Origin of the sequence: Rhizobium sp. Leaf453 (assembly GCF_001425605.1) — a bacterium.
GTDB lineage: Bacteria > Pseudomonadota > Alphaproteobacteria > Rhizobiales > Rhizobiaceae > Pararhizobium.
Map to the genome: position 1 here is coordinate 1 of NZ_LMRG01000026.1, position 57,671 is coordinate 57,671.

The window sequence follows — 57,671 nt, forward strand, 5'->3', positions numbered from 1 at the left end:
CAGAGGTCTTTCGCAAGAAACTGCTCGCCCAGATGCGGTATGCCGGTTAGCTTGAGGTCTTTCGCAAGAAACTGCTCGCCCAGATGCGGTATGCCGGTTAGCTTGATCAAGCCCGCAAGTCGCGCTTCAGCATGAACTCACACCGCAAAATTAGAATGTCCTGTTTCTGCAACGTTGGAATGTCACACTCCCCGGGTCTGAATGATGTCTGGGAGATTGCAGATGGGATTGATTGCGAGACGCGGCATCTCAAACTCTACCAGCGGCCTCGATGATGGCGGCTGGCCAGGCTGATCTCGCCTGACAAATCGCATAAGGCGCTGCGAAGATCCTGCTCAGCCAGATCATCGGCAAAATCGTCGATCAGCGCACGGCGATATTCCAGCGCCAGAAGACGATCCTCGATTTCGTTGCGTCGCGTCGAAAGCCTGAGCAGATAGCGAAGTGCGCCCATGATTGCCTCCCGTCACGATGCCTGAACAGAGGATTGACGAACGTTCGCCCGTGCAACCGATTGGTCGATGGCGATCAGCACGTCGGCGACCGACGAAAAATGTTGGCCGTCGAGTGCGTGGACATGGAATTTGACGGCCAGGAATTTCAGGCGACCGCTATCTGGGACAACGATGCCAACAGGCACACCCCGATATTCTATCTCCTGCTTGATCATGGTTTCACCTCGATATGATGTCCCGATGCCGGTTCTCGCGGCTTCCACGTAAATAATCTATAATTTTAATAGACTATACTTGCGACGTCGTCGCGTCTTGGTTCGAGGTGCCAAAAATCGAAGCGATTGTAGGATATTCATCGCTTCTGAAAGCCATCAGCAAGTAGCCGAAGTCTTTCGCTGAGCGCAGGACGCCAATCGATGGACAAAAAAATGGGCCTTGTGATCCACGGCCCTTAGCTTTGAAGGAATAACCTCCAGAGGGGAACAGCTGATGACGTTCGATACGGGAGGAGAGTACGAACACCGGTCATCAACTGTCTCCAGAATGCCCCATCGTCGCTGCGAGTTCAAAGAACGGTGGACCATGATGCGGGCAAAAACCGGGATTTCCGCCTATACCTTTGCCAATTGAAGAAAAATCTTCTCCATTTCTGTGTCGGCCATTTGAGAATATGGAAAATCCTGCCCGGTTTGAGAGGTCCACAAACCTGCTTCTTACGCAACTCGCCGCAGAATGATTCCCGAAATCATCCCTGCCCGCTCGCAGCAGCCTTCCCCTCGCCCGTGACAGCCGTGCCAAGCCAAGCTTGCAAGGTTGCCGAGGCTGTATAAGCTTGCAGCACGATTTCCGGCACCAGATCGATATCCGGCAGGCTGCCGAGCCCCAGCGGTCCCACAGCGAAAATCCCGCCGAATTCTTCCTGGACGGCGAGCGCGCGGCCGGACCGATCGACGAAAATGCCGAGCTCCAGTTCGTCACGCAACACGAGGCCCGAGGAGAACAGCGAACGAAACAGCGGTGTATCGACATCGAGCGAACGGATGCGGCAATCGATCGTCCGTTCTGCCGCGATCACCTGCAAGCCGGCAGCCGTCAAAAGCAGAACGCCGTTCACGGCCACCCGGTCGACCTTGCCTTTGCTGACCGTGATCGCGCCTTTGGCCAATGCATCCTGCAGGCGCCGGTGATGGGCCGGAGGCAGGCGGTTGCGATGGCTGTCGTAGATCGGCTTCACATGGCGTTTGAATCGGCGGCGCTCCGCAGTCGTCAGGCCTTTCCACAGGTCGCCGGCACGTGAGCGGAAATCGTTCATGATCCCCTGCCAACCGGATCCCTCACGCTCCGCCGTCTCGGCCGCCTCACGCAGAAAGCGAAACGCACCGCGAAGCGTGCGCGGCATCGGTTTCTCGGAGGATACCGAACCCACGGCCGACCTTGTATGCGGCTGCGGGAGGAATCCGGAGGAGGAGATCAACGTCACATGGGCCGCCTCACCCGCCTCAAGCAGCTTCAGCGCCCGGTCGACGGCGTGGACACCGCCGCCGATCACGACGACGTTTTCCGCAGGCTCGGTCGCTCGTGCCTCGTCCGTCTGCCCGTTGACACCGTAACCGGTCGCCAGAAAGACGGCGTCGAAATGCGTTTTCTGCTGGTCCTGTGCCGTGATCAGGAGCCCGCCATTCGGATCGCGGTCGATCGCAAAGACAGCGTGCGTACAGATCTGGACGATGACATCGGTTCGTGCCCGCAAGGCCTCCGAGAATCGCTCGTAGACATAGGCGCTGAAAACCTCCCTCGAGACGAAGGAATGATCGACGACTTCCAGATTTTCCTGGTGGCTGCGCCATGCCTCGTCGGCCTGCAGCCACGTCTTGAAATCGACACGATCCGAGGGATCGACCGACAGATCCTTGACGCGGCTATTGAGCACCGTCTTGCCGGCCCGACTGACGCCCTCGCCGCCGTTGATCCGCGGGCTGGGATCGTACATGACCAGATGAAACGGCCGTTCGAAGCTCTTCAGCAGCGCGATGGCATTCATGATGCCTGTAAAGCCTCGGCCGACGATCGCGATCTTCGTCAGCGATCCGGGATGCGAACTGTCTGGCGATGTGGAAATCGCAGCGGTCTGAATTGTCATTGGCGAGGTCTCTCCTTCGTCAATTGGCAGGCGCCGGCGGTCGCCTCCATGGATCAGCTTACGCAAATACTCCACAAAAATAATAGAAAACCGTCGCTCAAATGCAAGGGGCATTTTCGATTGATATCCCTGACCGAAAATCCTCGCATTTTCACCCCTTGCGCGGTCGAATATTTTGAATATGGGGCTTGATACGAACCCGGCTGAGGGTGCAACAAGGTGGTATGGTGACCATCAAGGAAATTGCCGAGGCTGTTGGCGTATCGTCCGCCACGGTTTCCCGTGTTCTCAATTATGACGCCACGCTTGCGGTTTCGGCCAAGAAGCGCCAGGCAATCATCGAGACGGCGGAAGCGCTCAACTATGCGACACCACGGGCGCGCAACCGGACCAACGGCGTCCAGCATGCGCTGGTGCCAGGTGCCGGCAAGATCGCGCTGGTCCATTTCCTGAGACCGGCGCAGGAACTCGTCGATCCCTATTACATCGGCGTGCGCCTGGGTATCGAGAACCGCTGCCAGGCGCTGAAGATTGAGGTCGTGAAGGTCTATCATACCGACAGCCTCCCCGAGCCAAGCCTTCTGCAGGGTGCATCCGGCGTCATCGCTGTCGGCAAGCACAGCGATGAGGAGATCGCCTGGCTTCGCAGTCACAGCCGCCATCTCGTCTTCGCCGATTTTTCGACATCGTCTGAAATCGACGATTGCGTCGAGAGCAATGTGTCGCTGGCCATGCACAAGCTGATCAGCGCGCTCTCGGCCATGAACTATCGGCGTATCGGGTTCATCGGCTGGGCCGAACATGTCGATGGCTTCCCGCATCTGCAGGGCGAAAAGCGCTGTATTGCCTATACGAAATGGATGAAGGATGCCGGGCTTTTCGAGGAAGGCCTCTGCCTGACGGAACCCTTGACCCAGGACAGCGGCTACACTCTCGCCCACGCCATCATGAACCAGCAGAATCCGCCGGATGTGCTGATCACCTGTAACGACAACATGGCGATCGGCGCTTATCGTGCCATGCAGGAACTGGGTCTGCGCATTCCCGACGACATCGCCATTGCCAGCTTCAACGATATTCCAGTCGCGCAGTTCCTCTCCCCGCCCCTGTCGACCGTCAAGCTGCCGGCCGAACTGATCGGCGAGACCGCCGTGGACATGCTGCTCGAACGATTCTCGGGCCGGGAGCTTGCCAAAAAAGTCCTTCTCGCCACCGAATTGGTGTGGAGAAACAGCACCCGCTCTCCGGAATAATTCAATATTTATGAAAAATTACAGTGACTTGAGTAAAATTCCAAACTCGCCAGTAAAAATTTACTGAAAATATTGCATCCGCCCGCATTTTAGGGAATACTCTTTTTGAAGGCGGAAGAGGCCGCCTTTGGGAGCCTTCTGGGAGGAAGCAATGTATTACACTGTCACGTCACGCCTTGCGCGTGTCATCGGCCTTGCTATGGGCGTCAGCGTTCTCGCGGTTGCCGCTGCGCAGGCCAAGGAAATCACCGTCTGGTGCTGGGACCCGAATTTCAACGTCGCGATCATGAAGGAAGCCGGCGAGCGCTATCAGAAGACGCACCCGGATGTTACCTTGAACATCGTCGATTTTGCCAAGCTCGACGTCGAGCAAAAGCTGCAGACCGCCCTCTCCTCCGGCGTGACGGACGCGCTGCCGGATATCGTTCTGATCGAGGATTACGGCGCGCAGAAATACCTGCAGTCCTTCCCCGGCGCGTTCGCCGCCCTGTCGGATGTCGTCGATTATTCCGGTTTTGCGCCCTACAAGGTGCAACTGATGACCATGGACGGCAAGGTCTACGGCATGCCGTTCGATTCCGGCGTTACCGGCATGTACTACCGCAAGGATTACCTCGAGCAGGCTGGCTTCAAGCCGGAAGACATGCAGGGCATTACCTGGGACCGCTATATCGAAATCGGCAAGCAGATCGAGGCCAAGACCGGCAAGAAGATGATGGGTCTCGACCCCAATGATGCCGGCCTGATCCGCATCATGATGCAGTCTGGCGGCCAGTGGTATTTCGATGCCGAAGGCAAGCCGAACATCGTTGGCAATGCCGCGCTCAAGGCCGCGCTTGAAACAGAGGGCAAGCTGATCGCCGCTGGGATCACCAAGCCGGCAACCGGCTGGGCCGACTGGGTCGGCACTTTCACGTCAGGCGACGTCGCCTCGGTCATCACCGGCGTCTGGATTACCGGCACGGTCAAGGCGCAGGCCGACCAATCCAACAAGTGGGGCGTTGCGCCGATCCCCAGCCTCGGCATCGAGGGTGCATCCAACGCGTCCAACCTCGGCGGCTCCAGCTGGTATGTCCTCGAAAGCTCGGCTGAAAAGGCCGAAGCCATCGACATGCTGAACGAGATCTATGCCAAGGACATCGATTTCTATCAGAAAATCCTGCAGGATCGCGGTGCGGTCGGCTCGCTGCTCGCAGCCCGCGGAGGTGCTGCCTATGAGGCGCCGGACGCCTTCTTCGGCGGAGAAAAGGTCTGGCAGAACTTCTCCGACTGGCTGGCGAAGGTTCCGTCCGTCAACTACGGCGTCTTCACCAACGAGGCGGATGCAGCGGTGACCGCCCAGCTTCCGGCCCTGACCAAGGGCACGCCGGTGGACGAAGTCCTGAAGGCGATCGACGGCGAAGTTTCGGCTCAGATCCAGTAAATCAGAGCGCCCGGGCAGGCTTTTAATCTGCCTGCCTGATGGGAGCCGCGCGAGCGCGCGCCTCCCTCCAGCGCCCAAGGTCATCCCCGGAGAACACCATGGCGGTCCTGCAAGCCGGCGGCGGCGTGCGTCGCTACTACAATATCAATGGTTGGCTGTTCGTTGCCCCTGCCCTGGGTCTCATCGGCGTCTTCATGGTCTATCCGATCCTGTGGTCGCTCTGGATGTCCTTCCAGACCGGCAAGGGCCTGACCACGAAATTCGGCGGTTTCGCCAACATCATCCGCCTGTGGAACGACCCGGTCTTCATCAAGGCGCTGTCGAATACCACGATCTTCTTCGTCATACAGGTGCCGATCATGCTGTTCCTGGCGCTGATCGTCGCGGCAGCCTTGAACAATCCCAAACTATGGGGGCGCAGTTTCTTCCGCACGGCGATCTTCCTGCCCTGCGTCACCTCGCTTGTCGCCTATTCCGTCCTGTTCAAGAGCATGTTTGCGGCAGACGGCGTCGTCAACGGCGCGCTGCAGGCCCTGCACATCATCTCCTCGCCCATCCCGTGGTTGACTGACCCCTTCTGGGCAAAGGTCCTGATCATCATCGCCATCACCTGGCGCTGGACCGGTTACAACATGATCTTCTACCTCTCGGCCATGCAGAACATTGACAAGTCGATCTACGAGGCAGCGCGGATCGACGGCATCTCGGCGCGCGGACGGTTCCTCTACATCACCATCCCGATGCTGAAGCCAGTCATCCTGTTCACCATGGTTACCTCCACCATCGGCACGCTGCAGCTATTCGACGAGGTCTACAACTTCACCGAAGGCAAGGGCGGTCCGTCGAACGAGACGCTGACCCTGTCGCTCTACATCTACAATCTCACCTTCAAGTTCATGCCGAGCTTTGGCTATGCGGCGACAGTATCCTACGTCATCGTCGTCATGGTCGCCCTGCTCGCCTTCCTGCAATTCTATGCCACCAGGGAGCGCGACTGATGCTTTCCGACCGCACCACCGCCCTCCTCTCGAGCATCGCCACTTATCTGCTACTTGGCTTCGTCTCCTTCCTCTCGGTCTTTCCCTTCCTCTGGATGGCGATCGGCGCGACGAATACCTCGATCGACGTGATCAACGGCAAGCCGACCTTCGGCTCGGCGCTGATGACCAACATTACCGGGTTTTTCACCCAGGTGGATGTGCCGCTGGTTTTCTGGAACACCGCCAAGATCGCCATCGTCAGCACGATCCTGACGCTCGCGATCTCCTCGCTTGCCGGATACGGCTTCGAAATGTTCCGGTCCCGCGTCCGCGAGCGGATCTACCAGTTCATGCTGCTGACGCTGTTCATTCCGTTCGCCGCACTGATGATCCCGCTGTTCATCATCATGGGCCGGGCGGGCCTGATCAACACCCATATAGCCGTCATGCTGCCGGTGATCGCGTCCGCCTTCATGATCTTCTACTTCCGCCAGAGCACAAAAGCCTTTCCCTCCGAGCTTCGTGACGCCGCCAAGGTGGATGGCCTGAAGGAATGGCAGATCTTCCTCTTCATCTATGTGCCGGTGATGCGCTCGACCTATGCGGCGGCCTTCATCATCGTCTTCATGCTCAGCTGGAACAACTATTTGTGGCCGCTGATCGTGCTGCAGTCGAACGACACCAAGACCATCACGCTGGTGATCTCGTCGCTCGCCTCGGCCTACTACCCCGATTACGGCGTCGTCCTAGTCGGCACGGTCATCGCCACGCTGCCGACCCTCCTCGTTTTCTTTCTCATGCAAAAGCAGTTCGTCCAGGGAATGCTGGGCTCCGTCAAATAGGAATGATGATGCGTACGATTACCAATTTCAACGAAGGCTGGACGTTTCACGAAGGCTTTTCCGACACGCTGACAACAGCGTTTCAGGATGGTGGCAGGGCGATCAGCCTGCCACACAATGCCGTGGACGTCGCCTTCAATTATTTCGACGAAACCTGCTATCAGCGCGCCTTCACCTACCAGAAGCGCGTTGCCTGGAGCGCGGATTTCGCCGGCAAGGAAGTCTCCCTCATCTTCGACGCGGCCATGGCTGACGCTGTTGTCTATCTCAACGGCAAGCAGGTGATTGCCCACAAGGACGGCTACACGCCTTTCGAGGCGCGATTGACCGGACTTCTCAACGAGAGCGACAACCTTCTGACGGTCAAGATCGACGGCAGCGAAAACCCGGAAATCCCGCCCTTTGGTGGCCGGATCGACTACCTGACCTATGCCGGCATCTACCGCGACGTCTGGCTGAAGGTCGCAAGCCCGGTTTCGGTGGGCAACCTGAAGATCGAGACGGAGAACGTCCTTTCGGATAAAAAGTCCGTGTCTGTCCGCTGCGATATAAGAAATCCTCAGGATGCTGATTTCACTGGTACGCTGACGGTTGCATTGAAGGACGCCAACGGCACAATCGTGCGCGAGGAAAACATTGCCGCCCAACATGGCGCTGTCGTAATAATGGAAGGCCTCGAAGGCCTCTCGCTCTGGGATATCGAAAGCCCAGTTCTCTACACGATCACCGCAACGCTTCAGACCGATCTGGGCGACGACGCTCTCACCTCCACCTTCGGCTTCCGGACCGCCGAGTTCACCGTCGATGGTTTCCTGCTCAATGGCCGCCCGCTGAAGATCCGCGGCCTCAACCGCCATCAGGCGTTCCCCTATGTCGGCTATGCCATGGGCCGTTCGGCGCAGGAACGCGATGCTGAACTGATGAAGAATACCCTGAAATGCAATCTGGTGCGCACCTCACACTATCCACAGTCGAAGTGGTTCCTCGACCATTGCGATCGCATCGGCCTTCTGGTGTTCGAGGAAATCCCGGGCTGGCAGCATATCGGCGGCGAGACCTGGCAGAAGGAAGCGATCGAAAACGTCCGTCGCATGATCGAGCGCGACTGGAACCATCCCTCGATCATCATCTGGGGCGTGCGCATCAACGAGTCCCAGGACTCGCATGACTTCTATGTCGAGACCAACCGGCTGGCGCATGAACTGGATACGAGCCGCCAGACGGGCGGCGTGCGCTACATCACCGATAGCGAGTTCCTCGAAGACGTCTACACGATGAACGACTTCATCCTCGGCAACGAGGAACTGCCGGGCAACAATCGCGGCCGGCTGGCGTTGCGCCCGCAGCAGGAATGCACGGGGCTCACCCGCAAGGTGCCCTACATGATCACCGAGTTCGGCGGACACATGTATCCGACCAAGCGGTTCGACCAGGAACAGCGGCAGGCCGAGCATGTCCGTCGGCATCTGGAAGTTCTCAATGCCAGCTATGGCGACCCGAGCATTTCCGGGGCCATCGGCTGGTGCATGTTCGACTACAACACCCACAAAGATTTCGGCTCCGGCGACCGCATCTGCCATCACGGCGTCATGGACATGTTCCGCGAACCGAAATTCGCGGCCTATGTCTATTCCAGTCAGTGCAAACCCTCCGACGAAGTGATCGTGAAGCCGGTGACGTTCTGGGCCCGCGGTGAGCGCAATATCGGTGGTGTGCTGCCGCTGATCGTGCTCACCAATTGCGACGAGGTCGAACTCCGCTACGGCACGATCACCAAGCGCGTCGGGCCGGATCGCGAAGCCTTCCCGCATCTGCCGCATGCCCCCGTCGTGTTTGACCATCGCCATTTCACCAAGGACGAACTCGGCCTCTGGGGCATGCAGTGGGAAGACGTGAGCTTCACCGGCTTCATCGACGACAAGCCGGTGGCGACAGTGAACATGGTAGCCGATCCTGTACCAACGACATTGCAGGTCGAGGCGGATACGCAGACGCTTGCCGCCAAGGGCCGCGATACGGTTCGCGTCATCGTGCGCGGGCTCGACCAGGTCGGCTCCATCGTCCCTTTCCTCAACGACATCGTCACCGTCAGTGTCGATGGCCCTGCCCGGCTGATCGGCCCTGACACCCTCACGCTTGCCGGCGGAACGACGGGGTTCTGGCTGGAATCCACTGGAGAAGCTGGTGCGATCACGCTGCAGGTTTCCAGCGAACGTTACGGCAGCCAAACCCTTTCGCTGACCGCGGCATGACGGCGAACGAAAACAGACACGGGCGGAGAGCCGGATGAGCGACGTAAAACTGCATGACATCAGGAAGGCCTTCGGCAGCCTCGAAGTGATCAAGGGTGTCGATCTCGACATCAAGTCGGGCGAGTTCGTCGTCTTCGTCGGTCCTTCCGGCTGCGGCAAGTCCACGCTGCTGCGGATGATTGCGGGGCTGGATGAGATTACCTCCGGTACGCTGGAGATCGGCGGCACGCGGATGAACGATGTCGATCCGTCGAAACGCGGCATCGCCATGGTCTTCCAGTCCTATGCGCTTTATCCGCATATGACGGTACGCGAAAATATGGGCTTCGCGCTGCGTTTTGCCGGTTTACCGAAAGCTGAAGTCGAAAAGCAGGTCGCCGAGGCCGCCCGCATCCTCGAACTGGGACCCCTGCTCGATCGCAAGCCCAAGCAGCTTTCCGGCGGCCAGCGCCAGCGTGTGGCGATCGGCCGGGCGATCGTCCGGCATCCGAACGTCTTCCTGTTCGACGAGCCCCTGTCCAATCTCGATGCGGAACTGCGTGTGCACATGCGCATCGAGATCGCCCGCCTGCACAAGACGCTCGCGACCACGATGATCTACGTCACGCACGATCAGGTGGAAGCCATGACACTGGCCGACAAGATCGTCGTGCTGCGCGGCGGACTGGTCGAGCAAGTCGGCTCGCCGTTGGAACTTTACGACGATCCGGCCAACCTGTTCGTCGCCGGCTTTATCGGTTCGCCGAAGATGAACTTCTTCAAGGGCGTCGTCTCGGCTGTCAACAACGGCACCGTGTCCGTCGAGCTTCCGGATCTTGGCGGCGCGTCGGTCGAAACCAGACTGCAGGCCACCGATATCGCCGTCGGGACGGCCGTGACTGTCGGGGTGCGACCGGAACACTTTGAGGACACCGGATCGGCTGCGCTCAATCTGACGATCGACATGCTGGAGCACCTCGGCGGCGAGACCTTCGCCTATGCCCGCCACGGCAGCGGCGATCTCGTCATCATCGAGACCAAACACGGTCGCGACCTCAAGACGGGCGATACGATCCAGGCGAAATTTGATCCGGCGCGCGCGCTCCTGTTCGACGTGGGCGGAAAGCGCATCCGGTGAAACACAGACGACTGCACATTCTTCTATCATATAGAAAGCAAAGATCATGGCAGACAAGGTAAGATGGGGCATTCTCGGCCCGGGCGGGATCGCCAAGGACTTTTTCGCCGGGGTCGCCGGTTCGAAGACCGGAGTTGTCGCGGCGATCGGCACCCGCAACCCGGACCGTTCGGGTCTGGCTGACAGCTTTCCCGGCGCCCGCATCATTCACGGATACGATGCGCTTTTGGCAGACCCTGACATCGACGCGATCTACATCGCTGTGCCGCATCCCGGCCATGCGCAATGGGCAATCAAGGCTGCCGAACATGGCAAGCACGTGCTCTGCGAAAAACCGATCGGGCTTTCGGCAACCGAGGCCGACGCCATGTTCACGGCGGCAGAGGCGGCCGGCACTTTCCTCGGCGAAGCCTACATGTACCGGCTTCATCCGCTGGTCGCCAAGCTCATCGAAACCCTGAAGTCCGGCGTCATCGGTGATGTTCGTCTCATCAAATCGAGCTTTGGCTTTGCGGTAACGCCGCCCAAACCTGAACACCGGCTGTTTTCCAACGCACTTGCCGGTGGCGGTATCCTGGATGTCGGCGGCTACCCGGTGTCGATGGCAAGGCTGATTGCGGGCCTGAACTCCGAAGCCGGCTTCCTTGATCCCGACAAGGTCGTGGCGGCCGGTCATCTCGGCGAAACCGGTGTCGATGAATGGACGTCGGCCGTGCTGCATTTTCCGAACGGCATCATCGCCGAAGTCTCATGCTCGGTATCGCTGGCGCAGGACAATCTCCTGACGATCCTGGGCACGAAGGGCCGTATCGAGATCGACCAGTTTTGGTTTGCCGGTGGCAAGCAGGGTGGTACGGCGACGATCCATGTAATCGGCAATGACGGCTCGCGAAACAAGATCGACGTGACCGAAGCGCGGCATCTCTACAGTTTCGAGGTCGATGCGGTCGGCGCAGCGCTCGCCGCCGGGCAGACGCAATTTACCTTCCCCGGCATGAGCCGCAACGACACGCTGGGGAACCTCCGGACCATGGACCGCTGGCGCGCGGCGATCGGTCTCGAATACGAGATCGAGAAACCGTCCGTGACACGGCACACGATCCGGGGTGATGTCCTGCAAGTGAAGAACAACCGTATCCCGCGCGGCCATATTCCTGGCCTTGCGCCGGAGATGTCGCTGGCGGCGCTCGGCTTCCTGGAACTGGGCAGCATCTCGAGTGTGGCGATCATGCTGGATGCCTTCTATGAGGCCGGCGGCAACCTGTTCGACACGGCTTTCCATTACGGCAACGGCAAGCCGGAGGCGCAGATCGGCGAATGGATGCAGAGCCGGGGCGTGCGGCAGCAATCCGTCATCATCGCCAAGGGAGCGCACTCGCCGCTCTGCTATCCCGATGTCATCGCCAAGCAGCTTAGCGTCAGCCTCGATCGCATGAAGACGGATTACGTCGACATCTACTTCATGCATCGCGACAATCCGGACGTGCCTGTCGGCGAGTTCGTCGACGCGATGGACGCGGAGGTGAAAGCCGGGCGCATTCGCGGTCCCTTCGGTGGTTCGAACTGGACACTTGAACGCATGGATGCGGCAATTGCCTACGCCGAGAAGACCGGCAAGACCAAGCCGAGCGTGCTGTCGAACAACTTCTCGCTCGCCGAAATGGTCAACCCGGTCTGGGATGGCTGCATCGCCTCCTCCGACAACGTCTGGAAGGAATGGTTGACCTCCCGCAAGGTGACCAATTTCGCATGGTCGAGCCAGGCGCGCGGTTTCTTCACCGATCGCGCCGGACCGGACAAGCTGGAGGATCAGGAGCTCGTCAACAGCTGGTATTCCCCAGCCAATTTCGCCCGGCGCGAACGGGCAACGATCCTCGCCGCACGTCTCGGCAAGGACCCGATCCAGGTCGCGCTCGCCTATGTACTTGCCCAGCCGTTCGGCGTCATCCCGCTGATTGGTCCGCGTTCACTGGGCGAACTCAATCACAGCCTCGCCGCCTTCGACATCAAGCTGTCGCCGGAGGATGTGCGCTGGCTGGAACAGGGAGACTAAAAAGGTACTCCCCGGCGATCCCCCGGAGTCGCTTTGAATTATCGTGGGTGACAATCTGCGATCGTTCATTCTAATATTAGAATGCAGTGGCTTACGGGGGGGCGGTCGGGCAGTGATGGTGTCGAGCGTCAAACAGCGCGGAACGAGCTCGCTTGATCTGTGGATCCGGTCCGCCCGCCTGTTTTCTGGCCTGTTTCTCAGCCTGTTCGTCTTGACGCATCTCGCCAATCTGGCGCTGGGCCTTGTATCGTTGGAAGCGATCGATGCCTGGCGCGGCATCCTGATGGCGCCATGGCGCAGTGGCGCCGGCAGCCTGATTCTGGCGCTCGCGGCGTTCATTCATGCAAGCATCGGCCTCTACACGATTTCCAAACGCCGCAGTCTGACCCTGAGTCGGGTGGATGTGGTGCAGATCATTCTCGGTGTCCTGACGCCGCCGCTCCTGATCACCCATGTCCTGACCCTACGCGTGACCAGCCTCTTCGTTCCGGAGTTCGATGCCAGCTACGCGGTGATCCTGTCGGTCTACTGGAGCCTCGCTCCGGCCTATGCATTCCAGCAATTGTTCGTGGTGATGATCGTCTGGGTCCACGCGGCAATCGGTTTTTATTCCTGGATCGCGCTGCGGCCCGTCTGGCCAAGAATCCGAAATATCGTCCTGCCCATTCTGTTTCTGGTGCCGATCCTCGCGCTTCTCGGTTTCGTCGAGGCGGGCAAGGAAGTGCTGTATCGGCTGGAAAACGATGCGGCCTGGTTGGACCATATCCGCGCTGCTCAACACCTCTACAGTCAGGCAGCGCCGACCCTGAACGCAATCAACACCAATGTGGTGGCAAGCTACTGGATACTGGTCTCTATCGCATTTCTGAGCTGGGCCGTACGCATCTATGTCGGCCGATCGCGTCCGGTTCGTGTCTTCTATGAAGGAGATGCGACCGCCACCGGCCGAAGCGGGTTGTCGCTGCTGGAAATCAGCCTCACAAGCGGTATTCCCCATGCGCATATCTGTCAGGGGCGCGGCCGTTGCGGCACCTGCCGGGTCGATATCCTCCGTGGCGGGCAGAACCTTACCCCACCGACCGACCAGGAAATCAAGACGCTCTCCCAACTCCACGTCACAGATACTACGCGGCTTGCCTGCCAGGCGCGCCTTTTGCAGGGCGAGGTGGCGATCGCGCGGATTCTTCCCGCCTATGCCGATATCAGTGCCGCCCAGACGCCGGAAGAATGGGAGCCCAAGGACAGCCCTTCGAAGATTGACGACACTTTGCCCGCTCCGGTCTCCTCGCCGCTTCAGGAGGTCACGCCCTGAAACCCGTCCCGCTCCTGGCTCTTGGTCTGCTTCTAGTTGCCTCCAATGCAAAAGCGGCGCTTGCGCAGGTGCCATCCGGCGACATCGCCGGAATGACGTTGGCGCTGCTCCACCGGCTGTCCGAACAGGCCCACGAGATCGGCGCCAGTTTCGGTGCCGCGCCACAAGAATGGGAGGCGGTGCGAACCGCTTTCTCGGCCGCCATGATGAGTGGGGATGGGGTGCGCAGTTTCACCTACATCCTGCTGCTGATGATGATTGGTGCCGGGCTCGAATGGTTTTACTGGACATACAGCTACGCATCCCTGCGCGTCCTGTTGAATACCGAACCATCCTCTCCCCGCCAGTCGCTGCTGTTCGGGCTCCGCCGCTTCTGGATCACCGGCTTCGGTCTTTTGCTCTTTGCGGTCGCCGCGATCGGATCGACGTCAGCGTTCGTCTGGCCACCGGGCGTCCACGATATGGTGGTAACCCTCACGCTTACCCTGGTGATGTTTCGCTTCATCGTGATTGTGGCGGATATTGTCCTGTCGCCAGGCACGCCGCAATTGCGCCTCGTGCCCCTGCCCGACCGGACAGCTTTTACTTCGATGGCCGCGGTCGCCTTGTTCGCCGCCGTCGGCTCCGTCGCCTGGTTCGTTCCAGCCCTGATCACGCGCATTGCAGGGACGCCCAATCTGGCGCAGGCGCTGCGGATCGGTCTCGGTACGCTGATCGCCGTCGCTCTGCTGCTGGCCTGCCTGTTCACACGGCGCAATCGCGAAGACGTGCTGGCGGGTCGACGTCGTGGCCTGCTGCCGAAATTCCCGCGATCCCTGGCATCGGCGACAGTGATCACCGTCGTCTACGCCCTCTGGCTTTTCGGCTATTCGGCTGCCGCAGTCATCCTCGGCGCTCTCGCCATCGTCATCGCGGTGCAGGCATCCCTACGGTCTGTGGTCTTCTATTTCTGGCGCGACAAAATCCTTCCCGAGGAGCCTCCGCACGACGGACGAGAGAGCGAAGAACACCATGATTCTGTCCAGCAGGACCTTGCTCCCTCAATTATCCTGCCTGCCGTCCGCCTCTTCGTGGCGCTTATAGGGATTGGTGTTTGCGCGCTGGCCGTCGATGTCCCTCTCACGGCACTCGCGACATCCGAAAGTCCGCTGGCAAGGTTCAGTTTCCGTCTGCTGGGTGTCGCCGCGCTGGCGTTGCTGGCGAATGTCGCGTGGATCACCGTCAGAACCACCATCGACTATCGATTATCGACCATCGACAAGGTGGATGAGCATGAACAGCCCGGCCCCGGTGCGCGCCTTCTCACCCTGTTGCCGATCCTGCGAACCACAGCCGCAACCGTCATTACCGTCATGCTGGTTCTGTCCGGGCTCTGGACTCTGGGTCTGGAGATCACGCCGCTGCTGGCCGGGGCCGGCGTCGTCGGACTTGCCTTCGGCTTTGGAGCGCAGTCGCTGGTGCAGGATGTCATCACCGGCATCTTCTATCTCGCAGAAGATACGTTCCGCGTCGGCGAATATATCGAGAGCGGCACCTCGACCAAGGGAACCGTGGAGAGATTGACGCTGCGCACGGTGGCGCTGCGCCACCATAACGGCCCCCTGCATTTCGTGCCCTATGGCACGCTCGGAACTGTCCGCAACACGTCGCGCGACTGGGTCATCGAAAAGTTCAACCTGCCCCTTCCGATCGAGGTGGATAGCGAGAAGGTGCGCAAGCTGATCAAGCGTGTCGGCGAAGAGATGTTGAACGACGCGGAACTTGGCCCGCTCATCCAACAACCGCTGAAGGGCAAGCTTTATCGCGTCGAGCCGGGCATCAAGATCTTCCGCTGCAACTTCCGCACCGCTCCCGGCAACCAGTTCACGGTTCGCGCTGCCGCCTACAAGCGCATCGAGGTGGCGATGAACGCCGCCGGCATCACCTATGCCGGCAATCTTCCGCTGACACGGACGCTTGACCCTGCCGGGCCTTGATCCCGCTTTTCAAACGTGATGTGCTGTGGGATGGTTTGCCGCCATCCCTTTGAAAGAGCAGCATGTCCGCCGTTTCACCCTCCGCCCTTCCACCCAGCCTCTATTCCGATACGGCTCACCCTGCGCCCGTGACGCCGCCGATCGACAGCGACCGGACCGTGTCCGTCGCGATCGTCGGCGGTGGAATTGCCGGCCTGTCGGCGGCCCTGCATCTGGCCGAAGCCGGTGTCGATACTTGCGTCCTCGAAGCCCACGAACCCGCCTGGGGCGCTTCGGGGCGCAATGGCGGCCAGGTCAATCCCGGCCTGAAGTTCAACCCGGACGACCTGCTCACCCGGTTCGGCGACGATCTCGGGCGCCGCATGATCGCCATGGCCTGGGGCGCGCCGGACTTTACCTTCGACCTCATCCGCCGCCTCGGCATCGATTGCAACGCTCGCCAGAACGGCACTCTGCGCGCGGCGACAAACGCGGTCACCAATGATGCCCTTCGCATAACCGCCGCTCAATGCGCCGCGCACGGCATGCCGACGCGATTGCTGGACGCGGATGCCATGCAGTCCGCCACCGGTTCAGACCGCTATCCCGCCGCAATGCTGGACCCACGCGGCGGCGATCTGCATCCCCTGAACTACGCCCGTGGCCTCGCCGCCGCCGCGCAGACTGCAGGTGCCGCGATCCATGGAGACAGCCGGGTATTGTCCGCCAGCCGGCAGGGTGGACAATGGAAATTGAAAACCGAAAAGGCGACGGTAACGGCAGATAAAATCCTCGTTCTTACAAATGCTTATTCCGACCAGTTATGGCCTCACCTGAAAAAATCCCTGGTGCCGATCTATAGCTCAATCGTCGCCACGGAGCCCTTGCCGGATCATGTGGCGGCCCGCATCCTGCCGCATCGGCCCGTTCTCTACGAGACCGGCCACATTACGATCTACTACCGGATCGATGGACAGAAACGCCTGCTGATGGGAGGCCGCGGCCCGCAGAGCCCCATCACGGGAACGACCAACGCGCTGGCCTACCTCCAGCATTATGCCACCAGGCTCTGGCCGGATCTTGCCGCAGTCCGCTGGACTCATGCCTGGAACGGCCAACTGGCGATCACGCCGGACCATCTGCCACACCTGCACGCGCCGACTGGCGACGTCCTGATCTATCTCGGCTGCAATGGCCGTGGAGTAGCCTTGGCAACGACCATGGGAAAGCAGTTGGCGCAGCGTCTGATCGGCGGGCCATCCGTATCGATCGACCTTCCTTTCACGGATATCCAACCGATGCGTTTTCATGCTTTCTGGCCGATTGGCGCCCATGCCGCCATGCTCTGGGGTCGAATGAAGGATCGGCTTGGGATCTGATCGAAGGATTATTCGGGCATATTTTAGCCATCACGAATAGTTGAATACGAATAAATCACTTTAGATTCATGATACATCATATTGAAATAATGTGATTAACGGTCCAATTCAGTGACGACTTCCGCGTCCAGACCGAAACCGTTTCAGCCCGATTGTCGTATCATATCCATTGTCATGAAACCGCAAGGAGATGGGGATGATCCGGACGTTAAGAGCCTTTGCATGTATGGCAATGCTAATGCTGCCTGTCCCAGCAGCCTTCGCCGCAGAACCCGTCGATACGGCACAATCGATCATCCAGCAGCAGATCGAAGCCTTTTTGAACGAAGACGCGGCCACCGCCTACTCGTTCGCCTCACCGCAAATCCAGGGCAAGTTTCCGGACAAAAGCATCTTCTTCGAGATGGTGAAGCGTGGCTATACGCCGGTCTATCGTCCCGGCAACTTCGCCTTCGGCCGCAGCAAGATCGTTGGCGATACGTTCGTGCAGGAAGTCCTTATCTCCGGCCCTGACGGCAAGGACTGGACGGCGCTCTATTTCCTCGTCAAGCAGCCAGATGGCACCTACAAGATCAACGGCGTGCAGATGCTGCAGCAGGCGCCCGGCCCCGAGATCTGAGCCAGACATCGGAATTGCTCCGCAAAACGCTCCTGCGGCCTCACAGAGGCGCAAGATCGCCCTGGCGCCACATCTCCTGGGTCTCTTCCATGAACGCGCTATAGCGCCCTTCCTCGATCGCCTGGCGGATGCCGGCCATCAGTTCCTGATAATAGGCCAGATTATTCCAGGTCAGCAGCATGCCGCCGAGCGATTCATCCGCCCGCACAAGGTGATGCAGGTAGGCACGCGAGTAATCCCGCGAAGCCGGGCAAGACGACAGGTCGTCCAGCGGTCGCGTATCCTCAGCATGGCGGGCATTGCGTAGATTCACGCGTCCGCGCCGGGTGAAGGCCAGACCATGGCGGCCGGCGCGGGTCGGCATGACGCAATCGAACATGTCGATGCCGCGTGCCACGGACTTCAGAATATCGTCCGGCGTGCCGACGCCCATCAGGTAACGCGGCTTTTCCCTAGGCAATTCCGGGCAAGTGATGTCGAGCATGTCGAGCATGACATCCTGCGGCTCGCCGACAGCAAGGCCACCAATGGCATAACCCTTGAGGTCGAGCGCGGACAGGGCCTGAGCGGAGCGGACACGCAGGGCCGGCACATCGCCACCCTGGACGATGCCAAACATCGCCTTGCCCGGCTGATTGCCAAATGCCGTCTTGCAGCGGTCCGCCCAGCGCAGCGACATTTCCATTGCGCGTTCAATATCAGAGGGTTCCGCCGGAAGTCTCACACATTCGTCGAGCTGCATCTGAATGTCGCTGTCGAGCAGGCCCTGGATTTCGATCGACCGTTCCGGCGACATGTGATGAAGCGCGCCATCGACATGGCTCTTGAAGGTAACACCCTTCTCGTCGAGCTTGCGCAGGCCGGCAAGCGACATGACCTGGAAGCCGCCGCTGTCTGTCAGGATCGGATAGGGCCAGCGGATCAATTCGTGCAGACCGCCGAGGCGGGCGACGCGCTCCGGACCCGGCCGCAGCATCAGGTGATAGGTGTTGCCGAGGATGATGTCGGCGCCGAGGTCGCGCACCTGGTCGAGATACATCGCCTTGACGGTACCGACCGTGCCGACCGGCATGAAGGCCGGGGTGCGGATCTCGCCGCGTGGCATGGAAACGGTGCCGCGACGCGCCTTGCCATCGGTTGCCTTGATGTTGAACTGGAATGTCTCGGTCATACGGTCTCGTTTCTGGGAGTGTCCCGGAACAGCAGGCTGGAATCGCCGTAGGAATAGAAGCGGTAGCCGGTTTCGATGGCATGGGAATACGCCCGCCGCATCGTCTCCAGACCGCTGAAGGCCGAGACGAGCATGAACAGCGTCGACTTCGGCAGGTGGAAATTGGTCATCAGCATATCGACCGCGCGGAATCGGTAACCCGGCGTGATGAAGATGCCGGTCGGTCCCGACCACGGATGGATGGATCCGTCCTCGCGCGATGCACTCTCGATCAACCGCAGGGAAGTCGTGCCGACACAGACGATACGGCCGCCCCTCGCCTTCACCGCATTCAGGCGATCGGCAACCTCGGCGCTGACATAGCCGATCTCCTCGTGCATGACGTGATCGTCGGTATCATCCGCTTTCATCGGCAGGAATGTGCCGGCACCGACATGCAGGGTCACGAAATGGCGTTCGACACCAAGCGCATCGAGGGCAGCGAAAAGGCGGTCGGTGAAATGCAGGCCGGCAGTGGGCGCCGCGACGGCGCCTTCCTCACGGGCGTAGACCGTCTGGTAGTCCGCCCGGTCCTGCGCATCCTCCGGACGCTTCGACGCGATATAGGGCGGCAGCGGGATATGGCCGACCGCCATGATCGCTTCGTCCAGCGCCGGACCGGAGAGATCGAAGCGCAGGGTCACCTCGCCAGCCTCGCCCTTTTCCTCCACCGTCGCATCCAGCGTACCGAGCAGGCAGGCATTCGAGCCATGGCCGAAGGATATGCGGTCACCCGGCTTCAGGCGCTTGGCCGGCCGGGCAAAGGCCTTCCAGCGATCGGGCGCCGTGCGCATGTGCAGGGTCAGGGAGACCGCCGTGACGACATCCTCGCCGCGGCGGCGCAGGCCCTCGAGCTGCGCCGGAATCACTTTCGTATCGTTGAAGACAAGCGCATCACCGGGGCGCAGGAAAGATGGTAGATCGAGAACGCCATGATCCGAGAGCAGCTCATCCTCGCCGGGCCTGACGACGAGCAGGCGCGCGCTGTCTCGCGGGCTGGCCGGCCTCAGCGCAATGTTATCCTCGGGGAGATCGAAATCGAACAGTTCGACGCGCATCAAAAATCTTCTTCAAACGACAAACCCGCCCCGGCGCCCTTGAAGGCGGCGGGACGGGTTTTGGCAATAGCCCGAATTAGGCGTTGGCAGCAAGTTTCATCGACACGATGCTGTCGGGATCCTTGACCGGCTCACCCTTCTTGATGTTGTCGATGGTTTCCATGCCGGAGATGACCTGACCCCAGACGGAATACTGCTTGTTCAGCCAAGGGGCGTCGGTGAAGCAGATGAAGAACTGCGAATTGGCCGAGTTCGGCATCTGGCTGCGGGCCATCGAGCAGGTACCGCGAACATGGCTCATGTTGGAAAACTCGGCCTTGAGGTCCGGCTTGTCGGAGCCGCCCATGCCGGCTCGGGCCGGGTTGAAGTCCTTGCCGCCCTTCTTGCCGTACTGCACGTCGCCGGTCTGCGCCATGAAGTCGTCGATGACGCGGTGGAAGACGACGCCGTCATAGGCGCCTTCGGCGCACAGTTCCTTGATGCGGGCAACGTGGCCCGGCGCCAGATCCGGCAGAAGCTGGATGACGACCTGCCCCTTGGTGGTTTCCATGATGATGGTGTTCTCGGGATCCTTGATCTCCGCCATGGCCTTCTCCTTCGTGTTATGCGTCAGGCGTGGTTGAAATGGTTTACTTGCCGACCTTGACGCTGATCATGCGGTCGGGATCGGTGACGGAACCGTTGTTGGCTTCATCACCCATCTTGATCTTGTCGACATTCTCCATGCCCTCGACGACCTGGCCGACGACCGTGTACTGGCCGTTCAGAAAATCGCCCGGTGCGAACATGATGAAGAACTGCGAATTGGCGGAGTTCGGATCCTGGCTCCGGGCCATGCCGACCGTCCCGCGCGCGAACGGAACCTGCGAAAACTCGGCCTGAACGTCCGGCTTCGAGGAGCCGCCCATGCCAGCCATCTCGGGCTTGAAGTCCTTTTCCATGTTGCCGTACTGGACGTCGCCGGTCTGGGCCATGAAGCCGGGAATGACGCGGTGGAAGGCGACATTGTTGTATTCGCCGGCTTCCACCAGTTCCTTGATGCGGGCAACGTGCTTCGGCGCCACTTCCGGCAGAAGCTCGATCACCACCGGGCCGTCCTTCAGCTGGATCGTGATGTATTCCTTGGCCTGGGCAAAGGCATTGCTGGTCAGGGATGCGAGGACAACGGCGCCTGCGAAAGCGAGTTGGAGAATTTTCATGGTAGCTCCCGTGGAATGAAAAGGTGTCAGGACTTGCGTTTGGTCTTGAGGGCCTGATGAACGGCCTTGGGCACGAAGGCACTGACATCGCCGCCCATGGCCGCGATCTGGCGGACCAATGTGGCGGTAATGGGCCGCGAGGCCGTTCCTGCAGGCAGGAATAGCGTCTGGATATCGGGCGCCATCTGCCGGTTCATGCCCGCCATCTGCATTTCGTAATCGAGATCGGTGCCATCGCGCAGGCCACGGACCAGAAGCGAGGCGCCATTGCTGCGGGCCGCATCGACTACGAGGTTGTCGAAGGACACGACCGAGATGTCTCCGGCTCGTTCAGGCAAGAACTCTCCCAGCGACTGGCGGATAAGATCGGCGCGCTCTTCGAAGGAAAACAGCGGCGTCTTGCCCGGATGGATGCCGATGGCGACGATCACGGACGATGCCACGTTCAAGGCCTGCACCAGCACATCGAGATGACCGTTCGTCATCGGGTCGAAGGAGCCGGGATAAAAAGCTGTTGTCATCGCGCCTGTTTCCGTTTCGCAAGCCTTTTGTCACGGTCCGCGTGCAATCGCAAGGGACCGGCATACCGCAGCCCCCCTGTTCCAAAGGAAACAGCCTGCCCGTCTGACCTGAACTAAAAAGAAGCCACATTCACTGAAGCGCCGGGCACAACCGCCGGCACCAAAGTAGAGAGCGGAACTTTTTTCAAAAGCGACCGTTATCTGGCTGAAAGGATCACGGTTATGGCAATTCTTCTTCTTTCGATGACGATGTTTTTCGCAATGCTGTTCGCGACGGCAAATGCTTTGAGAAACGAAGCGCGCGGCGATCGCAATAGTTTCAACCGCGATCCATTGCTGAAATAAAGGAAGTCCGAAATGGCAATTACGATGATGCTCGTCTCGGCCGTAATCAGTATCGTGTTCCTGGTCGACTTTGCAAAAACCATTCTTCAACTTCAGCGCGATCGCGCTGAAATGAAGAACAGCGCAAGTCATGCGCGCGGGTTTAGCGTCTGATATTCCCAACTAAATTTCCCGACAGCGGCAACCTCCAGTGCCAGCTGACATCAAAAACCGGACGGTTCCCCTGCCAGTCCGGTTTTTCTTTGCCTACAGGAAAAACGATCAATTGCGATAACTCATGCAGCCGTTGCTTCTGGCGGGAAAGACGATGGGAACACCGGCGGCATAAAGCCTTGCGACATAGCCTGCGTCACCACTGCCCAAGACCGCGAATTCCTCCGACCATTTTAGGATCGTCACACCTTGCGGCAGGTTTTCGGCCTGCAGATACCGGCCGGGAAACAGGACCAACGCACCCGGCGCCTGTTCGGTGAGACGGAAGATAACTGCCGTTGCGATGAACCAGATGCACAGGATGGCCACCGCGACGACGGCCATCGAAGCAAACCTAGTAATCAAAGACATGTTCGAGTCCCGGATCGGCCATCGGCAGCTTTCGCAACAGCGTCGAAAGATCCGCGACCTTCAAGGCAACAAGCAGCCGCGTGCTTTCGAACCCGTCGCGTGGAACCCGGGCGATCACGCTGCCCGGTAGATCCTGCAAGGGCTGGTCCGCCTTTTCCGTGACTGACACCATGATATCGTCATTGCCGGCAATCTCCTTGATGGAGCCGCCCTTCCCGGCGATCTCGACAAGGATACGGGTGAAGAGATCATACCGCGGTGTCTGGATTTCTATGTTGCCGCCATTTTCGCCGATAACCGTCACCCCTTCGATCGCGGCGAGATCGGCGGACGGCAGTCCGCTGACGATACTACGAATTTCAAGCTGGGCAGCACCTGTCGTTCCGGCAACCGCATTGGCGATCATGCCGGCATAAAAGATCTTTCCGCTCCATTCGGTCCCCAAGGCAAAACGGCGCTCCCAGCCACGGATGGGATCGGTGATCGGAGCGGCCTTGAGCTTCGTCACCTGAGTCTCGAACGGATATTTGTACCAAGGCGTCTGGCGCAGGAAGGCGGCATAGTCGATGGCCATGCCGGCAGCGACTTGGTCCTGCGGCGTCTTTTCCGGGCCGCGCAGCAGTGCTGTCAGGTGGCCAATGGTTTCCTCGTAGATGGCTTTCAGGGTCATTTCGAGCGTGAAGCTGACGCCGATCGTATGAATGGTCATGCGCGTTGCGGAATCCGCGCTGCCATGGGCATCGGCAACCTCGGTCAGCGCGCAGGTGGACAACCAGAAGCCGCGAACGCTGGAGAAGTAATCGAAGGCATATTCATCGCCCGATTTCAGCACCTCGGCCAGACCATCATAAGCATAGACAATGTGCCATTCCGGATAGGTCAGGAACGTATTGGCCTCCTGCCGCTGGAACGCCGCGTCCGCAATCAGCGGCTTGTAGGCATTGTCCTTCCGCTCGCCATGGCAGAACGTTTCGACATAGGCAACCGGACTCAAGAGCAGGAGGACAAGCAGCAGGATCGCCGCCAGGCTCCATTTCATGAGCTTCCACAGGATGCGCATCAGGCGACCTCTTTGCCGAAGAGGGCCACCGACAGAAGGGCAAATCCGCCGAGCGCCAGATGCGGCAGGTTGGCGAGGATCTTGAAGCCGAACGGCAAATCCTGGATGCCGTAATTGACGATGCCGAGCTCCAGATAACCGGATCCGGTGATCAGGCCCAAAAGGCCATCGGCGAAATAGAGCGCACCGAAATAAAGCAGGAAGCTTCGGGCCGCGCGCGGCGACAGCCAGGCTGCAATAGCCGCCCAGACCGCAGAGGCCACGTGCAGGCTGTCGTCATAGATATCCAGCGCAAAGATGCCAAACGCCCTACCCTGATCGTCCGTCAGACCGGGGATATAATTCAGCGACGCCGCCCCCAGGAGAGCAACAGCATAGAAGGCGGCGATGATGCGCAATTTGCCCACGAAGAATCCCTTCAGAGTTTGCCGATATAGGCGTCCCACAGATGATTGCGGAAAAGCAGTCCGCTGTCGATTTCGCGTTTTCGAGCCGCGAAGGCAGCGGCACGCGGATAGGCGCGAGTGAACTGGTCGAGCGAGGCATGCGGCCGGTACGGCAGGTAGTAGGTGCCACCGATCGCCAAGACTCGCTCGATCAAGTCCCGCGTCATGCGCGCCATGTCCGCTTCGCCGCGCACTGTCTTTTCCTGCGAAAACAGCATGACTGCCGCGATCCTGGGTTCGGTTGCATAGGCGAGAACACTGTCGCGATCGGTATCAACGAAACGCAGCGTGACATTCAGCAATTGCTGGAAGGATGCCGGGATCACCTCGCGGCAAGCCGCGACGAATTCGGCAAAGCGTGACGGCGCGACGAAATATTCATGCAGGATGTCGGTGCGCAGCGGATCCAGATCGTCGAGTGTGACAACGGGTTCGTTCATCAGGCTGTTGCGGGTCGCCTCGCCCGCGATCGCCGGTCCGACTGCGGTTTCGATCCACCATCGCCTGTGCTTCACCCAATCGGAGCCAACCTGCCGACGGAAGATTTCCCGCGATACCCGGCTGACAAAGCCGGAACCCGTGGCGGCCGGAAGTTCAGACTGGTCGGCGGCCGGACGATACGAGATCAGCAAACCATCCTCGAAAAAACGATCGAGCGAGACATCCAAGCGGCCATAGGCCATCTGGATCGACGGGTCAGCGCCCAGCATGTCGATGAACCGTGTACCGAACTCGCTGCCAGGCACATGGTCGAAGCTGGGTTGAAGACGGCTGTTCGGCACCATGTCGAGTTCAAGTTCGGTGATCACCCCGAACAGTCCGTAGCCGCCCATGGCATGCTGGAACAGTTCCGTATTCTCATCCCGTGAACAGGTGACCAGCGTACCGTCCGCCAGCAGCATTTTCATCGATCGCACCGTGCTGCCGCAACCGCTGAAACGGACCGGCCAGCCATGGGCATTGACGGAATAGGTACTCGCGACGCCGAAATCGTTGTTTGACTGCATGACAGCCGGCGAAAAGCCGATGGTATCGAGCTTCGTGATGACTGTCGACCAGCGCGTGCCGGCGGCAACGCGGTATGTTTTCGCAGCCGTATCGGCCTCCAGCCATTGCTGGTCGAGCGTCAGCACGGTGCCGTCCTTCGCAAGGCTCTGGCCGCCCATGGAGTGTCGCGCCGTGCTGGCAATGAATGGCTGTCCGGCGCTTCGTGCCTCCGCCATCATCGCCCGGATTGTCTCCACCGCGTCCTTCGCTGGATCGGCAGTGATGGTCATATGCCTAGCAACGGAGGTTGGCGACAATTCACTGGCGTCATTCAGAAGGATTCCGCCGGCATTCGGCTTGATATCAGCTGGGAAAATCGGTCCGGACGCGCTTGTCGGCGCGAGCAATGTGCGGCCGGCATAGACGCCCAAACCTGCGGAGACTCCAGCCAGCAGGACGCGTCGTGTCAGCTTCCCCATTCCATCCCCCATGCGATCCGACATCCTCACAGGAATCAGAGGGTTGACGGCGCAGAGGTACCTTTAATTCACAGAATGCTAAATTCAACGGTGCGCATAAGAAAAAGCCGGGCGATGCAACCGCCCGGCTTTTCAGATGACGTTTCGAAAGTCCTATTCTTCCGTTTCGGCTGGTGGTTCCGTTGAAGCCTCGCCATCCGGCGAAGCAACGGCACCTGCGATCTCGTCTTCCTCGTCACTTTCCGGCTCGCTGATCCGCTCGACGGACACGACCTTTTCGTCCTTGGCCGTCGAGAAGATTGTTACGCCCTTGGTGGCGCGGCTGGCCAAGCGAATACCGCCGACAGGAACACGGATCAACTGGCCACCATCGGAGACGAGCATGATCTGGTCCTTGTCCTCGACGGGGAATGCCGCCACCAGCTCACCGATTTCGCCGGTCTTCGAGGTATCGGTGGCACGGATGCCCTTGCCGCCGCGCCCGGAGGTCCGGAAATCATAGGTCGAGGACCGCTTGCCGAAGCCCTTGACGGAGACCGTCAGAACGAACTGTTCGCGCGCCTTCAGTTCCTCGTAGCGTTCGTTGGTGAGTTCGCCCTCTTCGGTAACCTCTTCGCCGACCAGCGCGATTTCCTCGTCCTCGCCGGTTGTTGCGCGACGTTCGGCAGCAGCGCGCTTCAGGTAGGCCGCACGCTCCCAGGGTTCCGCATCGACATGACTGACGATGGTCATCGAAATGATCCGATCGCCTTCGCCCATGGTGATCCCGCGAACACCGATCGAGTTGCGGCCGGCAAAGACGCGCACGTCATCGACGGAGAAGCGGATGCACTGACCAAGCGCCGTCGTCAAAAGGACGTCGTCATGCTCTGTGCAGGTTTCGACGGAGAGGATTTCATCGCCCTCTTCCTCCAGCTTCATGGCGATCTTGCCGTTGCGGTTGACCTGAACGAAGTCCGACAGCTTGTTGCGCCGGACTGTGCCGCGCGTGGTCGAGAACATGACGTCGAGGTTTTCCCAGGTCGTCTCATCCTCGGGTAGCGGCATGATCGTGGTGATGCGTTCGCCGGGCTCCAGCGGCAGCAAGTTGATCAGGGCCTTGCCGCGCGATTGCGGCGTGCCGATCGGCAGGCGCCAGACCTTTTCCTTGTAAACGATACCGCGCGACGAGAAGAACAGCATCGGCGTATGCGTGTTGGCAACAAATAGCCGGGTAACAAAGTCCTCGTCCCGCGTCGCCATGCCGGAGCGACCCTTGCCGCCACGGCGCTGGGCGCGATAGGTCGCCAGCGGCACGCGCTTGATATAGCCGAGATGCGACACGGTGATCACCATGTCTTCCTGGGCAATCAGATCCTCGTCGTCCATGTCCGGACCGCCTTCGACGATCTCGGTGCGGCGCGGCGTGCCGAATTCGTCGCGAACAGCGATCAACTCATCCTTGACGATGGTCATGATGCGGACGCGCGAGGACAGAATGTCGAGGTAATCCTTGATTTCGTCGCCGATCTTGTTGAGTTCGTCACCGATTTCGTCACGGCCAAGAGCCGTCAGACGAGCAAGACGCAGCTCGAGGATCGCCCGGGCCTGCTCTTCCGAGAGATTGTAGGTCAGGTCCTCGTTGATGCGGTGGCGCGGATCGTCGATCAGGCGGATCAGGCTTTCGACGTCGGATGCCGGCCAGCGGCGCGTCATCAACTGCTCGCGGGCCGTTGCTGGATCCGGGGCTTCGCGGATCAGCTTGATGATCTCGTCGATATTGGCAACGGCGATGGCAAGACCGACCAGGACATGCGCCCGGTCGCGCGCCTTGCGCAACAGATATTTCGTGCGGCGGCTGATGACGTCCTCGCGGAAGGCGACGAAAGCGCGCAGCATGTCGAGCAGGGTCATCTGCTCCGGCTTGCCGCCATTCAACGCCACCATGTTGCAGCCGAACGAGGTCTGTAGCGGCGTATAGCGGTAGAGCTGGTTGAGGATGACCTCGGCATTGGCATCGCGCTTCAACTCGATGACGACGCGGTAGCCCTGGCGGTCGGATTCGTCGCGCAGGTCGGAAATGCCCTCGATGCGCTTGTCCTTGACCAGTTCGGCCATCTTCTCGATCATCGTCGCCTTGTTCACCTGATAGGGAACCTCGGTAATGATGATCTGCTCGCGATCGCCGCGCATCGGCTCGATGGTGGCACGGCCGCGCATGATGACGGAGCCGCGGCCCGTTTCATAGGCCGAGCGGATGCCGGAACGGCCGAGAATGAAAGCACCAGTCGGGAAGTCCGGACCGGGGATGATCTCCATCAGCTGCGGCAGTTCCAGCGCCGGTTCGTCGATCAGCGCGATGCAGCCGTTGATGACTTCGATCAGATTGTGCGGCGGAATGTTGGTCGCCATGCCGACGGCAATACCGCCCGCGCCGTTGACCAGAAGGTTCGGGAACTTCGCGGGGACAACGGCGGGTTCGCTCAGCGTGCCGTCGTAGTTGTCGCGGAAATCGACCGTTTCCTTGTCGAGATCGTCGAGCAGCGCATGCGCTGCCTTTTCCAGACGGCATTCGGTGTAACGTTCGGCCGCCGGCGGATCGCCGTCGATCGAGCCGAAATTGCCTTGACCGTCGATCAGCGGCAGTCGCAACGACCAGGGCTGCGCCATGCGGGCAAGCGCGTCGTAGATCGCCGAATTGCCGTGCGGATGGTATTTACCCATCACGTCACCGGTGACGCGGGCGCACTTGACGTATTTCTTGTTCCAGTCGATGCCGAGTTCGCTCATCCCGAACAGGATGCGGCGATGCACCGGTTTCAGACCATCACGGACATCGGGAAGCGCGCGGCTGACGATAACGCTCATGGCGTAATCGAGATACGACCGCTGCATTTCCTCCATGATGGAAATAGGCTCGATGCCTGGTGGGTTCTTGCCGCCGCCGGGTGTGGTTTGTTCAGTCAATTTCGATCACGATCTTTGTTCAGAATCAGACAGATTTTTATAGCCGAATGCATGGTCGAGCGCCAATTTCGGGGCCGGGTTTTGAACAGCCTTTTAGGCTCATCGGCGCTTCCACAAGCATTTGCAAGGCAAAAGCGGCGGAACAGTGAAGCGCAGGCCTTTCAATACGGTCGGCAGTCGCCTAACAATCCATAAGACGGTCATCATAAGCAAGGCCGCGAGGGGAAAGATGGCATGGTTGATATCGACCTTCTGATCAACGCACTGACCACCATTCTGGTTACCATCGACCCTCCGGGCCTGGCGCCGATTTTTCTCAGTCTGACCGTCGGCATGAGCCGGCAGGAGCGCTTTCTGGTGGCGCGGCGCGGAACGCTGATCGCCTTCTTCATCCTCGCCGCCTTCGCTCTCTTCGGAAATGGCATCCTTAGCCTGCTCGGCATATCGATCGGCGCCTTCCGCATCGCCGGCGGCCTGCTGCTGTTCTGGATCGCGTTCGAGATGATTTTCGAGAAGCGCAACGAGCGCAAGGAGAAGACTGGAGAGACCGCGGTCACTCGAGATCATATTCACAACATCGCAGTGTTTCCCCTGGCGCTGCCATTGATTGCCGGTCCTGGCGCGATCTCCGCCACGATCCTGCTGTCCGGATCCTTTTCCGCAACGATAGACCGGGCACAGCTGATCCTTGTGATTGCCCTGTGTCTTGCCGTCCTGTTTGCCGCACTTGTCATCGCTGAACGCATCGACCGGTTCCTGGGCGTTACCGGCCGCGCCATCCTGACTCGTCTGCTGGGTGTCATCCTCGCCGCCCTGGCCGTGCAGTTCGTCGTCGATGGCATCAAGTCGGCCATGGCAACCTCATGATCGGAAAGTCGTGGTCGCCAAAATAGAAAAGGCCCGGTTCCCCGAGCCTTTTGCACCTGACCACAGCCGGTTCAGAACGGAATATCGTCATCCATGTCGCGCGAAAAGTTTCCACCGCCGCTGCCGCTACCACCACCGGCCCGGCCCGACGGAGCCGAAGACGGACGGTCGTAATCGTCGCCATAACCGCCGCCCATATTGCCACCGCCATAATCGGAGCCGCCACGACCGCCACCTGCGCCCTGGCCATCACCGCGGCCGCCGAGCATGGTCAGCGTCGAGTTGAAGCCCTGCAGCACGACTTCCGTCGAGTAGCGGTCCTGACCGCTCTGATCCTGCCACTTGCGGGTCTGCAACTGGCCTTCGACATAGACGGTCGAGCCCTTCTTCAGATATTGTTCGGCAACCTTGCAAAGACCTTCATTGAAGATCACCACAGTGTGCCATTCCGTCTTTTCCTTGCGTTCGCCGGAATTGCGATCGCGCCAAGTCTCGGATGTTGCAATACGGAGGTTCGCAATCGGACGGCCGTCCTGCGTGCGCCGGATTTCCGGGTCCGCCCCGAGGTTCCCGATCAAAATCACCTTGTTGACGCTACCAGCCATCTCGCTTCTTCCCGTTATCCGTCCGGCAGTGCATCCGGACCATCAAATTCAGAGCGGGCATCTTAACGGCTTGAGCCCACCGTTACGCCCCGCCTCGATGAACAATCCACAGTTCAATTGCGATATTCGTTCTTTATTTGTTCTAATAAATCCCTATTATCCTGTCAACCGACTCGGAAAGCGACCTGTTTTTCGCCATATGCCTCGACATGGGCTCCGGCGTCCTTAAATAGGGGCTTTCCACTGCAGATCAAAAGCTGGGCACGATGAGCAAACTCGAGACCATTTCCATTCGCGGTGCGCGCGAACACAATCTGAAAGGCATCGACCTCGATCTGCCGCGCAACAAGCTGATCGTCATGACCGGGCTGTCCGGCTCTGGCAAGTCGTCGCTCGCGTTCGACACGATCTATGCGGAAGGCCAGCGGCGCTATGTCGAAAGCCTTTCGGCCTATGCGCGCCAGTTCCTGGAGATGATGCAGAAGCCGGATGTCGACCAGATCGATGGCCTCTCACCGGCGATCTCGATCGAGCAGAAGACCACATCGCGCAATCCGCGCTCGACGGTCGGCACGGTCACCGAGATCTATGACTATATGCGCCTGCTGTTTGCCCGCGTCGGCATTCCCTATTCGCCGGCGACCGGCCTGCCGATCGAGAGCCAGACCGTCAGCCAGATGGTCGACCGGGTCATTAGCTTCGGTGAAGGCACCCGTCTATATATATTGGCGCCGGTCGTGCGCGGCCGCAAGGGCGAGTACAAGAAGGAACTCGCCGAACTGATGAAGAAGGGCTTCCAGCGCGTCAAGATCGACGGCCAGTTCTACGAGATCGCCGATGCCCCGACGCTCGACAAGAAATACAAGCACGATATCGACGTGGTCGTTGATCGCATCGTCGTGCGCGCCGATCTGACGACACGCCTTGCGGACAGCCTCGAGACTTGCCTGACGCTCGCCGACGGCCTCGCCATCGCCGAATTTGCTGACAAGCCGCTGCCGCCTGAAGAAACTTCGGCTGGCGGATCGGCCAACAAGTCGCTGAACGAAACGCATGAACGCGTCTTGTTTTCCGAAAAATTCGCCTGCCCCGTCTCCGGTTTCACCATTTCGGAGATCGAGCCGCGGCTGTTTTCGTTCAACAATCCCTTCGGCGCCTGCCCGACCTGCGATGGCCTCGGCAGCCAGCAGAAGATCGACGAGGCGCTGATCGTGCCGGAGCCCGACCGGACGTTGAAGAACGGCGCCATCGCGCCCTGGGCCAAGTCCTCGTCTCCTTACTACAACCAGACGCTCGAAGCGCTCGGCAAGGCCTTCGGCTTCAAGCTGTCGAGCAAGTGGACCGACCTCTCGGACGAGGCCAAGCGGGCGATCCTGCACGGCACGGAAGAGAAGATCAGCTTCCATTACGAGGACGGCGCCCGGTCCTACAACACGACGAAAAACTTCGAAGGCATCGTGCCGAACCTGGAGCGCCGCTGGAAGGAAACCGACAGCGCCTGGGCGCGCGAGGACATTGAGCGCTATATGTCGGCAGCCCCCTGCCCGGCCTGCAACGGCTTCCGCCTGAAGCCGGAGGCGCTCGCCGTCAAGATCAATAAGCTGCATATCGGCGAAGTCACGCAGATGTCGATCCGCGTCGCTCGCGACTGGTTCGACGTTCTGCCGCAGCATATGAATACCAAGCAGAACGAGATTGCGGTGCGCATCCTCAAGGAAATCCGCGAACGCCTGCGGTTCCTGAATGATGTCGGCCTTGAATATCTCAGCCTGTCGCGCAACTCCGGAACCCTGTCCGGCGGCGAAAGTCAGCGCATCCGGCTTGCCTCGCAGATCGGCTCCGGCCTGACCGGCGTGCTCTACGTCCTCGACGAGCCGTCGATCGGTCTGCATCAGCGCGACAATGCGCGGCTGCTCGATACGCTCCGGCATCTGCGCGACATCGGCAACACCGTCATCGTCGTCGAGCATGACGAGGATGCGATCCTGACCTCGGATTATGTCGTCGATATCGGCCCGGCTGCCGGTATCCATGGCGGCCAGGTGGTGGCCGAGGGGACGCCGCAGCAGGTCATCGACAATCCGAACTCGCTGACCGGCAAATATCTTTCCGGCGAACTGGCTGTTGCCATTCCCGGCGAGCGCCGCAAAGCGAAGAAGAAAAAGGAAATCACCGTCGTCGGCGCCCGCGCCAACAATTTGAAGAACGTCACAGCCTCGATTCCGCTCGGCATTTTCACGGCGGTGACCGGGGTTTCCGGCGGCGGCAAGTCGACCTTCCTGATCGAAACGCTCTACAAGGCGGCCGCGCGCCGCATCATGGGCGCGCGCGAAATCCCGGCTGAGCATGACCGGATCGACGGTTTCGAGCACATCGACAAGGTTATCGACATCGACCAGTCGCCGATCGGCCGCACGCCGCGCTCCAACCCGGCCACCTATACCGGCGCCTTCACGCCGATCCGCGACTGGTTCGCCGGCCTGCCGGAGGCGAAGACGCGCGGTTATCAGCCGGGGCGCTTCTCGTTCAACGTCAAGGGGGGCCGCTGCGAGGCCTGCCAGGGTGACGGCGTCATCAAGATCGAGATGCACTTCCTGCCGGATGTTTACGTCACCTGCGACGTCTGCCACGGCAAGCGCTACAACCGCGAAACGCTCGACGTGCACTTCAAGGGCAAGTCGATTGCCGACGTGCTCGACATGACTGTCGAGGAAGGCGTCGAATTCTTCGCCGCCGTTCCGGCGGTGCGCGACAAGCTGCAGGCGCTGCAGGGCGTCGGCCTCGGTTACATCAAGGTCGGCCAGCAGGCCAACACGCTCTCCGGCGGTGAAGCGCAGCGCGTCAAGCTCGCCAAGGAACTGTCGAAGCGCTCGACGGGCCGCACGCTTTACATTCTCGACGAACCGACCACCGGCCTGCATTTCCACGATGTCGCAAAACTGCTGGAAGTGCTGCATGAACTCGTCAACCAGGGCAACTCCGTCGTTGTCATCGAGCACAATCTCGAAGTCATCAAGACGGCAGACTGGGTGATCGATTTCGGCCCGGAAGGCGGCGATGGGGGTGGCGAAGTGATCGCGGCGGGCACGCCGGAGGATATCGTCAAGGAAAAGCGGTCCCACACCGGCGCCTTCCTGAAGGAACTGTTGGAACGGCGGCCGATGCGCAAGGCGGTCGCGGCGGAGTAGCGCATGATCCTGATCGGCCAATACGACTCGTCCTATTTGCGCCGTGTCGGCATCGCTCTGCGGCTCTATGGCCTGGCCTTCGAGCACCGGCCCTGGTCGGTGTTCAGCGATGGTGACAAGGTGCAGGCGGTCAACCCGCTGATGCGGGTGCCGACGCTGCTGCTCGACGATGGCGAGGTGGTGGCCGACAGCAATTCGATCCTCGATTTCCTTGATGGCCTGATGCCGGCGGACAAGCGGCTTTTGCCGCAGTCCGGACATGAGCGGCGGCAGATACTGAAGATCATGACCTTTGCCACCGGCTTTGCCGACAAGGGTGTCAGCCTGTTCTATGAACTGCATCTGCATGGGACGCCCTCGGACTATTTTGTCGAGCGTTGCAGGTCGCAGATGCTGACAGTTCTCTCTGCTTTGGAAGCAGAGCGGGCGGCAAGACCGGGAGAATACTGGTTCGGACGCATCACCCACGCGGATATCGCTGTTGCCTGTGCCTGGCGGCATATGAGCGAGGCACATCCCGGTCTCATCGATCCCGCCGCTTATCCAGCGCTCGCAGCCCATTGTGCCCGCATGGAGGCGCTGCCTGTCTTCGTGGAAATTTCACAACCCTTCATCGCGCCGGCGTGAAACGCGCCGCCATCTTGTCTGTCGAGGAGAACTGACATGAGCACATCCGGCACTATCCGTTGCGGCATTGGCGGCTGGACCTTCGATCCCTGGGAGGGAACGTTCTATCCCGACACGCTGGCGAAGAAGCGACAGCTCGAATATGCCAGCAGCCAGTTGAAGGTCATAGAGGTCAACGGCACCTATTACGGCTCGCAAAAGCCGGAGACCTTTGCCAAATGGGCCTCGGAAGTGCCAGATGGTTTCGTCTTTTCGCTCAAGGCCAGCCGGTTTGCGACCAACAAGAAGGTGCTGGCGGATGCCGGGGATTCGATCGAGAAATTCCTCGGCCAGGGCTTGAGCGAACTCGGTGATCATCTCGGACCGATCCTCTGGCAGTTCATGCCAACCAAGAAGTTCGATGCCGATGATTTCGGCGCCTTCCTTGCTCTTCTGCCGGAAAAGCAGGATGGGCTGACGCTGCGCCATGTCGTCGAGGTGCGCCACGATTCCTTCCGCACACCGGAATTTGCGGCCCTGCTCGCCAAGCACAAGGTCGCCGTCGTCTGCGCCGATCATTTCGAATATCCGATGATCGCCGATGTCACCGGCGATTTCGTTTATGCACGTCTTCAGACCGGTAGCGACGATGTCGAGACCTGCTACGACGAAAAACGCCTCAATCTTTGGGCGGATCGGCTGAAAACCTGGGCTAAGGGTGGCGACGTCGCCGAACTCGACCATGCCGACCCGAGCCGCGAGCCGGAGAAGAAGACGCGCGACGTCTTTGCCTTCTTCATCACCGAGGGCAAGGTCAACGCGCCGAATGGCGCGCGCGCTCTGCAGAAACGGGTGGATTGATCAGGCCGGTAGCGGTTCGATTGCCGCGGCCAGCTCTTCCGCCGTCAGCCCCTCGCCGGCTTTCGCTCCCGCCCGGCCGTGGCGCCAGACACCGGCGGCCGCGGCCTCGAAGGCCGGCATGCCCTGCGCCAGATGCGCACCGATAATGCCGCACAGCGTATCGCCGGACCCGGCCGTCGCCAGCCAAGGCGGCGCATTGGTGTTGATTGCGGCGCGGCCATCCGGCGCCGCTATCACCGTGTCTGCGCCCTTATAGACGATAACGCCATGGCTGCGCCGCGCCGCCATCAGCGCCCGATCGACTTTTGACAAGGTTTCGCTACTCTCGATATCCGGAAACAGCCGCGCAAATTCGCCTTCATGCGGCGTCATGACAAGGCGCGTCGGTCCCGTCGCGAAGGCGGTAAACAAGGGTGACGGGTCATCCTTGAAGGCCGTGATGCCATCAGCGTCGAGCACCACGGATCGATCGCGCAGGAGTGCCAGATACTGGCGGGCTTTTTCCAGGTCGCCGAAAGCGGGGCCGAGCACGAAGGCACCGATACGCCTGTCTTCCAGCCAGATCTTGAGATCGGAGGCATCTTCTATATGCCTGAGCATTACAGCGGTCAGGTGAGAAGAATTGGCAGCAAGCGCTGCGGCGCTGGAGGCCAGTGTCACCAGCCCGGCGCCCGCCTTCAGGCCTGCTGCGGCCGAGAGCCGCGCGGCGCCGGTCGCCAAAGCCCCGCCTGAGAAAACCGCCAGGTGACCACGGGTGAACTTATGTGCCGAGGGATCGAGAACATGAGAAAACCCGGCCCATAGATGCGGCCCATTTTCGATCAGACCGCTCGAATGGCTGCGAAGGATACGCGTCGGAATGCCAATATCCACGACCTCCAGATCGCCGCAGAGTGCCCTTCCCGGCAGCAACAGATGGCCCGGCTTGCGGGCCATGAAGGTCACGGTGCGGCTGGCACGGAAACTCTCCCCTAGAACCTGCCCCGTCCGCCCATCGACGCCGGATGGCAAATCGACCGCGATGACGGGAACGCCCCTGGCCTCGATTGTCTGCATCAGCATTGCGACGTCCGTGGGAACCGGACGCGTCAAACCGGCGCCAAAAAACGCGTCGATGACGACGTCACCGGCACGCGGCCTGTAGACACCAAGCGGGTCGACGTCGCCGGACCAGAGTCTGAATGCACGAGCCGCATCCCCTTGCAGTGCCGTGTTGTCGCCCAACGCGTAAACGGCAACATCGCAGCCACTGTTGCAAAGAGCCGTCGCAGCGACATAACCATCACCGCCATTGTTGCCGGGGCCGCAAAGCACAACGAACCGCAAGGCGCCCGGATAATGCCGCAACGCGGCGGCGGACACGGCTGTACCAGCGGCCATCATCAGGGCGAAACTGTCGATGCCGGACCGCGCCGCATCACTGTCAATGTCAGCCATTTCCCGGGGTGTGATGATGGAATGATGTCGATCGAAGCGCATGTCTCAAGATGCCCCGCAGCTTCCCGGGCCACAAGCCCAAAACAGAAGCGAATGTTGTATGTTTTTTATGCATTTGCACATATTTGTCGCTCAATTATCATGCTTAATGAACTCCTACGTTGAGCGACATGCGGACAACTGCGATCAGCGCAGAAAATTTCATAAAAAATAGGCAAAAGGCGCTGCTTATTCGCAAGAAACCGCTATGATCAGTGTCGGTGGAGGAGTTTTCATCCAAAACGGCATCGCATTTGCCATATCTGGCATATAAAATGCATATCGAGGGCGAGCGGGCATGAGCCTGCCATAACGGGAGAAGCGGAGAGACATTTTCTCATGAAAAAGATCGAAGCGATCATAAAGCCTTTCAAGCTTGACGAAGTGAAGGAAGCCCTTCAGGAAGTTGGCCTGCAGGGGATCACCGTCACCGAAGCGAAGGGCTTTGGACGCCAGAAGGGCCACACGGAACTCTACCGTGGGGCGGAATACGTTGTTGATTTTCTCCCGAAGGTGAAAGTCGAAGTCGTGCTGGCAGACGAAAATGCGGAAGCCGTGATCGAGGCAATCCGCAATGCGGCCCAGACCGGACGTATCGGGGACGGAAAGATTTTCGTGTCCAATATCGAAGAGGTCATTCGCATCCGTACTGGTGAGACCGGCATCGACGCCATCTAATCCGCCTGGCCGCCAGGTCCGGGCATACCTCGTCATCTCAAAAGAGGGACTTTCAAAAAATGACGACTGCAAACGATATCCTCAAACAGATCCGGGAAAACGACGTCAAGTTCGTCGATCTGCGCTTCACCGACCCGAAGGGCAAGCTGCATCACGTCACGATGGACGTTGGTGTTGTCGACGAAGATATGTTCGCCGATGGCGTCATGTTCGACGGCTCGTCGATCGGCGGCTGGAAGGCGATCAACGAATCCGACATGGTGCTGATGCCCGACACGGCGACCGTGCACATGGACCCGTTCTTCGCCCAGTCCACGATGGTCATCGTCTGCGACATCCTCGATCCGGTATCCGGCGAAGCCTACAACCGCGACCCGCGCGGCACGGCCAAGAAGGCCGAGGCCTACCTCAAGGCGTCCGGCATCGGCGACACCGTTTATGCCGGCCCGGAACCGGAATTCTTCGTCTTCGACGACGTCAAGTACAAGGCCGACCCGTACAATACGGGCTTCAAGCTGGATTCGTCGGAATTGCCATCGAACGACGATACCGATTACGAGACCGGCAACCTCGGCCATCGTCCGCGCGTCAAGGGCGGCTATTTCCCGGTTCCGCCGGTCGACAGCTGCCAGGACATGCGTTCCGAAATGCTGACGGTGCTTACCGAAATGGGCGTCACCGTCGAGAAGCAGCACCATGAGGTTGCGGCCGCCCAGCACGAACTCGGTGTCAAGTTCGACACGCTGGTTCGCAGCGCCGACAAGGTTCAGATCTACAAGTACGTCGTGCACCAGGTCGCCAATGCCTATGGCAAGACGGCAACTTTCATGCCGAAGCCGATCTTCGGCGACAACGGTTCGGGCATGCACGTGCATCTCTCGATCTGGAAAGACTCCAAGCCGCAGTTCGCAGGCGACGAATATGCCGGCCTGTCCGAGACGTGCCTTTATTTCATCGGGGGCATCATCAAGCATGCCAAGGCGATCAACGCCTTCACCAACCCGACGACGAACTCCTACAAGCGTCTCGTTCCGGGCTATGAAGCACCGGTCCTGCTCGCCTACTCGGCCCGTAACCGCTCTGCATCGTGCCGCATTCCGTTCGGCACGGGTCCGAAGTCGAAGCGTGTCGAAATCCGCTTCCCCGATCCGCTCGGCAACCCGTATCTCGGCTTTGCTGCGATGCTGATGGCCGGCCTCGACGGCATCAAGAACAAGATCCATCCCGGCAAGGCCATGGACAAGGATCTCTACGACCTACCGCCGAAGGAACTGAAGAAGATCCCGACGGTCTCCGGATCGCTGCGCGAAGCACTCGAAAACCTCGATCGGGATCGCAAGTTTCTCACCGCCGGCGGCGTGTTCGACGACGATCAGATCGATGCCTATATCGAACTGAAGATGATCGAAGTCATGCGCTATGAAATGACCCCGCATCCGGTCGAATTCGACATGTACTACTCGGCCTGATCGGCCATGGCGGGTCTCTCAAAGCCCGCCACATCACAAGAAAAAGGCCGGCTTTCTCGCAAAGCCGGCCTTTTTCATTCAATGAAGCTTTCTGCGGCTATTGTTTCTTCAGCCGTTGCTTCAGCAGATTGAGATATTCCTCGTTTCCGTCCGGTTCCTGGCTTGCGGCCTGCGGCGCCTTGCAGGCCGGCTTGTAGTCCAGCGCCATGCCGGCCTTGACGCAGACGCCGACCTGCCATCCCGGCGGCAGCGCCGTCAGGTCGACATCCTTCCATTTCGGATGTCCCGTCGCCTGCAGCTTGTCGAGATTGTTGAGGATAAGGCTCGAAAAATCCGAGACCGCCTTGCAGCTTTCGCGCTGATAGGCATTGCGCTTGACGTCGTAGTCATAGGTCATCATCACCGCCTTTACGGCGATCAGTTCGACCGGATCCTTCTGGAAGGAATAGGTTCCAGCATCGATCCTGGAAGCGGTATAGGTCGCCAGAAGCGGCGCTTCCGTGATCGGCACGAGATGGAACTTGGCGCCATCGATCGGATTGTTCTTGAACAGCGCTGCCGGTGCGCCCGCCACGTAGAAGAGAGCATCGATCTCGCCGGACAGCAGCTTGGGCAGCGCGGCATCCGGATTAAGCGGAACCCGCTCGCCAGTCTTGACCTGCAGAATATCGAGCACCAGCGATGAGGTCAGATAGGTGCCGCTGTCCTTGACGCCAACCGCCACCTTCTTGCCGGCCAGATCCTTCATGCTTGCAACGTCCGACTTGGCGAGGACGTGGATTTCCTCATTGTAAAGCGGGTACATGATACGCACTCCGCGCACCGCTTGCTGAACTTCGGGATCGTTGGCCTCGAAGGTCTTCAGATATTCCAGCACGTCGCTCTGGACGATGCCGAACTGGGTGCTGCGACGGTTGCGCACGCCGACGAAATTTTCCAGCGATCCCGCCGATTCCACCACATTGAGCGTCTGGCCGCAGCTTTTGCCAAGGGCGGCCACATCCCGCCCGATCTGGATATAGGTGCCCTGCGGACCGCCGGTCATGATGTTCTTTTCAAACTCGGCGGCGGCAAGCGGATGGATTGAAAGCGCCGCCAGCGCCATGGCGATACCGAAAGCCTGTCGCAACATCATCTCTCCTTCCAGAATAGCTGCCATCCAACTGGCAGGCGAATGTCAGCAATCACTTTTGAAATCACGCATCAGGTTGCGCATCACGATCAGCGGCACCCGGTCGAACACGCTTTCCAGCGCATCCGTGACGCAGGCGCCGGATGACAGCTTGTCCTTGAGGATACGGGTCTTCTCGTCATCGAGAACGCCGATACCGCGGGTCGAATTCAGAACGTTCTCCACCAGTACCGGATCACGCGGAACAAGACCGTTGTCAACTGCCGGCTCCTCGCCCCTGGCTTCCACTTCATCCTTTGCGGGCGTTTCTGTCTCTCCTGGTGTTTCAGTCTTTGCAGCCGCTGCGTTTTTCGCGATTTCTGCAGCCTGATCAGCCAACTGCTTTTCAAGTTGCTCTACGCGGCTGCGCTCCTCGGCCAGATTCCCCTCTAGCGTCTTGATCTGCACATCACGCGCCAGATCAAGGGCGGACTTGAACGTCGGCGGCTTGTTTTCGGCCTCGGCCGTTTTCTGTTCGAGCGCCTTGCGGGCAGCCACGGCATCCGACGTTGCCTTTTCCACGGAGGCCTTCAAAACGGAAATCTGCTTTTCCAGCGCCAGTTTGGCATTGCCGAGATCCTCAGCCTGTTTCCAGGCATCGCCGGCATCGGATTTTGCCGCGGTCAACTGCTCATTCAATCGGGCAATCGTCTTGGTAAAATCGTCGGCCGCGGATTTCGACGCGGCCTTCTCCGTCGAAAGCAATTTTTCAAGGGCCGCGATATCGGCGTCGCGCTTGTCAAGCAGACGGTTGAGCTTGGGTACTTCGTTGAGCTTCAGATCAGCATAATCCTTTTCCAATTCCTCCGCCCAATTGCCCGAGTTCTTCTTGAGTTCGACCAAGCCCTTGTTGGCGATATCGCGTTCGGCGGTGATTTTCGCCACTTCGTCGTTCAGCGAACGCGCCTGTGTCTTCAGTTCAGCGATTTCCGCCTGCATCGCCTGACGGCCGAACCAGAAATACGTGCCGCCGCCCGCCATGCCAAGACACAAGAGAGCGGCGAGGAGCAGACCCGCTGATGAACCACCGGTGCTCCGCGTCACTTGATTGTTTCGGCCCCATTGGTTGGTCATGCGCGATCCGTCACGGAAGGAATGTTCTACACAGGAGGTACGACGATTTTCCGGACGAGGCAAGCAACGGCGTCCAGACGCCGGACCGGGCCTGTATTCTCAAGCGCGGATTGTGCACACGCTCACACGCTGCCTTGATGTTTGGTGAAAAACCACCATATTTTAAGGTGAAAGGAACCTAACATGATGAAGCAGAGAGATGCAAAATTTCAGATTGGACAGGTTGTTCGCCATCGCGTGTTTCCGTTCCGCGGCGTGATCTTTGACGTCGATCCGGAATATGCCAACACGGAAGAATGGTGGAATGCCATTCCCGCCGAGGTCCGGCCGACAAAGGACCAGCCGTTCTATCACCTGCTCGCGGAAAACGATGAAACGGAATATGTCGCCTACGTATCGGAGCAGAACCTGATTTCGGACGACAGCGGAATGCCGATGCGCCACTCCCAGGTGAATGCATTCTTCGATCCGCAGACAGTCGGACAGTACCGGCCGAAAACGGTCGTTCAACACTGATTATGAGCAGCATGAAACAGAAAGGCCCGGATCGATGTCCGGGCCTTTCCTGTATGGTCGATTGAACTGCGATCAGTTCGCGGTAGCGGCCTTCTGGGCGTCTTCAAGCTTCTTGCGCGCGTCGTCAGCCTTCTTCTGCATTTCTTCCTGCAAAAGGCGCTGGCGCTCCTGCAGCTTCGACTGCTCGATTGGCTCGCCGTCGAACACGCCGGTGAAGCCGTTCAGCGACATCTTGATCGGGTTCGGCGCACGCTGGAAGTTGACGGAGGTGAAGACAACCTCGCCGCCCTTCTTCAGGCTTGCCAGAACTGCGTCGGAGAGCGGAACTTCGGCAACGCACTTGTCCGGCATGCAGATGGCGTAATCGAGCTTGGCGCCCTTGCCGCCGTCGATCTGCATCTGGATGCCCGGGGGTACGAGGCGAGCGGAAGGAACCGACACCTGCAGAACCTTGCGGTTGACCTTGCCCTGAACGCTGATCAGGCCAACGGCCGTGATGAGCTGACCATTGCTGGCGGTCAGGAGGTTCTGAACGATGCAGACATCGTTATCTTCCTGCTTGGTGCAGACCTTGAACCAGCCCTGTGGCGGACGGCCAGCGGCGGCATCCTGCGCAACGGACGCGACGGGCATCGCAGTAGCTGCAACGGCGCCGGCAAATGCGGCAAGCGCAGCCTTTTTGGTGAAGTTCGACTTGAAGATCATAACGATATCCGTCTCCTGAATTCCGGTGTCTGAGCGGTCTCGCGCCACTCGTCATCTATGGTCAGCTGCCCGCTCTCCTGTTGGGCAAATAAGGCAATTGCATGACCCTCGTCTCCGGGAACACCTGTTACAGCGGGTGCGCACGGATATCCAGCCTTTCCTTGACTTTTTGTATTCGCTCGCTCCGGTTTTTTACAGTGTCCGCCGGTTGGAAATGCTGGTCAACGTGATAGTTTGCCGTGATTCACATCAGTCAAGGACGTGGGAGGCGAGTTTGCGCGCATTGTTTTTAGGTCTGGTTTCGCTGCTCGGTACGCTGAGCGTCGGAACAGCCGCACAGGCCGAACCGGTTCACGGCATAGCCATGCATGGCCAGCCCGCCTTGCCAGCCGATTTCAAGAGTTTCCCCTACGTCAACCCGAACGTCAAGAAGGGCGGCAAGATCGCCTATGGCGTCGTCGGCACGTTCGACAGCTTGAACCCGTTCATCCTGAAAAGCATGCGCACCACAGCGCGCGGCATGCTCGACCCGGAATATGGCAACCTCATCTATGATTCGCTGATGCAGCGGTCGCGCGACGAGGCGTTTTCGCTGTATCCGCTGCTCGCCGAAACCGTCGAATGGGACGACGACCGCACCTTCATCCAATTCAACCTGAACCCGAAGGCCAAATGGGCCGATGGACAACCGGTGACGCCGGAAGACGTGATCTTCACCTTCGAGCTCTTCCGCGACAAGGGCCGCGTGCCGTTCAGCACGCGCATGGCAAAGGTAGCAAAGCTGGAGAAAGTCGGCGACCGCAGCGTGCGCTTCACCTTCAACGACGAAGCTGACCGCGAATTTCCGCTGTTGATCGCGATGACGCCGATCCTGCCGAAACACGCGACGGATATGGCGACCTTCGATCAGACATCGCTGAAATTCCCGCTCGGTTCCGGTCCCTATCAGGTTGCCGAGGTCAAGCCGGGCGAACGCATCATCTACAAGCGAAACCCTAACTATTGGGCGAAGGACCTGCCGACCAAGGTCGGGTTCGACAATTACGATCAGGTATCGGTCGAATATTTCCTTCAGGACAATTCGCTGTTCGAAGCGTTCAAGAAGGGCGAAGTCGATATCTATCCGGAAGGCAGCCCGACCAAATGGGCGCGAAGCTATAATTTCCCGGCCGTGCAATCCGGCGCAGTTATCAAGGACGAGTTCACGCCGAAGACGCCGTCCGGCATGCTTGGCTTCGTCTTCAACACCCGCAGGCCGATCTTTGCCGACGCCAAGCTCCGTCAGGGCCTCGCCATGGCCTTCGATTTCGAATGGGTGAACAAGAACCTGTTCGACAACGCCTATACCCGCACCCAGAGCTTCTGGCAGAATTCCAACCTCTCGTACCTCGACACGCCTGCGGACGATCGTGAACTGAGCCTGCTGGGTGACATCCGTAATCGTATCAATCCCAAGGTCCTCGATGGCAGCTATCGCCTGCCAGTGACGGATGCGACAGGCCGGGATCGCAATGTCCTGCGCGAAGCCGTAACGTTGCTGCGTGAGGCCGGTTATTCCATCAAGGACGGCAAGATGCTGGATGCCAAGGGCACGGCGCTGTCGTTCGAAATCATGACGCAAAACGAGGGACAGGAAAAACTCGCGCTTGCCTATCAGCGCTTTCTGGCCGCACTCGGCATCAGTGTCTCCGTGCGGACCGTCGATGATTCCCAGTACCAGCAGCGCAGCCAGTCGTTTGACTATGATGTGATCGTCAAATCCTTCCCCTCTTCCCTGTCACCGGGCATCGAGCAGGTCGGCCGCTGGACATCGGCTGCCCGGGAGCGTCAGGGCAGCGACAATTTCGCCGGTGTTGCCGACAAGGATGTTGATACGCTGATCAACAACATCCTGCAGGCCCGCACGATTGAGGATTTTACAGCCGCCGTTCGCGCTCACGACCGCATGCTGGTGTCGAATTTCTATCTTGTTCCGCTCTACCATATCTCGGCACAGTGGGTGGCACGCCACAAGCATATCGGCCGTCCGGATACCGTACCGCTCTATGGGTATCAATTGCCGGCCTGGTGGGATGAATCTGTGCAGTAATGCCGATTTGAGGTCGGTATACTTTTGGTGACGCATTGAAAGCGGAATCGCCTGCCCTTATGTCGCTGGGCAACCCACCCTCAGCGCAAGGAGCAAGCGCATGGACCATGTGAATATCGATGTTGTTTCTGATGTCGTCTGCCCTTGGTGCTATCTCGGTAAGGCACGCCTCGATCAGGCAATCGCCAATGTCGCCGACGATATCTATGTGACCGTGAACTGGCGGCCTTACCAGCTCAATCCGGACCTGCCGCCGGAAGGCGTCGACCACAAGAAACATCTCGCTGAAAAGCTCGGCGGTCAGGATGCCGTCGATCGTGCGCATGACATGTTGACCAACCTTGGCAAGGAAGACGGCATTGCCTTCGATTTCGATGCAGTCAAGATCAGCCCGAACACGCTCGATGCGCATCGTCTGGTGCGTTGGGCGCTGACCGAAGGCCCCAATGTACAAAGCAAGGTTGCCGGACTGCTGTTCAAGGCCAATTTCGAGGAAGGCCGCAATGTCGGCGATCACGATGTTCTGCTCGACATCGCCCAGAAAGGCGGCCTGGACCGTGCCGTCATTGCGGCGCTTCTCGCATCTGAGGCCGACAACGATGCCGTTTCGGAAGAAATCGACATGGCCCGCGGCATGGGCGTGACCGGTGTTCCCTGCTTCATCATTGACAGCAAATATGCCGTGATGGGCGCGCAGTCGGTCGAGGTGCTGACCGATGCGTTGCGTGACATCGCAAAGATGAAGAATTCTTCGCAGATCAATTGATCGCGGTACCATGACCTCGAAAGCCGCGCCTGATCGGCGCGGCTTTTCGCGTCTCAATCCTTCGCCAATCCTGCCAGTTGCGTCATGATCACGGCGGATCCGGCCAGTCGCTTTTCAGGCGTCGGGAAGTCGCGCTGGAAAAAGATGCTGTGATCGGCGCGGATTTTCGCCAGACTACCCTGTTTCGCGATGAACCCAACGAGGGCAGCGGGATTTGGGAATTCGCGATTGCGGAACTGCACCACGACACCCTTCGGGCCGGCATCGAGTTTTTCCACATTGGCCGTGCGGCAGAGCGACTTGATATAGACAATCTTCAACAGATGCTGCACTTCGATCGGAAGCGGCCCGAAGCGGTCGATCAATTCCGCGCCGAAGGCATCGATTTCGCCGAGTTCCGTGATCTCGCCCAGCCTGCGATAGAGGCCAAGCCGCAGGTGCAGGTCCGGAACATAATCGTCGGGGATCATCACCGGCGTACCAACGGAAATCTGCGGCGACCAGCCGCTGTCGGTAATTTCCTCGTCTCCCTTGAGTTCTGCGACCGCCTCTTCCAGCATCTGTTGATAAAGCTCGAAGCCGACTTCCTTGATATGGCCGGACTGTTCGTCCCCCAGGAGATTGCCGGCGCCGCGAATATCGAGATCGTGGCTGGCAAGCTGGAAACCGGCGCCGAGCGTGTCGAGTGACTGCAGCACCTTCAGGCGGCGCTCGGCCGTGCCCGTCAGCGTCCGGTTGACCGGCAGCGTGAACAGGGCGAAGGCGCGAACCTTCGAACGGCCGACGCGACCGCGCAACTGGTAAAGCTGGGCGAGGCCGAACATGTCGGCTCGGTGAACAATCAAGGTGTTAGCGGCCGGCACATCGAGACCGGATTCAACGATAGTCGTCGATAGCAGCACATCGTAACGCCCTTCGTAAAAGGCGTTCATGATGTCTTCAAGTTCCGTCGCCGGCATCTGGCCATGCGCGATGGCGACCTTCAGTTCCGGAACATCCGATTTTAGGAAATCGTGGATTTCCGAGAGGTCCGCAAGGCGTGGACAGACATAGAAGCTCTGACCGCCACGATAATGCTCGCGCATCAGCGTTTCGCGGATCACCAACGCGTCGAACGGCGAAATGAAGGTACGCACGGCCATGCGATCAACCGGCGGCGTGGTTATCAGCGACAATTCGCGAACACCCGTCAACGCCAACTGCAGCGTGCGCGGGATCGGCGTTGCCGACAGGGTCAGCACGTGCACGTCGGATTTCAGCTCCTTCAGCCGTTCCTTGTGCTTGACGCCGAAATGCTGTTCCTCGTCGATGATCAGCAGTCCGAGATTGGCGAAATTGATCGATGCACCGAGCAGTGCATGCGTGCCGACGACAATATCGGTCTTGCCGTCTGCCACTTCCTTTTTGGTCAGCGCCAGTTCCTTGGAACCGACGAGGCGCGAAGCCTGGTTGATGCGGATCGGCAGCCCACGGAAACGTTCGGTAAAGGACTTGAAATGCTGGCGAGCAAGCAGCGTCGTCGGCACCACGACCGCCACCTGCACGCCGTTCATGGCGGCGATGAACGCCGCACGCAGCGCCACTTCTGTCTTTCCGAAGCCGACGTCACCGCAAACGAGACGGTCCATCGGGCGGCCGGCGCCGAGATCTTCGCGCACGGACTCGATCGAGGTCAGCTGATCCTCGGTCTCATCATAGGGGAAGCGCGCCGCGAATTCGTCATAGAGGCCTTCTGGCGTCGTCAGCACCGGCGCATGCCGCGTCAGGCGTTCGGCCGCGATCCGAATAAGACCGCCGGCCATATCCAGCAGGCGTTTCTTCAGCTTTGCCTTGCGCGCCTGCCAGGCGACACCGCCGAGCTTGTCGAGAATGGCATCGCTGCCCTCGGAGCCATAACGGGACAGGAGTTCGATATTTTCGACGGGCAGGAAAAGCTTGGCTTCGTCAGCATAGACGAGTTCAAGGCAGGCATGCGGCGCGCCGGCGGCCTCAATGGTCCGTAGGCCGATGAACCGGCCGATACCGTGTTCGGCATGGACGACAATGCTGCCCTCGTCGAGGCCGGCGACCTCGGCGATAAAGTCCGCACCCCGTTTGCGGCGTTTGGCACGGCGCACCATGCGGTCGCCGAGAATGTCCTGCTCACCGATCACGACGAGATTGCCGGTCTCGAACCCGCTTTCGAGGCTGAGAACGCCGGAAGCCGCCTCCCCGGCCTTCAGGCCATAAACCTCCGCAAGGGTTTTCACCGGCTTGATATTGCCAAGTCCGTGCTCGGTCAGCACCTGCAGCAGGCGGTCGAGAGATCCTTCCGACCAGGCTGAAATCAACACCTTGGCGCCCTTGGAACGCCGTTCGGCGATGTATTTGACGGCAAGGTCAAAGACATTGACGCGCTCGGCATCACTGGTCGATTCCGTGGAATTCTTTGCCCAGCGCACGCCAATCCGCGCATCGATCGAGACGACCTGCCGTGCTTCGCCTTCGTGCTCGCTGAACGGCGACAGGCGCACAGCATGACGCGATGCAAGTGCCGCGCCGAATTCTTCCGCGTTCAGATAGAGCCTGTCGGGCGGAACAGGCTTATAGGGTGTTCCCTGCGAAATCTGGGATTTGCCCGGAGATGCCGACGATTGACGGGCCTCGTAATAATCTTGAACCAGCTTGGCGCGTTCAGCCGCCGCTTCGCGGACGACATGGTCCGTGACGATATGAAAGCCGGCGAGATAATCGAAGACCGTATCGAGCCGATCATAGAACAGTGGCAGCCAGTGTTCCATGCCGGCATAGCGCCGCCCTTCGGACACGGCCTGATAAAGTGCGTCATCGCGGGTCGCCGCGCCAAACATCGACAGATATTGGGTGCGAAAATGGCTGATCGTTTCCGGCGTCAACGAGACTTCGCTCATCGGATTGAGATCGAGCGAGCGAGCCTGCCCCGTCGTGCGCTGGCTGGCCGGATCGAAGGAGCGGATGCTTTCGAGCGTATCACCGAAGAAATCGAGGCGAACCGGCTCATCGCTACCCGGAACAAAGACATCGAGGATGCCGCCGCGAACCGCAAACTCTCCGACCTCGCGAACTGTAGCGACGCGCTCGAAGCCGTTGCGGCCGAGGCGGGCGGCGACATCATCCATCCTGATCGTCGCGCCGGGACGAGCCGAGAAAGCGAGGCTTTCGATGATCTCTTGCGGCGCGATCTTTTGAAGCGCGGCGTTGACGGTGACCAGCACGATCGCCGGATGCGGCTTCTTGGCATGCGCGATCAGCCCGCTGAGCGTCGAAAGGCGCCGCGCGGATGTGTCGGCACTCGGCGAGACGCGATCATAGGGAAGGCAGTCCCAGCCAGGCAGCGTCAGCACCGGAATATCCGGCGCGACGAACCCCAGCATCTGTTCGATATCGGCAATGCGCTGGCCGTCCGACAGGATATAGGCCACCGGCCCATTGGTGCGCGCGAGCTCGGCCAGAATGAGCGGCTCGACACCGGCAGGCACCGGACCGATTGTCAACTCGCGGCTGGCGCGGGCGACTGTCTTGGGATCAAATCCTGATATCATCGGACGCTCTTGTCCTTGTCTACAAAGAGCACGTCAAAATCCGGACGGTAGGACACAAGGCGGTCAAACAACGGCGTACGATAGCGCTCGGGGACAGGCTGTGATCCGAGCACCCATTTCAACAGGTCGGTGTCTTCCTCGGCCATGATCGTTTCGAGCTCATCGAGATCGGCGTCGGGCAGATCGGCAAGCTCGTTATCGGCAAACTGACCAAACACCAGGTCCATCTCCCGGACTCCCCGGTGCCAGGCGCGAAACAGAATCCGCCTGCGGCGCGGGTCGAGATCGGCGCTCGTGCGTGTGATGCCCGTCATCAGAAGTCCTTCCTGCCACCGCATAGGCCAAGGCGGCGCTTTGTCATGGCTCTATAAACACTGAAAAGATAAATGTCAGCCTTGCCAAAGACCTAATCCTCGTTTCAGTCTGCGCGCCATGCGCCCGGCCCTTCTCGATCCGCTCTTTGCTCCGCTCAATTCGCTTCCCGGCACCGGCCCAAAGGCGGGCGAACTCTATGCACGTTTACTCGGCCGCGAGACCATCGACGATTGCCGGGTCCTCGATCTGGTCTTTCATGCGCCGCATTCCATCGTCGATCGCCGCCACCAACCGGGAATCGCCCGCTCGCCGCAGGGTGTCATCGTCACGATCACCGGGCGCGTGGATCGACATCAGCCAGCCCCGCCACGGACCAACCAGCCCTATCGTGTCTTCCTGCACGACGACACCGGCGAACTGGCGCTGACCTTTTTCCGGGTCAAAGGTAACTGGCTGGAAAAGGCGCTTCCGATCGATGAGACCGTAACCGTCAGCGGCAAGGTCGATTGGTTCAACGGCCGCCCGTCCATGGTCCATCCGGATTACATGGTGCGCGCAGCGGAAGGTGAAAATCTGCAGCTGGTCGAGCCCGTTTACCCGCTGACGGCCGGTCTGTCGGCGCGTATCCTGCGAAAGGCCGTCGAGGCAGCGCTGACCCGTGTTCCGGAATTTCCGGAATGGATCGATGAAACGCTGATGCGCAAGCAAAGCTTTACCTCCGTTCACGACTGCTTTCTCGCGCTCCACGATCCGCGCGACGAGACCGATATCGATCCGCAAGCGCCGGCACGGCGCAGGCTCGCCTATGACGAGTTCCTGGCCGGGCAGCTTTCCCTCTCGCTGGTGCGCCAGCGACTGCGCAAGGTGGCCGGCACGCCGGTCCATGCTACGGGAGAATTGAGCAGACCGGTCCTGGCCGCCCTGCCCTTTTCCCTGACCGGCAGCCAGACAACGGCGATCGCGGACGTGCTGAAGGACATGGCAGGAGACGAGCGCATGCTGCGGCTTCTGCAGGGTGACGTCGGCTCGGGAAAGACGGCGGTGGCGCTGATGTCGATGCTGGCGGCTGTCGAGGCCGGCGGCCAGGCCGTGCTGATGGCGCCGACGGAAATCCTGGCCCGGCAGCACTTCGCCACTCTTTCGAAGATGGCTGCACCTGCCGGGATCACCATCGATGTCCTGACCGGGCGCACGAAGGGCCGTGAGCGCGAGGCTATCCTCGAACGGATCGCATCCGGCGAAACCCGGATCGTCATCGGCACGCATGCGCTGTTTCAGGATACGGTCGTCTACAGCAACCTCCTGCTCGCCGTCGTCGACGAGCAGCACCGGTTCGGCGTGCACCAGCGCCTGCGGCTGACGGCCAAGGGTATTTCACCCCACATGCTGGTGATGACGGCAACGCCGATCCCCCGCACGCTGGTCTTGGCCGCCTTCGGCGACATGGACGTGTCGAAACTCACGGAGAAACCGGCGGGCCGCAAGCCGATCCAGACGGTGACCATCCCGACAGAGCGCACCGGCGATATCGTCGCGCGCCTGCGCACAGCCTTGGCCGAAGGCAAGAAGGCCTACTGGATCTGCCCGTTGGTGGAGGAGTCCGATGTATCCGAACTGATGTCGGTGGACGAACGTTTCCAGGTCCTCGTTAAAGAGTTCGGCCCCAAGGTCGGCCTCGTCCACGGGCGAATGAACGGCGCGGAAAAAGATGCCGTGATGCTCGCCTTCAAGAATGGCGAGATCCGTCTGCTTGTCGCAACGACCGTCGTCGAGGTCGGCGTCGACGTGCCCGATGCGACGATCATGGTTATCGAGCATGCGGAGCGGTTCGGACTTGCCCAATTGCACCAGCTTCGCGGCCGCGTCGGCCGTGGAGACGAGGCTTCGACCTGCATTCTGCTCTACAAGGGACCGCTCAGCGAAAACGGCCGGGCGCGTCTGTCAATCCTGCGGGACACCGAGGATGGCTTCCTGATTGCAGAGGAAGATTTGAAATTGCGTGGTGAAGGCGAATTGCTGGGCACGCGGCAGTCGGGCACGCCCGGGTTTCGCATCGCCTCGCTCGAGGCGCATGGCGATCTCCTGGAGATCGCCCGCAAGGCTGCAGCCTATATCATCGACCGCGATCCGGACCTGACCTCGCCTCGGGGCGAGGCACTCAGAACGCTGCTTTATCTTCACCGCCGGGACGAGGCGATCCGGTTTCTCAGGGCCGGCTGATGGCCGGCTCCTGTTTCGAACTGGCGATCACCGGATCCGCTTGCGCTACCTGTTTCGGCTTGTAGTCAGGTGCGATCAAACCGCCGGAAATCAGAAGCTTGGCGCCTTCTTCCGGTGTCATGTCGAGCGGCACGATCTTACTGCGCGGCACGAACATCAGAAACCCGGCGGTCGGAACCGGCGTTGGCGGCAGGAATACCGCCACCATCTCTTCGCCATCCTTGTTCAATTTCGCGGCAATCTCGCCCTGCGCATCGCCGGCAATGAAAACCAGAGCCCATACTCCGGGGCTTGGAAACTCTATCAGCCCGCATTTCTTGAACGACGTGGATTGTTCACGCAGCACGGTCTCGAAAATCTGCTTCAGGCTCTTGTAGATCGTGCGCACCAGCGGCATGCGCTGCAAAATCGATTCACCGAAACTGACGACCGACCGCCCGATCAGGTTTCGCCCCAGGAAACCCACCAGCGTGATAAATACAAGCGCTATGAGAAGGCCGGTGCCCGGAATTGCGATGTTGAAATAATATTCGGGGTTGTAGCGCTGCGGAACATAGGGCGTGACCCAGCTATCCGCCCAGTCGATGAACGTGAAGGTCAGCCAGATCGTGATGGCGAGCGGCGCACAGATGATAAGGCCGGTCAGGAAGTTGTTTCGAACGCGCCCGGCAAAGGATATTCTTTCAGGGCTTTCGTTCATTCGGCCGTCCGTTATGCTGCAGCGCCGTAAAACGCTTTGTGGTACTGCACAATGCCGGATGCCAGAGAGCCACGCAAGGCCAGCGCCAGGAAATACTCCGGCGGCGGACCAGGAAACGTCAAGGCGTCGTGATGCCGAAATCCGAAGCGGCCGTAGTATCCGGGATCGCCCAGAAGCACGCAGCCATTCGCGCCGGCTTTCCGCAACTGATCGAGGCCGGCCTTGACAAGCGTTGTTCCGATTCCGCCTTTCTGACGACCGGGATCGACGGAAACCGGCCCCAGTCCGAACCAATTCTGCGCTCCATCCGCAATCTCAACCGGCGAGAAGGTGACATGACCGACAACGACACCGTCGATTTCGGCCACGAGGGAGACCGTCAACGCGCCATCGGAACGGAGCCGATCGACAATCTCCGCCTCCGTGCCGTCGCTGTAGGGTACGCCGGCGAAGGCGGCATTCGTCAGGACGCGGATCGCCGTGATATCGTCCGCTGTCTCCGGACGAATGATCACTCCACCGTCACCGATTTTGCCAGATTACGCGGCTGGTCGACGTCGGTGCCCATGAAGACGGCGGTGTGATAGGCGAGCAACTGGATCGGCAGCGAGAAGATCATCGGCGCGATGATTTCGTCGACATTCGGCAGAACGATTGTGCTCATCGTTTCCAGCTTGGAGGCTGCCGCCCCCTTCTCGTCGGTGATGAAGATGATGCGTCCGCCGCGGGCCGCGACTTCCTGCATGTTGGAAACGGTCTTTTCGAAGAAGCGGTCATGCGGCGCGATGACAATGACCGGCATGTTTTCGTCGATCAGCGCGATCGGGCCGTGCTTCAGTTCACCTGCGGCATAGCCTTCTGCATGAATGTAGGAGATTTCCTTGAGCTTCAGCGCGCCTTCCATCGCCAGCGGATAGCTGGTGCCACGGCCGAGATAGAGCACGTCCTTGCATTTCGACAGTTCGCGCGACAGGCTTTCGATCGCCGGCTGGATGCTGTTCAGCACCTTGCCCATGATGCGCGGCATTTCAGCGAGATGGCGGACAAGTTCCTTTTCCTCGGCTTCGGAGATCGTGCCGCGTGCGCGGCCGGCACCGATAGCCAGCGATGCCAGAACCGACAGCTGGCAGGTGAAAGCCTTGGTGGAGGCGACGCCGATTTCGGGGCCAGCCATGATCGGGAAGATCGCGTCCGATTCCCGCGCAATCGTCGATTCCTTGACGTTGACAACAGCGCCGATCTTCAGGCCGTTTTCCTTGCAGTAGCGCAGCGAGGCCAGCGTATCGGCGGTTTCACCGGACTGCGAAATAAACAAGGCCGCCGATTGCGACGAGAGCGGGATGTCGCGATAGCGGAATTCCGACGCCACATCGATCTCGACCGGCAGACGGGCATAACGCTCGAACCAGTATTTGCCGACGAGGCCAGCGAGATAGGCCGTACCGCAGGCGGAAATCGCAAGGCTCGGCACCTTGGCGAAATCAATCTCCGCGGCAATGGGATTGACGCGGTTACCAATGAAATCGATGTAGTGCCCGAGCGCGTGGGAAATGACTTCCGGCTGCTCGTAGATTTCCTTTTCCATGAAATGGCGGTGGTTACCCTTGTCGACCATATAGGCGGTCGCAACAGACACCTGGCGCGGACGTTTTACAGGTCGGCCGTCGTGGTCGAGGATCTCGATGCTGCCGGCGGTCAGGATGGCCCAGTCACCGTCGATCAGATAGGTGATCTCATTGGTGAAGGGCGACAGCGCGATGGCATCCGAACCCAGGAACATTTCGCCCTTGCCGAAACCGACGGCCAAAGGTGGGCCGCTGCGGGCTGCCATGATCGTGTCCGGCGCGTCCTGGAACATCACCGCCAAGGCATAGGCACCGGTGACGCGACGAAGCATGGCCTGCATGGCCTCGCGCTGGCTCAGTCCATCGCGGATCAGCTTGGCAAGCAGCTGCGCGACGACTTCCGTATCCGTCTGTGTCTTGAAGACCGCTCCTGCGGCTGCCAACTCATCCTTGATTTCGGAGAAATTCTCGATGATGCCGTTGTGGACGACGGCAACGCCATCGGTGAAATGCGGATGGGCATTGTTTTCGGTCGGCGCCCCATGCGTCGCCCAGCGCGTATGGGCAATGCCAATCGTGCCCGCCAGCGGCTCGGCACGCAGCTTAGCCTCTAGATTGACGAGTTTGCCCTCGGCACGACGGCGCTCCAGCACGCCGTCCCGGATCGTCGCGACGCCGGCGGAATCGTAACCGCGATATTCCAGCCGCTTCAAGGCATCGACAAGACGTTCCGAAACAGGCTGATTTCCGACGATACCAACGATGCCGCACATATCTGTTCTTCTCCGCAATTTGCTCTTGAAAATGGGCGCCCGGGTTCACGCGGTCGCCGCTCAAAGTTGATGTTTCAGACGCCGCCTTGGTAGCGAATTCCGCAAAATTCGCAATCAGCCGCAAGCTCACTTTCGGTTTCAGGTTTTAACCTGCGCAGGCCCACAGGCTCACTTCTTCTGTTTATCCGCTTTTTCCGCCTGATAGCGCTCGCGCAGCGTTTTCGCACGCCCCTGCTTCATTTCCTGTCGCGCGCGGCCGAAGGCCAGTGCATCATGCGGGACATCCTTGCTGATCACGCTACCGGATGCGACGAGGGCACCGTCGCCCACCGTAACGGGAGCGACCAGCGACGAGTTGGAGCCGATGAAAGCATTGGCACCGATGCGGGTGATATGCTTGTTGAAGCCGTCGTAATTGCAGGTGATCGTGCCCGCGCCGATATTGGTTTTCGCGCCGATGAACGCGTCACCGATATAGGTCAGGTGGTTGACCTTGGCGCCAGCGCCGATCTCCGCCTTCTTGATTTCACAGAAATTGCCGACCTTGGAATCCGGACCGAGATTGGCGCCGGGCCTCAGGCGCGCATAAGGACCGACAGTGGCACCGGCGCTCACATGGGCGCCTTCGAGATGCGAGAACGCGTGAATGATCGCCCCGCTTTCGACGGTTACGCCCGGACCAAACACGACATTCGGCTCGATCAGTACGTCCTGTTCCAGCTTTGTGTCGAATGCGAGGAAAACCGTTTCCGGCGCGATCATCGAGACGCCGGACACCATCAACTCATGGCGGCGGCGCTTCTGCCAGATGGCTTCGATCGCGGCCAGTTCGGCGCGATTGTTGCATCCCATCAGTTCGGTTTCAGGTGCTTCGACGGCAATCGCCTTGCCGCCCAGATCCCGGACGATCTCGACGACATCGGTCAGGTAATATTCACCTTTCACATTGGCATTGCCGATCCTGCCGAGCAGATCGAGCGCCTTGGCGCCGTTGATGGCCATCAGGCCACCGTTGCAATAGGTGATCTTCTTTTCGTCCTCGGACGCATCCTTCTGTTCGCGAATGGCGAGAAGTTGGCCATCTTTGACGATCAGACGTCCGTAGCCTGTCGGGTCGGCCGTCTCAAAACCGATCACGACGACGTCGTTGCCATCTGCCAGCCCTTGGCGGGCGGCCATCAGGGGGGCAGCGGTAATCAGGGGGGTATCGCCAAAGACGACGAGGACGTCGTCATACCCCTTGGCGATCGCATCCTTTGCGGCGAGGACGGCGTGGCCGGTGCCGAGCCGCTCGGTCTGGATGAAACTCGTAAGGCCGATATCGTCGCGGGAAGCGGCTGCCTTGACCAGATCGGCATCGCGCCCGAGCACGAGGGCCGCCGACGAAATCGAGGCGTTGACCAGAGATTCCACGACATGGGCAATCATCGGGCGTCCTGCGACCGGATGCAGGACCTTCGACATGGACGACTTCATCCGTGTACTTTCCCCTGCGGCCAAGATGATCGCCAGACATGTGCGCTGCATTCGAATTCTCCGTCAGATTGGCTTGCCGAAGCGTCGCTCCGGCACGATTCTGCCTCGTACATAGCAGGAAGACAGGGCAAGGAACATAATCCGGGCATTGGATGCAAAATGTTAACTCGGTTAAAACCCGATCCTGTCATAAGCGGATATCACCGTTTTGACGGCTGCTCTGGCCAGAAATGACAGGAATATGCAGGCTTCGACAGAAACAGTGCTTTCCGGCAGGCAGAAAGGCGCGGCCATGATGGCGCTGCGCCAGCCGCTGATCCCGTTCGCCTTGCTGCTTGCCTGCCTGCCATTCGCGCTGATTGTCACGCTCGCCATGCCCATCGGGCCGATGTATTGGGATCATTACATCTATCTGGACGCTGCCAATCGCATTTCCGATGGACAGATTCCGTCAGTTGATTTCTTCGCACCTGTCGGCGCGCTCGGCTATTACCTTTTCGCCCTTTGGCAAAAGGTATTTCCGAACGGCTCCCCGCTCCTTCTGTCGAGTTGGTCGCTGCTGACGGTCACGGCGCCGCTGATGGCACTGGTGATTGCGGATGTCCAGAAGCGTTCGGTGGCTATGGCCTACGGACTTTTGCTGCCGTTCCTTCTCTTCTCGATCCTGCCTTTCAACACCGGCGAGTTTTACCCCTATCCGGGCTCGGACGGTTTCGGCATCTACAACAGGCAAATCTGCCAGCTGCTCTACGTTCTGGCTGCCGCACTTGTCTTTGTACGCGGTTGGAAGACGCTGGCGACAGTGCTTGCGCTTTCCATGCTCGGCCTCCTGTTCGTCAAGGTCACCGGCGTCGTCTCCGGCGTCCTACTCTGCCTCATGGCATTTGCGGCCGGGCGATTGCCGCTTCGCTCTGCCATCGCTTCCGGCCTGATTTTCTTTGCCATCATTGGCATCGTCGAGGTTTCGTCCGGGATTGTGTCCGCTTATGTCGATGACATCCTGGCGCTCGTTATTCTGAATGACACGAGCCTGCTGCCACGCTTGCTGCAAGCCGCATCGCTTAATTTCGGAATTGTTCTGGCCTGTGGGACTCTCTGCCTGACGCTGCTTGGCAGTAACATCACCACCTTTCTGCAAAAGTCGCAGGCGCTCGTCGCGAAGCCCGGATTTTCTGCCTTTGGTAAATTCGCAGACCAGCCTTTTTTCTGGCTTGGCAGTTTTGTGCTGGCGGGCCTCCTGTTCGAAAGCCAGAACACCGGCAGCCAGGCGTTCATCTTCCTTTGGCCATTGCTGCTGGCGATCATGATCGACACGTTGGAGCGCAAAGGCCCCTCGCCAGCCTTTGCCGTCGTCGCGGTCCTCGCCCTGGGTGCCGCTCTGCCGTCCACGGCTATCGTTGCTCAAAAGGCCGCACGTGCCTGGATCGGCTCAGTCAACAATACCCCGATTGAATCCCACAACCTGAAAACCATGGGTGCCGTCAGTATCCGGAATATTCTGGAGTTGCGTGCGCAGCGTATTCGTCAAAGTTACATCGAAGACCGGCCAACCTATGAAGCCATTGCAAAGGCCGGCGAACTGCCCTCCTTCCTGCTCTACAGCGATTTCGAGTTTCAGTCGCTGTGGCTGGAAACGACCGATCAGGCAGTCTCGGCGCTCCATGCGTTCGAAGCCGATCGCAAGGTGCGATTCGAGACGATCATGGCGATTGATTTCACCAACCCGTTCCCCTGGCTAATGGATCGGCATGCGCCGAAGTATATCGCCATCGGGGCCGACCCCTACCGCGCCGTTCCCGCGCCGGGCGAACGTGTCAACGAGGCCATCTCGACGGTCGACGTCGCCCTGTACCCGACCTGCCCGCCGACCACCGCAAGATTGAAACTGTTGAGCCTCTACGAACCGGCGCTCACCAAGAATCACAGCCGGATCACGTTGACCCCGTGTTTCGACGCCTTCGTGCGCAGGGATTTCCTGCCTCAATAAATCACTGGGGAATTTTCAGCCGGCTTTCGATCAGAAGCCCGCTTTCATCGAGGATCGGATGTGCAACGGAGACGATGTGCGCGTTGATCCGTTTCAAATCCCGCAAGATATCGAGATGGAGCGAACTGGTCTGCAGGCTGTCGGTGCGACCATCGCGCAACCGCTCCAGATGCCGCTCGGAGGACCGCTTCTCCATGTGGCGGACATCGACCTTCACCTCCATCAGGTGGCGCGCCAGATCGGCATTGCGGGTGACGAAGATCGTCTGGGCGATGCGCAGGTTATCGATGGTCAAATTGAAGAGCGTCTGCAGTTCCTGGTAGCCGTCCTCTGAAAACTTCAGGCCGTTGTCGATCTTCTTCTTCACCTGCTCCGTCAGCCCCTTCTCGATGATATCGCCAATATGCTC

General features: G+C 59.8%; 49 protein-coding genes (1 of these 49 running past the window's edge). 23 read left to right on the top strand and 26 right to left on the bottom strand.

The genetic code is table 11. The annotated features are described in order from the left end of the window. Positions 1–256: 256 nt before the first annotated feature. Both ASG68_RS21500 and ASG68_RS21505 read right to left on the bottom strand, forming a co-directional pair. Positions 257–454: a hypothetical protein gene (locus ASG68_RS21500; protein WP_062581090.1), complete on the bottom strand. Its 198-nt coding sequence runs from the start codon at positions 452–454 to the stop codon at positions 257–259. A gap of 12 nt (positions 455–466) precedes the next feature. After that, positions 467–670: a hypothetical protein gene (locus tag ASG68_RS21505; RefSeq protein ID WP_062581092.1), complete on the bottom strand. Its 204-nt coding sequence runs from the start codon at positions 668–670 to the stop codon at positions 467–469. A gap of 274 nt (positions 671–944) precedes the next feature. On the opposite strand from ASG68_RS21505, the gene ASG68_RS31570 reads away from it, so the two are divergent. Further along, positions 945–1,085 carry a hypothetical protein gene (locus ASG68_RS31570; protein WP_156373681.1) on the top strand — a complete coding sequence of 47 codons (141 nt, stop codon included), beginning with the start codon at positions 945–947 and terminating at the stop codon, positions 1,083–1,085. Positions 1,086–1,200: 115 nt separating this feature from the next. Here ASG68_RS31570 and ASG68_RS21510 read toward each other — a convergent pair whose 3' ends face one another. Beyond that, complete coding sequence (locus ASG68_RS21510) at positions 1,201–2,595, bottom strand: FAD/NAD(P)-binding protein (RefSeq protein ID WP_062581093.1); 1,395 nt, start codon at positions 2,593–2,595, stop codon at positions 1,201–1,203. Positions 2,596–2,819: 224 nt separating this feature from the next. Between ASG68_RS21510 and ASG68_RS21515 the strand changes: the two genes are divergently transcribed. The 11 genes from ASG68_RS21515 to ASG68_RS21565 all read left to right on the top strand — a co-directional run bounded on the left by ASG68_RS21515 (position 2,820) and on the right by ASG68_RS21565 (position 17,780). Then, a complete protein-coding gene (locus tag ASG68_RS21515; RefSeq protein WP_062581095.1) occupies positions 2,820–3,848 on the top strand; it encodes a LacI family DNA-binding transcriptional regulator in 1,029 nt (342 codons plus the stop codon). A gap of 151 nt (positions 3,849–3,999) precedes the next feature. Beyond that, positions 4,000–5,271 carry an ABC transporter substrate-binding protein gene (locus ASG68_RS21520; RefSeq protein WP_062581098.1) on the top strand — a complete coding sequence of 424 codons (1,272 nt, stop codon included), beginning with the start codon at positions 4,000–4,002 and terminating at the stop codon, positions 5,269–5,271. Positions 5,272–5,369: 98 nt separating this feature from the next. Beyond that, positions 5,370–6,269, top strand: a complete 900-nt coding sequence (locus tag ASG68_RS21525) for a carbohydrate ABC transporter permease (RefSeq protein ID WP_062581101.1) — start codon at positions 5,370–5,372, stop codon at positions 6,267–6,269. Then, positions 6,269–7,093: a carbohydrate ABC transporter permease gene (locus ASG68_RS21530; RefSeq protein WP_062602305.1), complete on the top strand. Its 825-nt coding sequence runs from the start codon at positions 6,269–6,271 to the stop codon at positions 7,091–7,093. The genes ASG68_RS21525 and ASG68_RS21530 overlap by 1 nt, the downstream gene beginning before the upstream one ends. 8 nt (positions 7,094–7,101) lie before the next feature. Further along, positions 7,102–9,345 (top strand): glycoside hydrolase family 2 protein, encoded by a 2,244-nt coding sequence (locus ASG68_RS21535; protein WP_062581183.1) that lies wholly within the window; start codon positions 7,102–7,104, stop codon positions 9,343–9,345. Between the two features lie 34 nt (positions 9,346–9,379). Then, positions 9,380–10,462 carry an ABC transporter ATP-binding protein gene (locus ASG68_RS21540; RefSeq protein WP_062581104.1) on the top strand — a complete coding sequence of 361 codons (1,083 nt, stop codon included), beginning with the start codon at positions 9,380–9,382 and terminating at the stop codon, positions 10,460–10,462. Positions 10,463–10,508: 46 nt separating this feature from the next. Then, positions 10,509–12,515: an aldo/keto reductase gene (locus ASG68_RS21545; protein ID WP_062581107.1), complete on the top strand. Its 2,007-nt coding sequence runs from the start codon at positions 10,509–10,511 to the stop codon at positions 12,513–12,515. Positions 12,516–12,633: 118 nt separating this feature from the next. Beyond that, positions 12,634–13,827, top strand: coding sequence for a 2Fe-2S iron-sulfur cluster-binding protein (locus ASG68_RS21550; RefSeq protein ID WP_162243553.1), 1,194 nt, complete (start codon positions 12,634–12,636; stop codon positions 13,825–13,827). A 68-nt stretch (positions 13,828–13,895) separates the two neighbouring features. Then, positions 13,896–15,803 (top strand): mechanosensitive ion channel family protein, encoded by a 1,908-nt coding sequence (locus ASG68_RS21555; protein ID WP_062581111.1) that lies wholly within the window; start codon positions 13,896–13,898, stop codon positions 15,801–15,803. Positions 15,804–15,865: 62 nt separating this feature from the next. Continuing rightward, positions 15,866–17,161, top strand: a complete 1,296-nt coding sequence (locus ASG68_RS21560; protein WP_062581113.1) for an NAD(P)/FAD-dependent oxidoreductase — start codon at positions 15,866–15,868, stop codon at positions 17,159–17,161. Positions 17,162–17,399: 238 nt separating this feature from the next. Beyond that, complete coding sequence (locus tag ASG68_RS21565; RefSeq protein WP_413814038.1) at positions 17,400–17,780, top strand: DUF4864 domain-containing protein; 381 nt, start codon at positions 17,400–17,402, stop codon at positions 17,778–17,780. Positions 17,781–17,820: 40 nt separating this feature from the next. Here ASG68_RS21565 and tgt read toward each other — a convergent pair whose 3' ends face one another. From tgt to gyrA, 11 genes are all read right to left on the bottom strand, one after another. Then, positions 17,821–18,951, bottom strand: coding sequence for a tRNA guanosine(34) transglycosylase Tgt (tgt, locus tag ASG68_RS21570; RefSeq protein WP_062581117.1), 1,131 nt, complete (start codon positions 18,949–18,951; stop codon positions 17,821–17,823). Further along, the gene (queA, locus tag ASG68_RS21575; protein ID WP_062581119.1) at positions 18,948–20,048 is read right to left on the bottom strand and encodes a tRNA preQ1(34) S-adenosylmethionine ribosyltransferase-isomerase QueA; all 1,101 of its coding nucleotides are present in this window, start codon (positions 20,046–20,048) and stop codon (positions 18,948–18,950) included. Before queA ends, tgt begins: the two co-directional genes overlap by 4 nt. A gap of 76 nt (positions 20,049–20,124) precedes the next feature. Further along, entirely contained in the window at positions 20,125–20,634 is a 510-nt protein-coding gene (locus tag ASG68_RS21580) for a peptidylprolyl isomerase (RefSeq protein WP_062581121.1), read from the bottom strand. A gap of 43 nt (positions 20,635–20,677) precedes the next feature. Further along, a complete protein-coding gene (locus ASG68_RS21585) occupies positions 20,678–21,247 on the bottom strand; it encodes a peptidylprolyl isomerase (RefSeq protein WP_062581123.1) in 570 nt (189 codons plus the stop codon). A 26-nt stretch (positions 21,248–21,273) separates the two neighbouring features. Then, the gene (gene coaD, locus ASG68_RS21590) at positions 21,274–21,768 is read right to left on the bottom strand and encodes a pantetheine-phosphate adenylyltransferase (protein WP_062581125.1); all 495 of its coding nucleotides are present in this window, start codon (positions 21,766–21,768) and stop codon (positions 21,274–21,276) included. A gap of 30 nt (positions 21,769–21,798) precedes the next feature. Then, positions 21,799–22,275 carry a hypothetical protein gene (locus ASG68_RS31575; protein WP_156373679.1) on the bottom strand — a complete coding sequence of 159 codons (477 nt, stop codon included), beginning with the start codon at positions 22,273–22,275 and terminating at the stop codon, positions 21,799–21,801. Between the two features lie 99 nt (positions 22,276–22,374). Further along, positions 22,375–22,677: a hypothetical protein gene (locus ASG68_RS21595; protein WP_156373678.1), complete on the bottom strand. Its 303-nt coding sequence runs from the start codon at positions 22,675–22,677 to the stop codon at positions 22,375–22,377. Further along, entirely contained in the window at positions 22,661–23,737 is a 1,077-nt protein-coding gene (locus ASG68_RS21600) for a hypothetical protein (protein WP_062581129.1), read from the bottom strand. The genes ASG68_RS21595 and ASG68_RS21600 overlap by 17 nt, the downstream gene beginning before the upstream one ends. Next, complete coding sequence (locus ASG68_RS21605) at positions 23,737–24,144, bottom strand: DUF4383 domain-containing protein (protein ID WP_062610095.1); 408 nt, start codon at positions 24,142–24,144, stop codon at positions 23,737–23,739. Before ASG68_RS21605 ends, ASG68_RS21600 begins: the two co-directional genes overlap by 1 nt. 11 nt (positions 24,145–24,155) lie before the next feature. After that, complete coding sequence (locus tag ASG68_RS21610) at positions 24,156–25,649, bottom strand: FAD-binding oxidoreductase (protein ID WP_062581133.1); 1,494 nt, start codon at positions 25,647–25,649, stop codon at positions 24,156–24,158. Between the two features lie 153 nt (positions 25,650–25,802). Beyond that, positions 25,803–28,595, bottom strand: coding sequence for a DNA gyrase subunit A (gyrA, locus tag ASG68_RS21615; RefSeq protein ID WP_062581135.1), 2,793 nt, complete (start codon positions 28,593–28,595; stop codon positions 25,803–25,805). A 234-nt stretch (positions 28,596–28,829) separates the two neighbouring features. Between gyrA and ASG68_RS21620 the strand changes: the two genes are divergently transcribed. Continuing rightward, positions 28,830–29,462, top strand: a complete 633-nt coding sequence (locus ASG68_RS21620; protein WP_062581136.1) for a MarC family protein — start codon at positions 28,830–28,832, stop codon at positions 29,460–29,462. A gap of 71 nt (positions 29,463–29,533) precedes the next feature. Here the strand turns inward: ASG68_RS21620 and ASG68_RS21625 are convergent, their stop codons facing one another. Continuing rightward, complete coding sequence (locus ASG68_RS21625) at positions 29,534–30,067, bottom strand: single-stranded DNA-binding protein (RefSeq protein ID WP_062581138.1); 534 nt, start codon at positions 30,065–30,067, stop codon at positions 29,534–29,536. A gap of 266 nt (positions 30,068–30,333) precedes the next feature. Here ASG68_RS21625 and uvrA point away from each other — a divergent pair, with 266 nt between their 5' ends. From uvrA to ASG68_RS21640, 3 genes are read left to right on the top strand one after another with little or no spacing between them, the layout of a single operon-like run. Further along, a complete protein-coding gene (gene uvrA, locus ASG68_RS21630; protein ID WP_062581139.1) occupies positions 30,334–33,255 on the top strand; it encodes an excinuclease ABC subunit UvrA in 2,922 nt (973 codons plus the stop codon). A 3-nt stretch (positions 33,256–33,258) separates the two neighbouring features. Then, positions 33,259–33,882, top strand: coding sequence for a glutathione S-transferase family protein (locus ASG68_RS21635; protein WP_062581141.1), 624 nt, complete (start codon positions 33,259–33,261; stop codon positions 33,880–33,882). A gap of 36 nt (positions 33,883–33,918) precedes the next feature. Further along, complete coding sequence (locus ASG68_RS21640) at positions 33,919–34,722, top strand: DUF72 domain-containing protein (RefSeq protein ID WP_062581143.1); 804 nt, start codon at positions 33,919–33,921, stop codon at positions 34,720–34,722. Here the strand turns inward: ASG68_RS21640 and ASG68_RS21645 are convergent, their stop codons facing one another. Then, positions 34,723–36,201 carry a bifunctional ADP-dependent NAD(P)H-hydrate dehydratase/NAD(P)H-hydrate epimerase gene (locus ASG68_RS21645; protein WP_062581145.1) on the bottom strand — a complete coding sequence of 493 codons (1,479 nt, stop codon included), beginning with the start codon at positions 36,199–36,201 and terminating at the stop codon, positions 34,723–34,725. A 336-nt stretch (positions 36,202–36,537) separates the two neighbouring features. On the opposite strand from ASG68_RS21645, the gene ASG68_RS21650 reads away from it, so the two are divergent. After that, the gene (locus tag ASG68_RS21650; protein ID WP_018324798.1) at positions 36,538–36,876 is read left to right on the top strand and encodes a P-II family nitrogen regulator; all 339 of its coding nucleotides are present in this window, start codon (positions 36,538–36,540) and stop codon (positions 36,874–36,876) included. Between the two features lie 59 nt (positions 36,877–36,935). Continuing rightward, a complete protein-coding gene (gene glnA, locus ASG68_RS21655) occupies positions 36,936–38,345 on the top strand; it encodes a type I glutamate--ammonia ligase (RefSeq protein WP_062581146.1) in 1,410 nt (469 codons plus the stop codon). Between the two features lie 97 nt (positions 38,346–38,442). Here the strand turns inward: glnA and ASG68_RS21660 are convergent, their stop codons facing one another. After that, positions 38,443–39,477: a TAXI family TRAP transporter solute-binding subunit gene (locus ASG68_RS21660; RefSeq protein WP_244484304.1), complete on the bottom strand. Its 1,035-nt coding sequence runs from the start codon at positions 39,475–39,477 to the stop codon at positions 38,443–38,445. 45 nt (positions 39,478–39,522) lie between these two features. Further along, complete coding sequence (locus ASG68_RS21665) at positions 39,523–40,590, bottom strand: hypothetical protein (protein ID WP_062602296.1); 1,068 nt, start codon at positions 40,588–40,590, stop codon at positions 39,523–39,525. A 186-nt stretch (positions 40,591–40,776) separates the two neighbouring features. Here ASG68_RS21665 and hspQ point away from each other — a divergent pair, with 186 nt between their 5' ends. Beyond that, positions 40,777–41,106 (top strand): heat shock protein HspQ, encoded by a 330-nt coding sequence (gene hspQ / locus ASG68_RS21670; RefSeq protein ID WP_062581185.1) that lies wholly within the window; start codon positions 40,777–40,779, stop codon positions 41,104–41,106. Between the two features lie 72 nt (positions 41,107–41,178). On the opposite strand, the gene ASG68_RS21675 is transcribed toward hspQ, so the two are convergent. Then, complete coding sequence (locus tag ASG68_RS21675; RefSeq protein ID WP_062581151.1) at positions 41,179–41,811, bottom strand: invasion associated locus B family protein; 633 nt, start codon at positions 41,809–41,811, stop codon at positions 41,179–41,181. Between the two features lie 274 nt (positions 41,812–42,085). On the opposite strand from ASG68_RS21675, the gene ASG68_RS21680 reads away from it, so the two are divergent. Further along, positions 42,086–43,900 (top strand): extracellular solute-binding protein, encoded by a 1,815-nt coding sequence (locus ASG68_RS21680; protein ID WP_062581152.1) that lies wholly within the window; start codon positions 42,086–42,088, stop codon positions 43,898–43,900. A gap of 100 nt (positions 43,901–44,000) precedes the next feature. Further along, entirely contained in the window at positions 44,001–44,666 is a 666-nt protein-coding gene (locus ASG68_RS21685) for a DsbA family oxidoreductase (RefSeq protein WP_062581153.1), read from the top strand. Positions 44,667–44,719: 53 nt separating this feature from the next. On the opposite strand, the gene mfd is transcribed toward ASG68_RS21685, so the two are convergent. Continuing rightward, positions 44,720–48,226 (bottom strand): transcription-repair coupling factor, encoded by a 3,507-nt coding sequence (gene mfd, locus ASG68_RS21690; RefSeq protein WP_062581156.1) that lies wholly within the window; start codon positions 48,224–48,226, stop codon positions 44,720–44,722. Further along, entirely contained in the window at positions 48,223–48,540 is a 318-nt protein-coding gene (locus ASG68_RS21695; RefSeq protein ID WP_062581157.1) for a succinate dehydrogenase assembly factor 2, read from the bottom strand. The genes mfd and ASG68_RS21695 overlap by 4 nt, the downstream gene beginning before the upstream one ends. Before the next feature lie 118 nt (positions 48,541–48,658). On the opposite strand from ASG68_RS21695, the gene recG reads away from it, so the two are divergent. Then, on the top strand, positions 48,659–50,761 hold the full coding sequence (recG, locus tag ASG68_RS21700) for an ATP-dependent DNA helicase RecG (RefSeq protein ID WP_062610097.1): 2,103 nt from the start codon (positions 48,659–48,661) through the stop codon (positions 50,759–50,761). Here the strand turns inward: recG and ASG68_RS21705 are convergent. The 4 genes from ASG68_RS21705 to glmU all read right to left on the bottom strand — a co-directional run bounded on the left by ASG68_RS21705 (position 50,748) and on the right by glmU (position 55,326). Further along, complete coding sequence (locus ASG68_RS21705; RefSeq protein ID WP_062581161.1) at positions 50,748–51,461, bottom strand: DUF502 domain-containing protein; 714 nt, start codon at positions 51,459–51,461, stop codon at positions 50,748–50,750. The genes recG and ASG68_RS21705 overlap by 14 nt on opposite strands. Positions 51,462–51,472: 11 nt before the next feature. Next, complete coding sequence (locus ASG68_RS21710; protein ID WP_062581163.1) at positions 51,473–51,976, bottom strand: GNAT family N-acetyltransferase; 504 nt, start codon at positions 51,974–51,976, stop codon at positions 51,473–51,475. Further along, positions 51,973–53,799, bottom strand: coding sequence for a glutamine--fructose-6-phosphate transaminase (isomerizing) (gene glmS, locus ASG68_RS21715; RefSeq protein WP_062581164.1), 1,827 nt, complete (start codon positions 53,797–53,799; stop codon positions 51,973–51,975). The genes ASG68_RS21710 and glmS overlap by 4 nt, the downstream gene beginning before the upstream one ends. Positions 53,800–53,967: 168 nt before the next feature. Continuing rightward, positions 53,968–55,326, bottom strand: a complete 1,359-nt coding sequence (gene glmU, locus ASG68_RS21720) for a bifunctional UDP-N-acetylglucosamine diphosphorylase/glucosamine-1-phosphate N-acetyltransferase GlmU (RefSeq protein WP_062581166.1) — start codon at positions 55,324–55,326, stop codon at positions 53,968–53,970. A gap of 190 nt (positions 55,327–55,516) precedes the next feature. On the opposite strand from glmU, the gene ASG68_RS21725 reads away from it, so the two are divergent. Next, positions 55,517–57,262, top strand: coding sequence for a hypothetical protein (locus tag ASG68_RS21725; RefSeq protein WP_062581168.1), 1,746 nt, complete (start codon positions 55,517–55,519; stop codon positions 57,260–57,262). A 1-nt stretch (position 57,263) separates the two neighbouring features. Here ASG68_RS21725 and ASG68_RS21730 read toward each other — a convergent pair whose 3' ends face one another. Beyond that, positions 57,264–57,671: the 3' portion of a Na/Pi cotransporter family protein gene (locus ASG68_RS21730; RefSeq protein ID WP_062581170.1), read on the bottom strand. The gene runs 1,239 nt beyond the window's last position; the window shows 408 of its 1,647 coding nt (coding positions 1,240–1,647); its start codon lies beyond the right edge, outside the window; the stop codon is at positions 57,264–57,266.

Excerpts from the sequence above, each read along its gene's own strand:
- ASG68_RS21595 (WP_156373678.1), bottom strand. The coding sequence starts at position 22,677 with ATGTCTTTGATTACTAGGTTTGCTTCGATGGCCGTCGTCGCGGTGGCC.
- tgt (WP_062581117.1), bottom strand. The coding sequence starts at position 18,951 with ATGACCGAGACATTCCAGTTCAACATCAAGGCAACCGATGGCAAGGCG.
- ASG68_RS21505 (WP_062581092.1), bottom strand. The coding sequence starts at position 670 with ATGATCAAGCAGGAGATAGAATATCGGGGTGTGCCTGTTGGCATCGTT.
- ASG68_RS21645 (WP_062581145.1), bottom strand. The coding sequence starts at position 36,201 with ATGCGCTTCGATCGACATCATTCCATCATCACACCCCGGGAAATGGCT.
- ASG68_RS21620 (WP_062581136.1), top strand. The coding sequence starts at position 28,830 with ATGGTTGATATCGACCTTCTGATCAACGCACTGACCACCATTCTGGTT.
- ASG68_RS21560 (WP_062581113.1), top strand. The coding sequence starts at position 15,866 with ATGTCCGCCGTTTCACCCTCCGCCCTTCCACCCAGCCTCTATTCCGAT.
- ASG68_RS21695 (WP_062581157.1), bottom strand. The coding sequence starts at position 48,540 with ATGACGGGCATCACACGCACGAGCGCCGATCTCGACCCGCGCCGCAGG.
- uvrA (WP_062581139.1), top strand. The coding sequence starts at position 30,334 with ATGAGCAAACTCGAGACCATTTCCATTCGCGGTGCGCGCGAACACAAT.
- ASG68_RS21660 (WP_244484304.1), bottom strand. The coding sequence starts at position 39,477 with ATGTTGCGACAGGCTTTCGGTATCGCCATGGCGCTGGCGGCGCTTTCA.
- ASG68_RS21540 (WP_062581104.1), top strand. The coding sequence starts at position 9,380 with ATGAGCGACGTAAAACTGCATGACATCAGGAAGGCCTTCGGCAGCCTC.
- ASG68_RS21545 (WP_062581107.1), top strand. The coding sequence starts at position 10,509 with ATGGCAGACAAGGTAAGATGGGGCATTCTCGGCCCGGGCGGGATCGCC.
- ASG68_RS21625 (WP_062581138.1), bottom strand. The coding sequence starts at position 30,067 with ATGGCTGGTAGCGTCAACAAGGTGATTTTGATCGGGAACCTCGGGGCG.
- ASG68_RS21500 (WP_062581090.1), bottom strand. The coding sequence starts at position 454 with ATGGGCGCACTTCGCTATCTGCTCAGGCTTTCGACGCGACGCAACGAA.
- ASG68_RS21515 (WP_062581095.1), top strand. The coding sequence starts at position 2,820 with ATGGTGACCATCAAGGAAATTGCCGAGGCTGTTGGCGTATCGTCCGCC.
- ASG68_RS21610 (WP_062581133.1), bottom strand. The coding sequence starts at position 25,649 with ATGGGGAAGCTGACACGACGCGTCCTGCTGGCTGGAGTCTCCGCAGGT.
- ASG68_RS21725 (WP_062581168.1), top strand. The coding sequence starts at position 55,517 with ATGCAGGCTTCGACAGAAACAGTGCTTTCCGGCAGGCAGAAAGGCGCG.
- glmS (WP_062581164.1), bottom strand. The coding sequence starts at position 53,799 with ATGTGCGGCATCGTTGGTATCGTCGGAAATCAGCCTGTTTCGGAACGT.
- ASG68_RS21525 (WP_062581101.1), top strand. The coding sequence starts at position 5,370 with ATGGCGGTCCTGCAAGCCGGCGGCGGCGTGCGTCGCTACTACAATATC.
- ASG68_RS21665 (WP_062602296.1), bottom strand. The coding sequence starts at position 40,590 with ATGACCAACCAATGGGGCCGAAACAATCAAGTGACGCGGAGCACCGGT.
- ASG68_RS21510 (WP_062581093.1), bottom strand. The coding sequence starts at position 2,595 with ATGACAATTCAGACCGCTGCGATTTCCACATCGCCAGACAGTTCGCAT.
- glnA (WP_062581146.1), top strand. The coding sequence starts at position 36,936 with ATGACGACTGCAAACGATATCCTCAAACAGATCCGGGAAAACGACGTC.
- ASG68_RS31570 (WP_156373681.1), top strand. The coding sequence starts at position 945 with ATGACGTTCGATACGGGAGGAGAGTACGAACACCGGTCATCAACTGTC.
- glmU (WP_062581166.1), bottom strand. The coding sequence starts at position 55,326 with ATGCAGCGCACATGTCTGGCGATCATCTTGGCCGCAGGGGAAAGTACA.
- hspQ (WP_062581185.1), top strand. The coding sequence starts at position 40,777 with ATGAAGCAGAGAGATGCAAAATTTCAGATTGGACAGGTTGTTCGCCAT.
- ASG68_RS21635 (WP_062581141.1), top strand. The coding sequence starts at position 33,259 with ATGATCCTGATCGGCCAATACGACTCGTCCTATTTGCGCCGTGTCGGC.
- ASG68_RS21640 (WP_062581143.1), top strand. The coding sequence starts at position 33,919 with ATGAGCACATCCGGCACTATCCGTTGCGGCATTGGCGGCTGGACCTTC.
- ASG68_RS21650 (WP_018324798.1), top strand. The coding sequence starts at position 36,538 with ATGAAAAAGATCGAAGCGATCATAAAGCCTTTCAAGCTTGACGAAGTG.
- ASG68_RS21675 (WP_062581151.1), bottom strand. The coding sequence starts at position 41,811 with ATGATCTTCAAGTCGAACTTCACCAAAAAGGCTGCGCTTGCCGCATTT.
- ASG68_RS21565 (WP_413814038.1), top strand. The coding sequence starts at position 17,400 with ATGCTGCCTGTCCCAGCAGCCTTCGCCGCAGAACCCGTCGATACGGCA.
- recG (WP_062610097.1), top strand. The coding sequence starts at position 48,659 with ATGCGCCCGGCCCTTCTCGATCCGCTCTTTGCTCCGCTCAATTCGCTT.
- ASG68_RS21685 (WP_062581153.1), top strand. The coding sequence starts at position 44,001 with ATGGACCATGTGAATATCGATGTTGTTTCTGATGTCGTCTGCCCTTGG.
- ASG68_RS21580 (WP_062581121.1), bottom strand. The coding sequence starts at position 20,634 with ATGGCGGAGATCAAGGATCCCGAGAACACCATCATCATGGAAACCACC.
- ASG68_RS21705 (WP_062581161.1), bottom strand. The coding sequence starts at position 51,461 with ATGAACGAAAGCCCTGAAAGAATATCCTTTGCCGGGCGCGTTCGAAAC.
- ASG68_RS21600 (WP_062581129.1), bottom strand. The coding sequence starts at position 23,737 with ATGCGCATCCTGTGGAAGCTCATGAAATGGAGCCTGGCGGCGATCCTG.
- coaD (WP_062581125.1), bottom strand. The coding sequence starts at position 21,768 with ATGACAACAGCTTTTTATCCCGGCTCCTTCGACCCGATGACGAACGGT.
- ASG68_RS21585 (WP_062581123.1), bottom strand. The coding sequence starts at position 21,247 with ATGAAAATTCTCCAACTCGCTTTCGCAGGCGCCGTTGTCCTCGCATCC.
- queA (WP_062581119.1), bottom strand. The coding sequence starts at position 20,048 with ATGCGCGTCGAACTGTTCGATTTCGATCTCCCCGAGGATAACATTGCG.
- ASG68_RS21520 (WP_062581098.1), top strand. The coding sequence starts at position 4,000 with ATGTATTACACTGTCACGTCACGCCTTGCGCGTGTCATCGGCCTTGCT.
- mfd (WP_062581156.1), bottom strand. The coding sequence starts at position 48,226 with ATGATATCAGGATTTGATCCCAAGACAGTCGCCCGCGCCAGCCGCGAG.
- ASG68_RS21530 (WP_062602305.1), top strand. The coding sequence starts at position 6,269 with ATGCTTTCCGACCGCACCACCGCCCTCCTCTCGAGCATCGCCACTTAT.
- ASG68_RS21535 (WP_062581183.1), top strand. The coding sequence starts at position 7,102 with ATGCGTACGATTACCAATTTCAACGAAGGCTGGACGTTTCACGAAGGC.